The 55682-nt window shown below is 72.6% G+C and carries 52 protein-coding genes, 1 tRNA gene and 1 pseudogene (2 of these 54 cut by a window edge); 25 read left to right on the top strand and 29 right to left on the bottom strand.

Annotated elements, in window-relative coordinates:
- Window positions 1-491, top strand: the final stretch of a protein-coding gene (locus AC2RP6_RS09375) for a bile acid:sodium symporter family protein (protein WP_486445791.1). The gene continues 550 nt to the left of window position 1, outside the view; 491 of the gene's 1041 nt are visible here — the last part of the coding sequence; the start codon falls outside the window, past its left edge; it ends in the stop codon at window positions 489-491.
- A 9-nt stretch (window positions 492-500) separates the two neighbouring features.
- Window positions 501-929 carry a (2Fe-2S) ferredoxin domain-containing protein gene (locus AC2RP6_RS09370; protein ID WP_486445790.1) on the top strand — a complete coding sequence of 143 codons (429 nt, stop codon included), beginning with the start codon at window positions 501-503 and terminating at the stop codon, window positions 927-929.
- A 203-nt stretch (window positions 930-1132) separates the two neighbouring features.
- Here the strand turns inward: AC2RP6_RS09370 and fdhD are convergent, their stop codons facing one another.
- Entirely contained in the window at window positions 1133-1960 is an 828-nt protein-coding gene (gene fdhD, locus AC2RP6_RS09365) for a formate dehydrogenase accessory sulfurtransferase FdhD (protein WP_486445789.1), read from the bottom strand.
- A gap of 206 nt (window positions 1961-2166) precedes the next feature.
- On the opposite strand from fdhD, the gene AC2RP6_RS09360 reads away from it, so the two are divergent.
- The gene (locus tag AC2RP6_RS09360; protein WP_486445788.1) at window positions 2167-3108 is read left to right on the top strand and encodes a beta-ketoacyl-ACP synthase III; all 942 of its coding nucleotides are present in this window, start codon (window positions 2167-2169) and stop codon (window positions 3106-3108) included.
- On the opposite strand, the gene AC2RP6_RS09355 is transcribed toward AC2RP6_RS09360, so the two are convergent.
- Window positions 3095-4276: a low temperature requirement protein A gene (locus tag AC2RP6_RS09355; RefSeq protein ID WP_486445787.1), complete on the bottom strand. Its 1182-nt coding sequence runs from the start codon at window positions 4274-4276 to the stop codon at window positions 3095-3097. The two genes, AC2RP6_RS09360 and AC2RP6_RS09355, sit on opposite strands and share 14 nt — an antisense overlap.
- Before the next feature lie 255 nt (window positions 4277-4531).
- On the opposite strand from AC2RP6_RS09355, the gene AC2RP6_RS09350 reads away from it, so the two are divergent.
- A tRNA-Leu gene (locus tag AC2RP6_RS09350) sits at window positions 4532-4619 on the top strand.
- 412 nt (window positions 4620-5031) lie between these two features.
- On the opposite strand, the pseudogene AC2RP6_RS09345 reads toward AC2RP6_RS09350, so the two are convergent.
- A pseudogene (locus tag AC2RP6_RS09345) lies at window positions 5032-5751 on the bottom strand (IclR family transcriptional regulator domain-containing protein); the annotation flags it as partial.
- 797 nt (window positions 5752-6548) lie between these two features.
- Window positions 6549-7223 carry a sigma-70 family RNA polymerase sigma factor gene (locus AC2RP6_RS09340; RefSeq protein WP_486445786.1) on the bottom strand — a complete coding sequence of 225 codons (675 nt, stop codon included), beginning with the start codon at window positions 7221-7223 and terminating at the stop codon, window positions 6549-6551.
- A 388-nt stretch (window positions 7224-7611) separates the two neighbouring features.
- Here AC2RP6_RS09340 and metG point away from each other — a divergent pair, with 388 nt between their 5' ends.
- Window positions 7612-9327: a methionine--tRNA ligase gene (gene metG, locus AC2RP6_RS09335; protein ID WP_486445785.1), complete on the top strand. Its 1716-nt coding sequence runs from the start codon at window positions 7612-7614 to the stop codon at window positions 9325-9327.
- 84 nt (window positions 9328-9411) lie between these two features.
- Here the strand turns inward: metG and AC2RP6_RS09330 are convergent, their stop codons facing one another.
- Window positions 9412-11121: a serine/threonine-protein kinase gene (locus AC2RP6_RS09330; RefSeq protein WP_486445784.1), complete on the bottom strand. Its 1710-nt coding sequence runs from the start codon at window positions 11119-11121 to the stop codon at window positions 9412-9414.
- A gap of 146 nt (window positions 11122-11267) precedes the next feature.
- On the opposite strand from AC2RP6_RS09330, the gene AC2RP6_RS09325 reads away from it, so the two are divergent.
- Complete coding sequence (locus tag AC2RP6_RS09325) at window positions 11268-11846, top strand: hypothetical protein (protein WP_486445783.1); 579 nt, start codon at window positions 11268-11270, stop codon at window positions 11844-11846.
- Between the two features lie 144 nt (window positions 11847-11990).
- Window positions 11991-12767 (top strand): bestrophin-like domain, encoded by a 777-nt coding sequence (locus AC2RP6_RS09320; protein WP_486445782.1) that lies wholly within the window; start codon window positions 11991-11993, stop codon window positions 12765-12767.
- A gap of 49 nt (window positions 12768-12816) precedes the next feature.
- On the opposite strand, the gene AC2RP6_RS09315 is transcribed toward AC2RP6_RS09320, so the two are convergent.
- The 3 genes from AC2RP6_RS09315 to AC2RP6_RS09305 all read right to left on the bottom strand — a co-directional run bounded on the left by AC2RP6_RS09315 (window position 12817) and on the right by AC2RP6_RS09305 (window position 15276).
- Window positions 12817-13989 carry an MAB_1171c family putative transporter gene (locus AC2RP6_RS09315; RefSeq protein WP_486445781.1) on the bottom strand — a complete coding sequence of 391 codons (1173 nt, stop codon included), beginning with the start codon at window positions 13987-13989 and terminating at the stop codon, window positions 12817-12819.
- Window positions 13986-14543 carry a toxin-antitoxin system, toxin component gene (locus AC2RP6_RS09310; RefSeq protein ID WP_486445780.1) on the bottom strand — a complete coding sequence of 186 codons (558 nt, stop codon included), beginning with the start codon at window positions 14541-14543 and terminating at the stop codon, window positions 13986-13988. Before AC2RP6_RS09310 ends, AC2RP6_RS09315 begins: the two co-directional genes overlap by 4 nt.
- Window positions 14544-14607: 64 nt before the next feature.
- A complete protein-coding gene (locus tag AC2RP6_RS09305; RefSeq protein WP_486445779.1) occupies window positions 14608-15276 on the bottom strand; it encodes a helix-turn-helix domain-containing protein in 669 nt (222 codons plus the stop codon).
- Between the two features lie 216 nt (window positions 15277-15492).
- Between AC2RP6_RS09305 and AC2RP6_RS09300 the strand changes: the two genes are divergently transcribed.
- The 3 genes from AC2RP6_RS09300 to AC2RP6_RS09290 all read left to right on the top strand — a co-directional run bounded on the left by AC2RP6_RS09300 (window position 15493) and on the right by AC2RP6_RS09290 (window position 20287).
- The gene (locus tag AC2RP6_RS09300; protein WP_486445778.1) at window positions 15493-16485 is read left to right on the top strand and encodes a helix-turn-helix domain-containing protein; all 993 of its coding nucleotides are present in this window, start codon (window positions 15493-15495) and stop codon (window positions 16483-16485) included.
- A 288-nt stretch (window positions 16486-16773) separates the two neighbouring features.
- Window positions 16774-18129 carry a family 4 glycosyl hydrolase gene (locus AC2RP6_RS09295; RefSeq protein ID WP_486445777.1) on the top strand — a complete coding sequence of 452 codons (1356 nt, stop codon included), beginning with the start codon at window positions 16774-16776 and terminating at the stop codon, window positions 18127-18129.
- A gap of 61 nt (window positions 18130-18190) precedes the next feature.
- Window positions 18191-20287 (top strand): MDR family MFS transporter, encoded by a 2097-nt coding sequence (locus tag AC2RP6_RS09290; protein ID WP_486445776.1) that lies wholly within the window; start codon window positions 18191-18193, stop codon window positions 20285-20287.
- A gap of 193 nt (window positions 20288-20480) precedes the next feature.
- On the opposite strand, the gene AC2RP6_RS09285 is transcribed toward AC2RP6_RS09290, so the two are convergent.
- From AC2RP6_RS09285 to AC2RP6_RS09275, 3 genes are all read right to left on the bottom strand, one after another.
- Window positions 20481-21806: a serine hydrolase domain-containing protein gene (locus AC2RP6_RS09285; RefSeq protein ID WP_486445775.1), complete on the bottom strand. Its 1326-nt coding sequence runs from the start codon at window positions 21804-21806 to the stop codon at window positions 20481-20483.
- Between the two features lie 120 nt (window positions 21807-21926).
- Window positions 21927-22514, bottom strand: coding sequence for a nucleotide triphosphate diphosphatase NUDT15 (locus AC2RP6_RS09280; protein ID WP_486445774.1), 588 nt, complete (start codon window positions 22512-22514; stop codon window positions 21927-21929).
- Window positions 22511-23128: a helix-turn-helix domain-containing protein gene (locus AC2RP6_RS09275; protein WP_486445773.1), complete on the bottom strand. Its 618-nt coding sequence runs from the start codon at window positions 23126-23128 to the stop codon at window positions 22511-22513. Before AC2RP6_RS09275 ends, AC2RP6_RS09280 begins: the two co-directional genes overlap by 4 nt.
- Window positions 23129-23193: 65 nt before the next feature.
- On the opposite strand from AC2RP6_RS09275, the gene AC2RP6_RS09270 reads away from it, so the two are divergent.
- Both AC2RP6_RS09270 and AC2RP6_RS09265 read left to right on the top strand, forming a co-directional pair.
- Complete coding sequence (locus AC2RP6_RS09270; protein WP_486445772.1) at window positions 23194-24261, top strand: NAD(P)/FAD-dependent oxidoreductase; 1068 nt, start codon at window positions 23194-23196, stop codon at window positions 24259-24261.
- A 262-nt stretch (window positions 24262-24523) separates the two neighbouring features.
- Window positions 24524-25774 carry an FAD-dependent oxidoreductase gene (locus AC2RP6_RS09265; protein WP_486445771.1) on the top strand — a complete coding sequence of 417 codons (1251 nt, stop codon included), beginning with the start codon at window positions 24524-24526 and terminating at the stop codon, window positions 25772-25774.
- A gap of 37 nt (window positions 25775-25811) precedes the next feature.
- Here AC2RP6_RS09265 and AC2RP6_RS09260 read toward each other — a convergent pair whose 3' ends face one another.
- Complete coding sequence (locus tag AC2RP6_RS09260; protein WP_486445770.1) at window positions 25812-26885, bottom strand: ATP-dependent DNA ligase; 1074 nt, start codon at window positions 26883-26885, stop codon at window positions 25812-25814.
- A gap of 75 nt (window positions 26886-26960) precedes the next feature.
- On the opposite strand from AC2RP6_RS09260, the gene ligD reads away from it, so the two are divergent.
- Complete coding sequence (gene ligD / locus AC2RP6_RS09255) at window positions 26961-27998, top strand: non-homologous end-joining DNA ligase (protein ID WP_486445769.1); 1038 nt, start codon at window positions 26961-26963, stop codon at window positions 27996-27998.
- A 98-nt stretch (window positions 27999-28096) separates the two neighbouring features.
- Window positions 28097-28348, top strand: a complete 252-nt coding sequence (locus AC2RP6_RS09250; protein WP_486445768.1) for a WhiB family transcriptional regulator — start codon at window positions 28097-28099, stop codon at window positions 28346-28348.
- Between the two features lies 1 nt (window position 28349).
- Here the strand turns inward: AC2RP6_RS09250 and AC2RP6_RS09245 are convergent, their stop codons facing one another.
- From AC2RP6_RS09245 to ssgD, 7 genes are all read right to left on the bottom strand, one after another.
- On the bottom strand, window positions 28350-28766 hold the full coding sequence (locus AC2RP6_RS09245) for a hypothetical protein (protein ID WP_486445767.1): 417 nt from the start codon (window positions 28764-28766) through the stop codon (window positions 28350-28352).
- A gap of 155 nt (window positions 28767-28921) precedes the next feature.
- Complete coding sequence (locus tag AC2RP6_RS09240; RefSeq protein ID WP_486445766.1) at window positions 28922-29542, bottom strand: hypothetical protein; 621 nt, start codon at window positions 29540-29542, stop codon at window positions 28922-28924.
- Complete coding sequence (locus tag AC2RP6_RS09235) at window positions 29539-30675, bottom strand: hypothetical protein (RefSeq protein ID WP_486445765.1); 1137 nt, start codon at window positions 30673-30675, stop codon at window positions 29539-29541. Before AC2RP6_RS09235 ends, AC2RP6_RS09240 begins: the two co-directional genes overlap by 4 nt.
- Window positions 30668-30970 (bottom strand): hypothetical protein, encoded by a 303-nt coding sequence (locus tag AC2RP6_RS09230; protein ID WP_486445764.1) that lies wholly within the window; start codon window positions 30968-30970, stop codon window positions 30668-30670. Before AC2RP6_RS09230 ends, AC2RP6_RS09235 begins: the two co-directional genes overlap by 8 nt.
- Window positions 30971-31064: 94 nt before the next feature.
- Window positions 31065-32036, bottom strand: coding sequence for an acyl-ACP desaturase (locus AC2RP6_RS09225; RefSeq protein ID WP_486445763.1), 972 nt, complete (start codon window positions 32034-32036; stop codon window positions 31065-31067).
- 237 nt (window positions 32037-32273) lie between these two features.
- Window positions 32274-33914 (bottom strand): ABC-F family ATP-binding cassette domain-containing protein, encoded by a 1641-nt coding sequence (locus AC2RP6_RS09220; RefSeq protein WP_486445762.1) that lies wholly within the window; start codon window positions 33912-33914, stop codon window positions 32274-32276.
- 249 nt (window positions 33915-34163) lie between these two features.
- Window positions 34164-34580: a spore wall synthesis regulator SsgD gene (gene ssgD / locus AC2RP6_RS09215; RefSeq protein WP_030825709.1), complete on the bottom strand. Its 417-nt coding sequence runs from the start codon at window positions 34578-34580 to the stop codon at window positions 34164-34166.
- A 329-nt stretch (window positions 34581-34909) separates the two neighbouring features.
- Between ssgD and AC2RP6_RS09210 the strand changes: the two genes are divergently transcribed.
- The gene (locus tag AC2RP6_RS09210; protein WP_486445761.1) at window positions 34910-36067 is read left to right on the top strand and encodes a WD40/YVTN/BNR-like repeat-containing protein; all 1158 of its coding nucleotides are present in this window, start codon (window positions 34910-34912) and stop codon (window positions 36065-36067) included.
- 77 nt (window positions 36068-36144) lie between these two features.
- Here the strand turns inward: AC2RP6_RS09210 and AC2RP6_RS09205 are convergent, their stop codons facing one another.
- A complete protein-coding gene (locus tag AC2RP6_RS09205; protein WP_486450269.1) occupies window positions 36145-36444 on the bottom strand; it encodes a YciI family protein in 300 nt (99 codons plus the stop codon).
- A gap of 25 nt (window positions 36445-36469) precedes the next feature.
- On the opposite strand from AC2RP6_RS09205, the gene AC2RP6_RS09200 reads away from it, so the two are divergent.
- Complete coding sequence (locus AC2RP6_RS09200) at window positions 36470-37147, top strand: endonuclease V (protein WP_486445760.1); 678 nt, start codon at window positions 36470-36472, stop codon at window positions 37145-37147.
- 46 nt (window positions 37148-37193) lie between these two features.
- On the opposite strand, the gene AC2RP6_RS09195 is transcribed toward AC2RP6_RS09200, so the two are convergent.
- Both AC2RP6_RS09195 and AC2RP6_RS09190 read right to left on the bottom strand, forming a co-directional pair.
- A complete protein-coding gene (locus AC2RP6_RS09195) occupies window positions 37194-38393 on the bottom strand; it encodes a saccharopine dehydrogenase family protein (protein WP_486445759.1) in 1200 nt (399 codons plus the stop codon).
- Window positions 38394-38558: 165 nt separating this feature from the next.
- Window positions 38559-40166: a PKD domain-containing protein gene (locus AC2RP6_RS09190; RefSeq protein WP_486445758.1), complete on the bottom strand. Its 1608-nt coding sequence runs from the start codon at window positions 40164-40166 to the stop codon at window positions 38559-38561.
- Window positions 40167-40519: 353 nt separating this feature from the next.
- Here AC2RP6_RS09190 and AC2RP6_RS09185 point away from each other — a divergent pair, with 353 nt between their 5' ends.
- From AC2RP6_RS09185 to AC2RP6_RS09165, 5 genes are all read left to right on the top strand, one after another.
- The gene (locus AC2RP6_RS09185) at window positions 40520-41671 is read left to right on the top strand and encodes a CaiB/BaiF CoA transferase family protein (protein WP_486445757.1); all 1152 of its coding nucleotides are present in this window, start codon (window positions 40520-40522) and stop codon (window positions 41669-41671) included.
- Between the two features lie 3 nt (window positions 41672-41674).
- The gene (locus AC2RP6_RS09180; protein ID WP_486445756.1) at window positions 41675-42700 is read left to right on the top strand and encodes an LLM class F420-dependent oxidoreductase; all 1026 of its coding nucleotides are present in this window, start codon (window positions 41675-41677) and stop codon (window positions 42698-42700) included.
- An 8-nt stretch (window positions 42701-42708) separates the two neighbouring features.
- Window positions 42709-43851 carry an acyl-CoA dehydrogenase family protein gene (locus AC2RP6_RS09175; RefSeq protein ID WP_486445755.1) on the top strand — a complete coding sequence of 381 codons (1143 nt, stop codon included), beginning with the start codon at window positions 42709-42711 and terminating at the stop codon, window positions 43849-43851.
- A 69-nt stretch (window positions 43852-43920) separates the two neighbouring features.
- Window positions 43921-45135, top strand: coding sequence for an acetyl-CoA C-acetyltransferase (locus tag AC2RP6_RS09170; RefSeq protein WP_030965214.1), 1215 nt, complete (start codon window positions 43921-43923; stop codon window positions 45133-45135).
- A gap of 44 nt (window positions 45136-45179) precedes the next feature.
- Window positions 45180-47351 carry a 3-hydroxyacyl-CoA dehydrogenase NAD-binding domain-containing protein gene (locus AC2RP6_RS09165; RefSeq protein ID WP_486445754.1) on the top strand — a complete coding sequence of 724 codons (2172 nt, stop codon included), beginning with the start codon at window positions 45180-45182 and terminating at the stop codon, window positions 47349-47351.
- Between the two features lie 75 nt (window positions 47352-47426).
- Here the strand turns inward: AC2RP6_RS09165 and AC2RP6_RS09160 are convergent, their stop codons facing one another.
- On the bottom strand, window positions 47427-48155 hold the full coding sequence (locus AC2RP6_RS09160; protein WP_486445753.1) for a MerR family transcriptional regulator: 729 nt from the start codon (window positions 48153-48155) through the stop codon (window positions 47427-47429).
- An 85-nt stretch (window positions 48156-48240) separates the two neighbouring features.
- On the opposite strand from AC2RP6_RS09160, the gene AC2RP6_RS09155 reads away from it, so the two are divergent.
- Together AC2RP6_RS09155 and AC2RP6_RS09150 are read left to right on the top strand one after the other, a co-directional pair.
- Complete coding sequence (locus AC2RP6_RS09155) at window positions 48241-50085, top strand: AMP-dependent synthetase/ligase (protein WP_486445752.1); 1845 nt, start codon at window positions 48241-48243, stop codon at window positions 50083-50085.
- A 307-nt stretch (window positions 50086-50392) separates the two neighbouring features.
- Window positions 50393-50497, top strand: a complete 105-nt coding sequence (locus AC2RP6_RS09150; RefSeq protein WP_486450268.1) for a hypothetical protein — start codon at window positions 50393-50395, stop codon at window positions 50495-50497.
- Between the two features lie 41 nt (window positions 50498-50538).
- Here AC2RP6_RS09150 and AC2RP6_RS09145 read toward each other — a convergent pair whose 3' ends face one another.
- The 4 genes from AC2RP6_RS09145 to AC2RP6_RS09130 all read right to left on the bottom strand — a co-directional run bounded on the left by AC2RP6_RS09145 (window position 50539) and on the right by AC2RP6_RS09130 (window position 51730).
- On the bottom strand, window positions 50539-50745 hold the full coding sequence (locus tag AC2RP6_RS09145) for a hypothetical protein (RefSeq protein WP_486445751.1): 207 nt from the start codon (window positions 50743-50745) through the stop codon (window positions 50539-50541).
- Window positions 50746-50778: 33 nt separating this feature from the next.
- The gene (locus AC2RP6_RS09140) at window positions 50779-51294 is read right to left on the bottom strand and encodes a glycine-rich domain-containing protein (protein ID WP_486445750.1); all 516 of its coding nucleotides are present in this window, start codon (window positions 51292-51294) and stop codon (window positions 50779-50781) included.
- A gap of 80 nt (window positions 51295-51374) precedes the next feature.
- Window positions 51375-51506 carry a hypothetical protein gene (locus AC2RP6_RS09135; protein WP_486445749.1) on the bottom strand — a complete coding sequence of 44 codons (132 nt, stop codon included), beginning with the start codon at window positions 51504-51506 and terminating at the stop codon, window positions 51375-51377.
- Entirely contained in the window at window positions 51503-51730 is a 228-nt protein-coding gene (locus AC2RP6_RS09130) for a hypothetical protein (protein ID WP_486445748.1), read from the bottom strand. Before AC2RP6_RS09130 ends, AC2RP6_RS09135 begins: the two co-directional genes overlap by 4 nt.
- Before the next feature lie 193 nt (window positions 51731-51923).
- On the opposite strand from AC2RP6_RS09130, the gene AC2RP6_RS09125 reads away from it, so the two are divergent.
- Window positions 51924-53144: an NsdA family TPR-like regulatory protein gene (locus tag AC2RP6_RS09125; RefSeq protein ID WP_486445747.1), complete on the top strand. Its 1221-nt coding sequence runs from the start codon at window positions 51924-51926 to the stop codon at window positions 53142-53144.
- On the opposite strand, the gene AC2RP6_RS09120 is transcribed toward AC2RP6_RS09125, so the two are convergent.
- Together AC2RP6_RS09120 and sph are read right to left on the bottom strand one after the other, a co-directional pair.
- Window positions 53125-53790 (bottom strand): HAD family hydrolase, encoded by a 666-nt coding sequence (locus AC2RP6_RS09120; RefSeq protein ID WP_486445746.1) that lies wholly within the window; start codon window positions 53788-53790, stop codon window positions 53125-53127. The two genes, AC2RP6_RS09125 and AC2RP6_RS09120, sit on opposite strands and share 20 nt — an antisense overlap.
- Window positions 53791-54170: 380 nt before the next feature.
- Window positions 54171-55169 (bottom strand): sphingomyelin phosphodiesterase, encoded by a 999-nt coding sequence (sph, locus tag AC2RP6_RS09115; protein WP_486445745.1) that lies wholly within the window; start codon window positions 55167-55169, stop codon window positions 54171-54173.
- Window positions 55170-55299: 130 nt separating this feature from the next.
- Between sph and AC2RP6_RS09110 the strand changes: the two genes are divergently transcribed.
- Window positions 55300-55682, top strand: partial view of an oxygenase MpaB family protein gene (locus tag AC2RP6_RS09110; protein ID WP_486445744.1) — the beginning only. The gene runs 514 nt beyond the window's last position; the window shows 383 of its 897 coding nt (coding positions 1-383); its start codon is at window positions 55300-55302; the stop codon falls past the right edge of the window.

The following is a 55682-nucleotide window of genomic DNA, read 5'->3' as shown; positions in this document are numbered from 1 at the left end:
AGGCCCTGCGCCCCTGGGTCGGCGGTTTCCTGACCCGCCACAAGAGCACCCTCGGACTCGTCGACCGGGGCTCGATCCTGCTCGTGGTCTACACCGCCTTCAGCGCGGGCATGGCCGCCGGCATCTGGCAGCAGGTCAGCCCGCTGCGCCTGGGGGCGCTGGTGCTCGTGGAGGCCGTACTCCTCGCGGTCATGCTGCTCGTCACCTGGTACGGGGCGGCACGCCTCGGCTTCGGCCGGGAGGACCGCATCGCCATCCAGTTCGCCGGGTCGAAGAAGAGCCTGGCCGCCGGACTCCCCATGGCCAGCGTGCTCTTCGGGGCCCAGGCCGGCCTGGCCGTGCTGCCGCTGATGCTCTTCCACCAGATGCAGCTCATGGTCTGCGCGGTCATCGCCCGACGCCGCGCCGCCGACCCGCTCCCCGAACTCCCCGCCGACCGTGTGGCGGAGGTCTCCCGCGCGGGCCGACCGACAAGATCCCCGTCCCGGTAACGTGCGGTGGTGACCTGGATACGCCCGCTCGGCGCCCACGCCGAACGCCCCTGCACCCTCGTGGTCTGCCGTGGCTGCTGCTGCGGAGACCCTCGCAAGAACCCCGGTTCCGACCACGCGGGCCAGCTCGCCCGGCTGCGCGAGGCCGCGTCCGCGTCCGGGGGCCGGCTGGCCGTCCGGACCAGCGACTGCCTCGGCCCGTGCGCCCAGGCCAACGTCATCGTGGTCCAGCCCACCAGCGAGGCCCGGCGCCGGGGCGCCCGCGCGGTGTGGTTCGGCTGGGCCCTCGACGACACCGCCACCGACGAGATCATCGCCTGGGCGGAAGCCGGCGGCCCGGGCGCCACCCCGCTCCCGGCCACCCTGGACCTCCACCGCATCGACCCCCCGGCCCCGAAACCCCCGGCCAACCCCCGCCGCTCCCGCCGCGGGCGGTGACGTGCGCGATCACAACCTCGCCCAACAGACCGCAGGCCAGGGGACCGAGTTCAGTCCGCCCGGGACGTCCGCGGTGCAGTCGTGCAACGACTGGTTGCTGCTCCACGGCACCGGCAGGGAGAAGCTGGCCGGAGACGTCGGCGACGTCTGGGCCACGTTCCTCAGTCGCCGCGGCAGCGGCGCGGAGCGCTTCCGGCGTGTCCCTACAGGGTGATCCGCTCCTCGCCCGCGTAGATGTTCATGTCCGGGCCCCGGAGGAAACCGACCAGGGTCATGCCCGACTCCAGCGCCAGGTCCACCGCCAGCGAGGACGGTGCGGAGACCGCCGCCAGCACCGGGATCCCCGCCATCACCGCCTTCTGCGCGAGCTCGAAGGAGGCCCGGCCCGACACCAGCAGGACCGCGCCGGTCAGCGGGAGCCTGCCCGCCTGGAGCGCCCGGCCGACGATCTTGTCCACCGCGTTGTGCCGGCCCACGTCCTCGCGCAGGTCCAGCAGTTCGCCCTCCGGCGAGAACAGTCCCGCCGCGTGCAGGCCGCCCGTACGGTCGAAGACCTTCTGCGCCGCGCGGAGCCGCTCCGGCAGGCCGGCGAGCACCTGCGCGGGCACCCGTACCGGGTCGGCGGCGACCCCCGGGAACCGGGACGCCGTGCGGACCGCGTCCAGGCTGGCCTTCCCGCACAGGCCGCAGGACGAGGTGGTGTAGACGTTCCGCTCCAGCGTGATGTCCGGCACCGGGACCCCGGCGGCCAACTGCACGTTGACGACGTTGTAGGTGTTGGACCCGTCCTCGGCCGCCCCCTCGCAGTAGGTGACGGCCCGGACCTCCGACGCCGCCCCGAGCACCCCCTCGCTGACCAGGAAGCCCACCGCCAGGGCGAAGTCGTCGCCCGGCGTGCGCATCGTGATGGCCAGCGGCTTGCCGTTCAGCCGTATCTCCAGCGGCTCCTCGGCCACCAGCGTGTCCGGGCGGACACCCGCCCCGCCGTTCCGGATCCGGACGACGCGACGGCGTTCGGTGACCCGTCCCATGGTGATCAGCCCACCCCTTCTGTTCCTCGCCGATGTCCGACGTACTCATTCTCGCGGTTCCGCATCCGACCTGGTCCCGGGCAGGGAGCTCCTCGGGAAGCTCCAAAATCCGAGGCCGGAATCCTGTCGGGTCACACGCACACGTACCCATCGGTAGCAGGCAAAGCTGGGTGATCCTGACTTGCCTACGAGGGGGGACCCCGCCCATGACCGGTTCACGCGTGGTGGCGCTAGGGCACTACCAGCCCGCGAAAGTGCTCACCAACGAGGACCTCGCGGCCATGGTCGACACCACCGACGAGTGGATCCGGTCCCGCGTGGGCATCCGCACCCGCCACGTGGCCGGCCCGGACGAGCCCGTGGACGAGCTGGCCTACCACGCGGCCGGAAAGGCGCTGGCCGGCGCCGGCCTGACCCCGGACGACATCGACCTCGTCCTGGTCGCCACCTCCACCGCGATCGACCGTTCGCCCAACATGGCCGCGCGCGTCGCCGCCAAGCTGGGCATGGGCGGCAGCCCCGCCGTCATGGACATCAACGTCGTCTGCTCGGGCTTCACCCACGCCCTCGCCACGGCCGACCACGCCATCCGGGCCGGCTCCGCCACCCGCGCCCTGGTCATCGGCGCCGACAAGATGACCGAGATCACCGACTGGGCCGACCGCACCACCTGCGTGCTCACCGGCGACGGCGCGGGCGCCGCCGTCGTCGAGGCCTGCGAGGAGCCCGGCATCGGGCCGGTGCTGTGGGGCTCGGTCCCGGAGATGGGCAACGCCGTACGCATCGAGGGCTCGCCCCCGGTCTTCGCCCAGGAGGGCCAGTCCGTCTACCGCTGGACCACCAGCCAGCTGCCGCCGCTCGCCCGCAAGGTGTGCGAGAAGGCCGGAGTGGCCCCCGAGGAACTGGCCGCCGTCGTCCTCCACCAGGCGAACCTGCGCATCATCGAGCCGCTCGCCGCCCGGATCGGCGCGGTCAACGCCGTCGTCGCCCGGGACGTCGTCGACTCCGGCAACACCTCCGCGGCCAGCATCCCCATGGCCCTGTCGAAGCTGGTGCAGCGCGGCGAGATCCCCTCGGGCGCCCCGGTCCTCCTCTTCGGCTTCGGCGGCAACCTCTCCTACGCCGGCCAGGTCATCAGCTGCCCGTGACGCTCTCGGCGGCCGATCCCCGCGCCCGCGCGGCGGGGGAGCGGCCGCCCTCGGCGACCACCGCGCCCACCAGGACGGCCGCCAGGGCCACCAGCTGGCCCGCTCCCGTCCAGCGCGTCCCCACGGGCACGGTCGCCAGCGCGAGGACCAGCGCCGTCGCGCGGTAGCCGGCCGGGCCCAGGCCCAGTACCGCCCGGAACACCAGGTTCCCGGCCAGGTAGAGGGCGACCCCGCCGGCCAGCGCGACCGCCGGGCCCGGGTGCAGGTGCTCCCCGAGGTGCCCGATGGTCTTCTTCACCCCTGCCGCGAACACGGCGATGCCGAGCAGCACCGGCAGGAACGCGTAGTAGTACGCGACCATCGCCAGCTTGAAACGCCGCTCGGGCGGGGTGTGCGCGAAGACCTCCTCCGCCCGGCCCTCGTCCCGCACGAAGTACATCCACCACATCGCGGACGCGATGGCGAGCGCCAGGAAGGCGCCGCCCGCGATGCCGGCGGACAGGGGCAGCGACCCCACCCCGATGCCGATCGCGATCACGGACTCGCCGAAGACGATGATCAGCAGCAGCCCGTGCCGTTCCACCAGGTGCGCGGCGTTCATCCCGCCGAGCCGGTCGCCGACCGTCTGCTCGGGCAGCTCCGGCTCCGCCGCGGCCCCGCCCGCCGCGACCCGCTGCACGACCACCGGCGTCACGAACTGCAGCAGCAGCGCCAGCAGCCACAGTCCCCCGGCGGGCCGCCCGTCGAAGAACCCGGCGGCCGTCACCGCCAGCGCGCACAGCACGTTCGGCAGCGCGAACCACAGCACCCCGCGGCCGTGCGCCTGCGTGAACAGCGCGCCGTGCACCAGGACGACCAGCAGGTACCCCAGGCCGAAGGCGACACCGCCCGCCCCGAACGCGGTGGGCACCGCCAGCGCGCACACCATGAACGCGCCCATGGCCAGCATGAGCAGCACGCGCCGGACGGTCCGGTCCGGGGGCACCTGGTTGGTCAGGTGCGCGTAGCCCCCGTACATCCAGAACAGCACGGTGAAGATGAGCACGACCTGCCCCGCGCCCCGCGGGGTCAGGTCGTCCGCCAGCAGCACCGTCAACTGCGTGATGGTGAAGACGAAGACGAGGTCGAAGAACAGCTCCAGCGTGCTGACGCGGTGCTCGGTTTCCATGCGCGGCTCCCCCCGGACGTGTGCGCAGCCATCCGACCGTCCCGGCGCCGCCGCTGTCCACCCCGATACCGGCATCCGGGATCCCGACGGACTCCCGCAGGCGACGAGACGCCCCGTCCCGTCCATCCCGCCGCGGCATGCCTGCAGGTCAGCCCGGCGTGGCGGACCGCGGCCGCCCCGGATAAGTGGTCGGAGCCCCGCCGATCCCCTGCTATTGTTGTCCATGTCGCCACGGGAAACCGGGGCCGACCACCGGTCCGGGTGGCGGAATGGCAGACGCGCTAGCTTGAGGTGCTAGTGCCCTTTATCGGGCGTGGGGGTTCAAGTCCCCCCTCGGACACCAGCAGGAGCCCCACACATCGTGTGGGGCTCTTCGTGTTGCACCGGGTGCTTCCCTCCTCGGCTCACGTGCCCAGGACCACCAGGCCCGTCGGGCGGGTCAGGCTGCCCGGCACGACCGAGGTGAAGGTGTGGGGGAGGGACAGGCGGGGGGCGTCGCCGGCCGGAGCCGCGTCGAAGAGGTAGGCCGCGCCGGCCGTGGTGTCGCTGACCAGGTGCGGGCCCTGCGCCGCCGCCGCGGCCTCGGCGAGCGGGGTGCGGAACAGCTGCCGCAGGTGGCGCAGCGTCTCCGGGGTGACCGGGGCCCGCATCGGCTGCGGCTGCGGCTGCGCCTGCGGCCGCGGCTCGGGCCGGTCGGGGACCCGGCCGGGCTCGACGGCGGGCGGGGGCACCGCGTCCGGGGGGATCGCGCCGGTCAGGAGCAGGGCCAGGAGGACCGGCACGGCCTTGCGGCGCAGCGTCGCGGTGGCCGGACGCAGCCGGTGCGCGTCGGTCGCGGGAAGGGACAGTGCGAGGCTGCCCGCCGCGCCGCCCATGGCGAGCGGAACGGCCGAGCAGACGACCCCGGGGGAGTACTCGAGCAGGTCGAAGACCGGTGCGCCCGGGGCCACCGCGTCCAGCGCCGTGAACAGTGCCCGGCTGTCGGTGATGGTCTGCGGGGTGAGCCGGGCGGGCCGGTGCCGGGCCACGTGGTCGGCGCGCCGGTCGTGGTCGAGCTGGGTCAGCAGGCACTTGCCCACCGCGCTGGCGTGCGCGGCGTCCCGGAAGTCGACCCACTCCCGGACCGGCGGGGTCGCCGGCCCGGCCGCCATCTGCGTGATGTGGACCTCGCCCCCCGCGTACCGGCTCAGGTACACCGCCGCGCCCGCGCTGTCCCGGGCCAGGGCCAGCGTGCGCTGCAGCTGCCCGGCCAGGCCGTGCCCGCCCGGGGCGGCCAGCCGCTCCAGCGCCGGGCCGCGCCCGTACACCCCCGCCGCCGGCCGGTACGCGTACTCCTCCTCGCACAGCATCGCCAGGAGCGGCCGCAGTTCCGCCTCGGCGAGGCCCGACTCCCGCGCGAGCTGCGCGGCCCGGACCCCCAGCGGGTGCCGCTCCAGCACGCGCACGACGGCCAGCGCGCGGCGGGCCTCCGCCAGTGCCTCGCCGGAGCCGCCCTGGACGACGGTCCCGCGGGCCGCGGCCGTCAGCGCGGGATGGCGCAGCGGTCCGGCGCCGGGCCGGGCCGGCACCGTCGGCGCGAGGACGGCGACGGGCGGCGGGGGGTGGAACGCGCCCAGCGCGCTCGACAGCCCGGCCCTCGGCAGCGGCACCGGTCCCAGGTCGGGGTCCTCGCACTGGTCGACGTAGCGCAGGACGGCGGCCTGCGCGCACAGCCGCACCTCGCGCAGGTCCCGCCGGCCGCCCGGCCGGAAGCCGCGGCGGCCCAGCTCGCGCGCCCAGTGCCGGGCGTCGTGGTGCTCGCCGCGGCGGGAGTGGTCGAGGTAGAGGCAGTAGGCGGCCGCGGCGGCCTTCGCGCTCCCGGACGCGGCGGCGAACTGCCACCAGAAGCGGGCGCCCTCGCGCATCCCGGCCAGGTGCAGCAGGCAGCCGAAGACGACGGCGCCGGACAGGTCGGTGCGCACGCCGGTGAAGGCGTCCAGGTGCGCCGCGGCATCGGGCTCGCACACGGAGGTCAGGCAGATCGCCTTGAGGTCCCGCCGGGCCCGCTCGGCGTCGAGCGGACGGTCCCGGACCGGGTCGCTCCAGCCGTGGGCCGCGCGGCGCCGGGCCCGGTGCGGGACGGACGGGTGCGGTGTGGCGCGCAGCAGCCGCGCCTCGGCCGCGCCGAGGTCGTAGTGGCGGTAGCGGTCGCGGACTCCGGCCCGGGCGAGGAACTCGGCCAGGGAGCGGGGCGCCGGGTCACCGTCCGCGCGCTCGATCCGGTCGCGGCGCCTCATGAGCCGGCTGGTTCTGCGGGGCCGGCCGGCTCGGCGGCGTCGGCGGCGTCGGCCGCGCCGTCCGTCTCCGACGGATCGGCGGACGTGTCGAGCAGTCGGGCGAGGCGCCGGTGGGCCTGGCCGAGGTAGGAGCGGACCGTGGCCTCGTCGACGCCCATCACCGAGGCCGCCTCACCGGGCGTGCACTGCAGGCCGTACCGCAGGAGCACCGCGTCGCGCTGGCGCTCGGCGAGCCGGGACACCGCGGAGTAGAAGCGGATGGTGTCGGTCAGCACCTCGTACTGGTCGGCGTGCGCCTCCTTCAGCGCCGCCTCGAAGGCGCTGATGTCCATCGGCTCCGGCTCCTGCTGCCAGGGGTGGCGCCGGTGCTGCCCGTCGACCAGGCAGTGCTTGAGCACGGTCCACGCGTAGGCGTCCAGGCGGTCCATGTGCAGCATGCGCAGCCAGTCGCCCATGATCGAGTCGAAGGTGGCGTCCACCGCCTCCTCCGCCGCCGCGTCCGAGCCCAGCTGCAGGTACGCGAACCGCATGTAGGCAGGACGCCGGTTGGCGTGGAAGGCCCAGTACGACAGGCGCGCGGTCGGGTCCCACTGGCTCATCGGAGTCGGCCGCCGACGCCGGCTCGGCAGTCCCACGGCCCCACCGGACTCCTCCGGTCCGCCATCGCTCACCGCTCCACCTCCGCTCCACCTCGGCCCCCGGTGCGCAGAACAGGAAAGCAGCGCGGGCGCACTCGGGGGGCGCAGAGAAGAAACCTGGGAAGCATTGCGTCGCCGATGATCGAACCGTGATCGGTCTCGATCACACGGGGCTCCAGCCAGCACGTATGCATATGCCCCCTGCCGGTGCCGCCCCACCTCGGGTCAGGCGCGCCGCCGCCCCGCTGTACCATGGGCCCGATCGCGAGGGCCGTGACGGAGAGGTCACTGTCCTCGCTTTTGCGTTATGCCCACCAGGAACAAATGCGGCGCGTGGCCGATCGGCGGTTCGATACGATGAACCGCACTCACACTCCGTGACGTCACGACGCACCGCACAGAGGAAATGGAGCATCCGAGGATGGCTCGACACCTGATCACCAGCGCGCTTCCGTACATCAACGGGATCAAGCACCTGGGCAACATGGTCGGGTCGATGCTTCCGGCGGATGTGTACTCCCGGTACCTCCGCCAGCGCGGCCACGACGTCCTCTACATCTGCGCCACCGACGAGCACGGCACCCCCGCCGAACTCGCCGCCAAGGAGGCCGGCATCTCGGTCGCCGACTTCTGCGCGCAGGCCCACGACGCCCAGAAGGCGGTCTACGACGGCTTCGAGCTGTCCTTCGACTACTTCGGCCGCAGCTCCTCGGAGCAGAACGTCGAGATCACCCAGCACTTCGCGCGCCGCCTCCAGGAGAACGGCTTCATCGAGGAGCGGGCGATCCGGCAGGTCTACTCGCCCGCCGACGGCCGCTTCCTGCCGGACCGCTACGTCGAGGGCACCTGCCCGCACTGCGGCTACGACAAGGCCCGCGGCGACCAGTGCGAGAACTGCACCCGCGTCCTGGACCCCACGGACCTCATCGAGCCCCGCTCGGCCATCTCCGGCTCCACCGAGCTGGAGGTCCGCGAGACCAAGCACCTCTTCCTGCTGCAGTCCAAGCTCCAGGGCGAGGTGGAGGCCTGGGTCGCCGAGCACGAGGAGGAGTGGCCGCAGCTGGCCTCCTCGATCGCCCGCAAGTGGCTGACCGAAGGCCTGCACGACCGCGCCATCACCCGCGACCTCGACTGGGGCGTTCCCGTTCCGGCGGACACCTGGCCCGACCTGGCGGCCGAGGGCAAGGTCTTCTACGTCTGGTTCGACGCCCCGATCGAGTACATCGCCTCGACCAAGGAGTGGGCGGACGCCGACCCGGCGAACCGCGACTACAAGTCCTGGTGGTACGAGGCCGAGGACGTCCGCTACACCCAGTTCATGGCCAAGGACAACGTCCCGTTCCACACGGTGATGTTCCCCGCCACCGAGCTGGGCACCCGCGAGCCGTGGAAGAAGGTCGACTACGTCAAGGCCTTCAACTGGCTGACGTACTACGGCGGCAAGTTCTCCACCTCGCAGAAGCGCGGCGTCTTCACCGACCAGGCGCTGGAGATCCTCCCGGCCGACTTCTGGCGCTACTTCCTCATCGCCAACGCCCCCGAGTCCGACGACTCGTCCTTCACGTGGGAGCACTTCGCCGCCACGGTCAACAAGGACCTCGGCGGTACCCTCGGCAACTTCGTCAACCGCGTCCTGACCTTCTCCCGCAAGAAGTTCGGCGACGAGGTCCCGGCCGGAAGCCCCGCCGGCGAGGCAGAGGCGAAGCTCGGCGAGCAGATCGCCGAGCTGCTGGCCGAGTACGAGGGCCACATGGAGGCCCTCCAGTACCGCAAGGCCGCGGCCGCGCTGCGCGCCCTGTGGTCCGCCGGCAACGCGTACCTGGACGAGAAGGCGCCGTGGCTGGAGGTCAAGACCGACCTCGACGCCGCCGCGCTCACCCTGCGCACCGCGATGAACCTCATCCACCTCTACTCGGTGGTCTCCGAGCCGTTCATCCCGGCCTCGGCGCGCGCCATGCGCGCGGCGTTCGCCCTCGCCGGCGACACCGCGACGTGGGTGACCCCGGAGCAGGCGAAGGCTCTGGATGCGGTTCCGGCCGGCACCCCGTTCACCGTCCCGCCGGTGCTCTTCGCCCGCGTCACCGAGGAGGACCTGGAGTCCTACCGCGAGCGCTTCGGTGGCACCGAGGCGGGCTGACACCCGTCCGAACGAAGGGGCGCCGCCCACCGGGCCGCGCCCCTTCGTCATGTCCGCACCCCGGCCGGGCGGGGGGGCGGGAGTTCAGCTCCCGGAACGGGCGAACGTGCCGACCGCCGTGTCGAAGTACGCCCGGGCCTCGCCGGTCCGTCCGACGGGGGCGGAGACCCAGACGTCGTAGAGCCGGCCACCCTCCTCCCAGCACAGGTCACGGGTGTGCCGGGGTCCCTCGGCCGTGGAGAAGCCGTTCCATGTGAACAGCCAGACGGCCGCCTCGTGGCCGCGGTGCGTGCTCGTCATGACCTCGGCGTCACGGTAGCCGGGGTTGTTGTCCGGCCCCTTGGCGTGCGAGCGCTGGTGCACGGCGAGCGGGCCGCCGGACTCGGGGTCCGACACCTTGACGCCGATGCGGAAGCTCTCGTCGGGTGACGTGTAGAAGATCCGCGGGCCGTCGGTCCTGCGGGTGAAGCCGTCGGGGACGGCGAGCGAGAAGCCCGCCGGGTCCCGGACGAGGCCGTAGCCGGCGGGGGCGCTCTCGCCGTCGGCCGGGCCGGCCGTCCGCTCCCCGGGCGTCGCCGGTGCGGGGGCGGGCGCGAGGGCCGGCGTGGACGCGGTTGCGCTCGCGGCCGCCCGGCCGGTGCCGGGGCCTTCGTTCATCAGCAGCGCGGCGGCCGTCACGCCTGCGCCCGCGATGGCGGCCACCAGCAGACCGGCGATGACGGCGGCGCCGGGACGCCGCCCGGCGCGGGCACCGGGCGTCCGCGCGGACCCGGGAGCCGTACGCGTCGCGGGCGTGGGAGCGGGCGCCGAGGCCTGCGCCGAGGCCGGCACGGGTACCGGTACGGGTGTCCGCGCAGGGTCGGGTGCAGGTGCAGGTGCAAGCCCTGGTGCCGCCGCCGCCGACGTCGGCCGGGCGTCGGACGCGCCGGGCACGCCGCGCCGCGTCGGCGTGTACCCGGCCGCCGCCGGGGCCCACTTCCGCAGCATGTCCTCCGCCCGCTCCGCACCGAGCCGCGCCGCGGGATCCCGTTCCAGCAGGCCCCGCACCACCGGCAGCAGCGGCCCCAGCGCGGCGGGCGGCCGGATCTCGTCGTAGACCACCGCGTGCAGGATGCCTCCCAGCGAATCCCGCCGGAAGGGCGACGCGCCGCTGACGGCCGCGCACAGCAGCGCGCCCAGCGACCACAGGTCGGACTCCGGCCCGGCCGGCGACTGCGCCGACATCCGCTCGGGCGCGGTGTACTCGGGAGAGCCGACGAACGCCCCCGTCGCTGTCAGCGTCGTCGCCCCCGACACCTGCGCGATCCCGAAGTCCGTCAGGACGACCCGGCCGCCCGGGGACTCCAGCAGCACGTTGGCCGGCTTGATGTCACGGTGCAGCACCCCGGCCGCGTGCGCCGTCCGCAGGGCGCCCAGGAGCGCGACCCCGATCCCGGCGGCCTCGGCGGGGTCCACCGGCCCGGTCCGGGAGAGCCGGTCGGCGAGGGAGCGGCCCTCGACCAGCTCCATGACGATGCACGGGTGTTCGCGGTCCTCCACGACGTCGTGCACCACGATGATGTGGGGGTGCTTGAGCTGCGCGGCAGCGCGCGCCTCGCGCAGCGTGCGCTCGCGGTGGAGCCGGGCCTCGTCCGGCGACAGCGCAGCGTCGGGCACCATCTCCTTCACGGCGACCGAGCGGCCGAGCAACTGGTCCGTGGCCCGCCACACGACACCCATGCCGCCGCGCCCGACCCTGGCGTCCAGTCGGTAACGCCCGGCGATCAGGCGGGCGTTCTCCCCCTCGGTCAGCATGGCGCCATCATGCCGCATCGTCGTCCGGCCCGTGGGACCGCACTCGCCCGGGCGATCTCCACCGGTACGCCGCGTGTCGAAGCCGGGCCTTGATCGTTTCTTCAGACGGAGCACTCATGTCTGCTACGGAATCGGGAGGACGCGCGGTGACCGCTTGGCAGTACTTCGCCGGGGCGGGGCTGGTGGCGGCGCTCTGCCCGCTCCACGGCCACGTGGCGGTCGCGGGCGACGGCCACGGCCGGGGGGCGCGCGTCGACCTGTGCGTGCCGGCCGGCCGGCCGAAGCGGCCCCCCGCACCGGCGGCCGGGCTGCCCTCCGTGCGGGTCGGCCTGCCCGGCCCGGACGGGCCCACCGTGCGCCACCCCGGGCGGATCCCCGAGCCCGCCGCGGTGCGGCCCGGGCGGCCCGCGGCGCCGGAGCCGCCGGCCGCCGTCGCTCCCGCCGCGGAGGCTCCGGCCGCGGCGGCGCAGCCACTGCCGCCCGCGCCGGCTCCGGAGGAGGAGAGCGGGCCGGCTCCGGCCGAAGCGGCGGCCCCGCCCCGGGCCGGCGCCGCGGCCGCGCCCGTGAGCGCCTTCCACGTGCGTCCGTACCGCTCCGTGGCCCTCCAGCGGCGCGGCCCGGGCGGGATGTCCACCGTGATGCTCATGGTCGTCGTGACCACGCCCGCCGTACTCGCCGCCGCCGCGCTGCGCCCCCGGGGCAGGAGCGGCCGGAGCCGCGGCTGACCGCCGCGTCCGCCGTCCGTGCGCTGCGCGCCCACCGCTCCGTCCGTCCCACCGCTCCGTCCGTCCCACCGCCCCCACCGCCCGCCCACCGACCCGACCGCCCACCGCTTCGTCCGCCCACCGATCCACACCGGGAGAATCCACGTGTCCGAATGGCTGGTCCTGGCCATCGCCATGGCGCTCGTCTGCGCCCTCGTCCTCGCCTTCACGGCGATCCGGCACCGCCGGGCCGCCGCCGACGAGGACACCAGCGAAACCCCCGACGTCATCGAGTACATGACGATGATGGTGGGCGTGGTCTACGCGATCGTGCTGGGCCTGGCCATCGCCGGCGTCTGGGAGGCGCGCGGCGCCGCCGAGGACAGCGTGCGCCGGGAGGCCCAGGCGCTGTACGAGGTCACCCAGCGCGCCGACGTCTACCCGGCCCCGGTCCGCGACCGGATCCGCGGCGAGGTGGACGCGTACGTCTCCCACACCGTCGCCGTGGACTGGCCGTTGCTGACCTCCGGCGAGGGCGCGTCGCCCGAGGGCGGCGAGCTGCTGGGCAAGCTGCGCACCTCCGTCACCCACCAGAGCCCCACCACCGAGCTCCAGGCACAGGCCTACCAGCCGTTGCTGGACCACATCGCGGCCGCCGACGAGGCCCGCCACTCACGGACCCAGAGCTCCGAGTCGACGCTGCCGGGCGTGGTGTGGTTCGGCCTGCTGGTCGGCGGGGTGGTCACGGTCGGACTGATCTTCACCCTGCAGATCCGGCGCTCCGGCCGCGAGCTGCTCCTCGCGGGCCTCTTCAGCGCGCTGATCGTGTTCCTGCTGTTCATGGTGTGGAGCTTCGACGCGCCGTACGGGCGGGACGGGATGGACTCGGCCGGACCGTTCCAGGAGCTGTTCCCGAAGACGGCGGTGGCGGCCGCCCGTTGAGCGGGCGGGGTGGCGGCCGGGCCCCCGGTACGGGACCCGGCCGCACCGCCTACACCGGGCTGGCCCGGCGGCGGAACGCCTGCACCACCGGCGAACGCCGCAGGGCGTCGGAGATCCGCAGGAGGTCGCGCGGCCCGTCGCACGCGGCCGGGAGGATCTCGTCGTCCTCGCCGATGATCTTTCCCTCGGGGTCCGCCGAGCGGGCCCGTACGGCGGCCGCGACCATGGCGGCGTCGGCGACCGCGCGGGCCGTCTCCTCGTCGGCGCCGCCGCCGAGGGCGCTCTCGTAGGCGTCGTCGCGCAGGTCGATGTCGAAGTAGGGCCCGAGGTGCAGGAAGCCGTCGTGGATGTCGGACTCCCGCTGGATCACGCGCAGTTCCCCGGCCGTCCACCAGGCCATCTGCACCGAGGGCGTCCCGACGGGGGCGGAGATCTGCACCTCCTGCCACAGCGGGCCGAGCCGGCGGTACGTCGCCCAGGTCTGCCAGTGGTCCGAGAGCCGCTGGCAGACGAGCGGCACCACGAAGCCCATCGCACTGATCAGGGCGCCCAGGGAGGCGAGCGGCGGCGCCACGTAGGTGCTGAGGCCGTCGAGGTCGTGGCCGAGCCAGCGGGCGACGACGGCGGTCATCTTCGTGGCGTCGTAGCCGAGGTTGAAGAGGTAGCCGGCAACGATGATCATCAGACCGATCCGCAGCCAGCCGCGCACCTGCAGCGACCAGCGCCAGCACAGGACCACCATCACCACCGCCGCCACGTGGTGCGCCAGGAGGTAGAGGGCGATCATGTGGCCGACGTAGGGCGTGTTCGCGTAGAAGGTGTCGAAGTCCCGCAGGCGTTCCTCGGGGGTCTCACCGAGCGCGAACAGCACGACCAGCGCCACGATCACGATGCCGTAGCCGAGGATCCAGCGGCGCGAGACGCGCTTGGTCCGCTCGGCCGGCCCGCCCCGCCAGTTGACCATCAGGACCAGGCAGGAGGCGCTGAAGGCGGTGATCAGGCAGTACACCAGCGGGGCCGAGAAGTTGGCGATGCCCGTCCAGCGGTTGACCGCCGCGATGGTGGGCGGGGCGGCGAAGGAGAACACCGCCCCCGCCAGGGCCAGCAGGGCGACGACGGAACGCAGGAGCGGGTCGCGCCAGTTGTGCCGCAGGGCCGGCAGCTTGAAGGCGAGGGAGATCGCCATCGCCGCCGCCGGTATGTAGTAGTCCTCACCGGTCAACGATCGTTCCTCAGTCCCCGGTAGCCGAGTGAGGCCTCGATCCGGCCCGCCAGGTCATCGCGCTGGACGGGGGCCCGGTGACCGGCCGACCCGGCCAGCCAGTTCCGGCACCGGCTGCCCAGCAGTAAACCGAAGGTCTCGGCCTCGGTCTCCTCCTGGACGTCGGCGCGCGTGCGCGCGGCGACGCGGCGGACCGTCTCGCCGATGTCGGCCTCGTCGGACAGCAGTCGCGCGGCGACGGCGGCGCCGTCGACGTGGTGGCTGCAGTGGCCGGCCTTCATGTGCCACAGTTCGTGGCCCAGGATGACCAGTTGGTGGTCGGGTGCGGTGCGTTCCTCGATGACCACGAGATCGCGGTCCGCCATGTCGAGCCACAGACCGCTCGCCGTCCGGGGCGGGAAGGCAGCCATCCGGAAGTCGACCCGGCGGCCGCGGTGTCTGCTCATGCCCTCACAGAGGGCAGCGTAGAGGTCCACGGGTTCCACGGGGGCGGTCAGCCGGATGCCGGCCACCAGCTCCCCGCACAACCGCCGCTGCTCTCTGCCTATGCTCACCGTTCTCCCCGTCGGCGCGGATCCGGATCAGGACTCAAGGATCAGACCCAGACTTTCGACTGGGTCAGGATTCGTTCGGTTTGACGCTTTCGAGGAGCATGTCCAGCCATTCGGTCACCTTGTCCCGGTGCTTGTCGCTGGGCAGTTGGGCGGCGCGCCAGGCGATGCCCCGTACACCGTGGTTCTGCAGGAGTCTTGCCAGCGGATCGCCCGCCGATGCACCGGAGGCCGGCACGGTTTCCCGCGCGCGCCCCGCGTAGTCCTGGAGGAGCTGTTGCTCGGTCCGCTGGAGGGCGTCGGTGAGGGCGTCGGCGTCATGGGCCGTGAGGAACCCGGCGTGCACCCCGAAGAAGCGCTGGATCGCGTCGCAATGCTCCATCGTGGGGCGGCGGTCGCCGTTGATCAGGGCCCCGGCCTGCTGCCTCGACATGCCGGCGCCGTCCGCGATCTCCTGCTGCGTGTAGCGGCGGCCGTTGGCCTTGACGCGGGTGCGCCGGAGCAGGTCGAGGCGCTGCAGGAAGCGGGCCTGGAGGTCGGGTTCGCCGGCCGGCCTGCCTTCGAGCAGGGTCTTGACCACATCCGTGGGCACGCCCGAAGCCTCCGAGAGGCGCCGCAGGTCGAAGACCTGGTTCAGCTCGCGGCCCATCTTGCCCGCGAGTTCGGCGACGCGGGTGATGGTCGCGGCCAGGGGTGCGTCGGCCACCGCGACGGGAGCCGGGAAGCCGTCTGTCACCAGTGGTTCTCCTAGATCGCGCGAAGTCGGTACGGCACATGGTCGGCTTCTGGAATCTAGCCGCTCTCGCCGCGAAGGGCTAGAACGTGCCACAGCTGTGGCGGGAATGAGCTGTCAAGAGGCTGGAATTGCCACAATAGTTGACACTCGAATGAAGTCGGTAGCAGGATCGCCACACGGAAATGAAGATCCAGACCGGAGGAGGGGGAGCTCTCAGTGCCACATCTCGCAGCGGTGGGCCCGTCCGATGGCCTCGCCCGAGCCGGTGAGGAACGCCTGGCGGGCGAGGAGTCCGCGCGCGGCGCCGTGCGGTCGGAGCGACGCAAGGAGATTTTGCGCCAGCGCCGCGAAGAGCTGGGGCTGAGCCAGGAGGACCTCGCCGCCCGGCTGCGCATCAGCGTGCGTGCCTACGGCAACTGGGAACGCGGGCTGGTCAAGGAGTGGACGGACCGCAAGCTCCTCGCCCTGGCGGAAGCCCTGGAGATGAGCGAACGGCAGTGCTTCTGGCTCTTCCGCGTCATGGTCGACCGCGATCCGCCGCCCACGTGGCGGGCCTCCGACGAGAACCGGCTCCCCGAGGACCCGGCGCAGCGCGACTACCTCTGCGACTACGCGGCCCTCATGGAAGCCGTGCCCTACCCGAGCTTCCTGGTGGACCACCGGTGGGACGTCGCCCTGACCAATTCCGCATTCGACCAGCTCTTCCAGACCGTACGGCCGCACCCGACGGCCCTCCCGGACGACAACTTCCTGCGCTTCGTGCTGTTCCACCCGGACGCCGCCGCCGTGCTGGAGGACCACGAACCGGCCTGGTGCGTACCGCTGCTCGCCCAGTTCGCGGCGGCGCTCGCGGATGCCCCGGAGGACGAGGGGCTGTGCAGCATCCGCCAGGAGGTGGCCCGTGACCCGTTCATGGAGGCGGCCTACCGCTACGGCGTCCCGCACTGGCTGAGCAAGCGCGGCCCGGAGGCCGCCGAGCAGGACGGGGCGGTGCGCACCGTGCGCCATCCCGACCCGCGCTGGGGCCTGGTGCGCTGCCGGATGGTGGCCGAGACCAGCCGCATGCTGGACCAGATGGGACTGACCCGGATCACCCTGATCCTGTCCGGGCCGCAGGGCGTGCCGACGGGTCCCGGACGGGGCGGCGCGGCCCTCACCCACCCGCCGCAGGGCGCCCGACTGCGCGCCGTGCCGTCACTGGAGGACTGACCCGACGGGGCAGACTGGTCCCTGCGGGCGGAAGCCCCGCTTGCCGTCACGTTCCGTGTCGCCGACCGTGGCACGGACCGGGCCGCGGTCGACGCCACGGATCGTGTCACCGATCGTGGCATTGGGCCTGGGCCTGGACCCGGGCCTGTGCCTGAGCCCAGGCCTGTGCCTGGACCCGGGACGGGGCACCGGCGGGTATGCGGGTGGTGGTACGGGTCACGGGTACTGCCACCGGTACGGGCATCCGCGCCGGCACCGGCATCTGCACAGGCGAAGGGCGGTAGGGGCGTGCGGCTGACGATCCTCGGCGGAGGCGGCTTCCGGGTACCACTGGTCTACGGCGCACTGCTCGGGGACCACGCCGAGGGGCGGGTCTCCCAGGTGACGCTCTACGACGAGGACCCCGCGAGGCTCGCCGCCATGACCGGTGTCCTCGCCGACCTCGCCGCGGCCGCCGCCGTGCCCGACGCACCGGCCGTCACGGCCACCCGGGACCTCGACGAGGCCCTGCGCGGGGCCGACTTCGTCTTCTCGGCCATCCGCGTCGGCGGTCTCGAAGGACGCGCCGCCGACGAGCGCGTCGCCCTGGCCGAGGGCGTGCTGGGCCAGGAGACGGTCGGCGCGGGCGGGGTCGCGTACGGACTGCGGACCGTTCCGGTGGCCCGTGCGATCGCCCGCCGGGTCGCCCGCGTCGCCCCCGAGGCCTGGGTCATCAACTTCACCAACCCGGCCGGCCTGGTCACCGAGGCCATGGCCGAGGAGCTCGGCGACCGGGTGATCGGCATTTGCGACTCGCCGGTGGGCCTCGGCCGGCGCATCGCCCGGCTGCTGGGAGCCCGCCCGGACGAGGCCTGGATCGACTACGTGGGCCTCAACCACCTGGGCTGGGTACGCGGCCTGCGCATCGGCGGCCGGGACGAACTGCCGCGGCTGCTCGCCGACAGCAAGGCGCTGGAGTCCTTCGAGGAGGGCCGGCTCTTCGGCGCCGAATGGCTGCGCTCGCTCGGCGCCGTCCCCAACGAGTACCTCCACTACTACTACTTCAACCGTGACACCGTACGGGCCTACCAGGAGGCGGAGCAGACCCGCGGGGCCTTCCTGCGCGACCAGCAGCGCGGCTTCTACGCCGAGGCCGGCCGGGCCGGGCTGCCGGCCGGTGCGGCCCTGGCCGCCTGGGACCGGACCCGGGCCGAGCGCGAGGCCACGTACATGGCCGAGAACCGCGAGGCGGCCGGGGCCGGCGAGCGCGACGACAGCGACCTCGACTCGGGCGGTTACGAGAAGGTGGCCCTGGCCCTGATGCGGGCCATCGCCCGGGACGAGCGGGCCACCCTGATCCTGAACGTCCGCAACGGCTCCACGCTCTCCGTCCTCGACGCCGCCGCGGTCATCGAGGTGCCCTGCCTGGTGGACGCGAACGGCGCCCACCCGATGGGCGTCGAGCCGCTGCCGCTGCACGCGGTGGGACTGGTGACGGCCGTCAAGGCGGTGGAACGCGAGGTCCTGGCGGCTGCCGCGAGCGGTGCACGGGCGGACGCCGTGAAGGCCTTCGCGCTGCACCCGCTGGTCGACTCCGTGGCGGTGGCCCGACGGCTGGTCGACGGCTACGCGCAGGCCCATCCGAGCCTGGCCCACCTACGCTGATCCGCCCGCAGGCGCCGCCGGCCCGGGTGCCGCTCGGGGCCCCCGGACGGCGCAGCGCCGCATGCGGCGCGGCGGGCGGCCTGTGAGAGTGCGAGATGTGACCACTGCCCCCGCCGCAGCAGCGGCGCCCCCCGTGCTCGACCGGCGGCGGCGCAACGTCGTCTTCGGCACGATCATGCTGGGCGTGCTGCTGGCGGCGCTCGACCAGACGATCGTCGGCACCGCCCTGCCCACGATCGTCGGCGACCTGGGCGGCGGCGACCACATGTCGTGGGTGGTGACCTCCTACCTGCTCGCGGAGACCGTGGCGACGGTCCTGGTCGGCAAGTTCGGTGACCTCTTCGGCCGGAAACTGATCTTCCAGATCTCCGCCATCGTCTTCATCAGCGGCTCCTTCCTGTGCGGCCTGTCCAGCAACATGACGTTCCTGATCGTGTGGCGCGGCGTCCAGGGCATCGGAGCCGGCGGCCTGATGGTCACCGCGATGGCGCTGATCGCCGACGTCGTGCCGCTGCGCGAACGCGGCAAGTACCAGGGCATGATCGGCGCCGTCTTCGGCGTCGCCACCGTCATCGGGCCGCTGCTCGGCGGCTTCTTCACCGACCAGCTGACCTGGCGTTGGTGCTTCTACGTCAACGTCCCGATCGCCGTCCTGGTGGTCGTCGCCGCCGCCAGGACGATCCCGGCGGTACGCGCCACGGGCAAGCCGGTCATCGACTACCTGGGCATCACCCTGGTCGCGATCGGCTCCAGCGCCCTGATCCTGGCCACCAGCTGGGGCGGCAACGAGTACCCGTGGACCTCGCCCGTGATCATCGGCCTGTTCGCGGGCGGCGCGGTCGCGCTGGCCCTGTTCTGCCTGGCCGAGACCCGCGCCGTCGAGCCGACGATCCCCATGCGGCTCTTCCGCAACCCGGTCTTCGCCGTGTGCTCCGTGCTGAGCTTCGTCGTCGGGTTCGCGATGCTCGGAGCGATGACCTTCCTGCCGACCTACCTCCAGTACGTCGACGGGGACTCGGCCACGATCTCGGGCGTGCGGACCCTGCCCATGGTGTTCGGGCTCCTGCTCGCCTCCGTCTTCAGCGGCAACGTGGTCAGCAGGACCGGCCAGTACCGGATCTTCCCGATCGTCGGCAACGCCGTGATGGGCGTCGGCCTGTACCTGCTGTCACGGATGCATCCGGGGACCAGCACGCTGCTGGAGTCCCTCTACATGTTCGTGCTCGGCGTCGGTATCGGCCTGTCCATGCAGGTGCTGACGATCGCCGTGCAGAACACCGTCGACTACGCCGACCTCGGCACGGCCACCTCCGGTGTCACGTTCTTCCGTACGCTCGGCAGCGCCTTCGGGACGGCGGTCTTCGGCACGATCTACGCCAATCACCTGGGGCCGTCGCTGGAGGAGGCCGTCGCCGAGGTGGCGAGGGCCACCGGGCAGGACCCGGCGGGCCTGGCGAAGGCCGCTTCGACGCCGGAGGGGGTGCACCGGCTGGATCCGGCCGCCGCGACTCCGGTGGTCGAGGCGTACGCGGAGGCCCTGCAGACGGTGTTCCTGTGGACCGTGCCGGTGGCGGTGTTCGGGTTCGTCGTGGCGCTCTTCCTCAAGCAGGTCAAGCTGCGCGACAGCGCCCGGGCCGGGTCCACCGACATGGGCGACGGTTTCGGCTCGCCGGCCACGGCCTCGGGCGACTCGGCCAAACTGCTGGAACTGGCGGTCGGCAAGCTCGTCCGGAACATGGGCGCGGACACGGCGCGGGCGATCGTCGAGGAATCCGACACGCGGCTGGACATCGCGGGCGCGTGGACGGTGATGCAGGTGGAGCTGATGACCAGGACGATCGGCTACTCCTCCATCGGGCTGGTCGCCGGGCGGCGTTCGCTGCCGCCGGAGGTCCTGCTCCCGGTGTTCGACCGGATGGCGGAGGAGGGCTTCCTCGCCCGGGAGGGCGCCTTCTTCAGCCTCACGGCCGCCGGGCAGCGGGAGGCGGACGTGATCTCGGCGGCGTGGGCCCAGTGGCTCGGCGACCGGCTGGAGAAGGACCGCGGCCGGCCGCGCAGCGCCGAACTGAGGGTCGCGGCGGACGCGATCGCGAAGCGGCTGCTGGCCGAGGACCTGGGCGAGGGCAACTTCGCCCCGAAGGTGGTCGTGCGGCACTGAGGCTTGCGTCGGTGGCGGGAACTGGCGTCCGCGCCACCATCCGCGGCATGCAGGCGACGGTGCCGGCGAGGACGGTGGCCACAGCCACAGCCACAGCCACAGCCACAGCCACAGCCACAGCCGCAGCCGTCGGTTGGCGCCGTCGGTTGGCGGGTCGCGGCCCGGCCGGGTTTCCGCACCCCCACGCAAGGGGTCAGTAGGCGCCGGGGAAGTCGGTGGCCGTGTAGACCTGGTTGAGGATGGTCGGCAGCATGGCGTTGGCCGTGGTGCGGCCGTCGGGGGAGACGGTCAGGTTCGTCCAGACGACCAGCGTGACGTCGTTGTCCGGGTCGTGGCCCATGAAGGAGTTGAAGCCCGGCAGTTCACCGCCGTGGAAGTACATCCCAGCCTTCGGGCCGAAGCTCTGGTGGGCGATGCCGTAGCCGTACTTCTGGCCCTGCGGGGCCTTGGGGTCCTCGGCCCGGGGACTGTCGAGCCACTGCTTCTGGAAGGCGGGATCCAGCACCTCGCCCGTCGTCAGGGACCGGATCCACCGGGCCATGTCGTCGGCGGTGGAGACGGCTCCGCCCGCGGCGTAGGCGTAGGACGGGTTCTGGTGCGTGTAGTCCCGCGGCGTGAGCTTCCCGGACCGGGCGGCCTCCCGCACGTCGGCGGGATAGGGCTTGTCGGTCAGCGCGTAGGTCGTACCGCCGTACATGTAGCCGTGCGCGAAGGGGTCGGGGAGGGACGTGTCGTGGATACCGGGCAGGGTCGTGCCCGCCAGGCCGAGCGGGCTGAACAGCCGCTGCTGGAACTGCCGTTGCAGTGGCTGACCGCCCGCCTTCTCCGCGACGAGACCGAGCAGCGCGTAATTGGTGTTGCTGTACTCGTAGGCGGTGCCGGGCGGGAAGTTCGGTGGGCGGGAGAAGGCGATGGCCAGCATCTCCTGCGGCGTCCGGGCCGCGGCCGGCTCGGCGTCCAGGGAGGCCGACAGCTCGGGTGCGTCGGTGTAGTTGTAGAGCCCGCTGCGCATCGTGAGCAGCTGCGCGATGGTGATGTTCCCGCCGTTGGGCACGCCGGGGACGTAGTCGGACACCGGGTCCGACAGCCGCAGCCGCCCGTCCTGGGCGAGCAGCAGCACCAGGGCCGACGTCAGCGTCTTGGTGTTGGAGGCGATCCGGAAGTGGCGGTCGGAGGTGGGCGGGACGGCCGCGCCCAGCTCGGTCGTGCCGACGCCCGCCCGGAAGGTCCCCTGCGGGGTGGTGAGCAGCACCATGGCCCCGGGCACCCCGAGTGCCTTGGCCGCGCGTGCCACGGACGCCTGCAGCGCGGCCGGGTCGATGCGCTTCAGCGCCGACCCGGTGGGGTCCGGCGCGGGGGCGCCGGCCGGGCCCGTCGTCGTGGGCGCGGCCCGCGGGACCCGGGCGTCGGACAGGGCCGGGGAGCCGGGGTCGGGAGGCGGTGCGAACCCCGCGAGGAGCAGGGCCGTGCACGGCGTCAGCAGAAGGGTGCGGCGGACAGCCGCTGAGGATTTCCGCATGTCGGCGTCACAGCCCTCGTGCTCGGTGGTCCGTGCCGCGCGGTCGGGATGCGGACGGGCCGAAGAGGTCGGAACGTCTGATTTTATCAGTCGGCGGACATGTCGCAGCTGCCCGCCGACTCAGGCGCCCGGAGCCCGGCCCGTCGTCGCGTAGTCGTGCGAGGGGACGTGCGGGAGTTCCGTGAGGTCGGGGCGCCAGGCGCGGAGCACCGCGGCCGAGGGCGCGTACAGCGCCGACGGGATCTCCGCGGGCGCGAACCACTCCCAGCGGGCGATCTTGTGGGGTTCGGTCACGGCGGGCACCCCCTCCGCCGTGGTGGTGACGGCGGCCGCCGTCAGCCGTGTCAGGCCGGACTTCGCGTCGATCTGGACGGACAGGACGCGCACGCCGTCGGGGGCCACCCGCAGGTCCGTCTCCTCGGCGAGTTCGCGGGCGGCTGCCTGCTCGAAGCCCTCGCCGGGGTCGACCTTGCCGCCCGGCAGTTCCCAACGGCCGTCGTGCGCCTGGCCGAGCAGCACACGGCCGTCGTCGCCGATGACGACGAGGCCGACGCCGACGACGGCGTTCGGCTGCGGAACGGCCCGTTCGGGACGCTCGCGCCCGGGGTGCCGGGGCTGCCCGGGGTGCCGGGGCTGCCCGGGGTGCCGGGGCTGCCCGGGTTGCCCGAGGTGCTCGGGGTGCTGGGGGCCATCGCCTGTGGTGGTCATCGGCGTCCTTCCGGAGGAGTGGCGGGACGGGCGCGGACGTGGATCCGCTCGCCCTGGGGCCCGAAGAGGCTGAGGAACTCCGCGGGCTGCGGACCGGCGTTGCAGAAGGCGTGCGGCGTACGCGTGTCGAACTCGGCGGCCTCTCCCGGGTCGAGCACGAGGTCGTGTTCCCCCAGCAGCAGCCGGACCCGCCCGGAGAGCACGTACAGCCACTCGTACCCCTCGTGGACCTTCAGCTCGGGCACGGGCGGGGTGCCCTCGACGGGCGGGAGGATCTGCTTGAAGGCGTGCACCCCGCCGAAGTTGCGGGTCAGCGGTACGTAGGTGTGGCCGTGCCGGACGAAGGGGCGCGGGCGGATCCGGGGGTCGCCCGTCTCCGGCGCGCCGACCAGCTCGTCCAGTGCCACCCGGTGCGCCTTGGCCAGCGGGAGCAGCAGCTCCAGCGTCGGCCTGCGCTGCCCCGACTCCAGCCGGGAGAGCGTGGAGAGCGAGATCCCGGTCGTTTCGCTCAACTGGGCGAGCGTGGTGCCGCGCTGTCGGCGCAGGGCCCGCAGCCGCGGGCCCACGGAGGTGAGCACGTCGGCGAGTTCCTCGTCCTGCTTCTCGGCGGCCATGACTCCATTTGCCGGTTCGGCAAGAGCATTTGTCAAATGGTGGCATCGGGCAGACCCTCGCAGACATGGACAACACAACGGAAGAATCGTTTGACGTGGTCGTCGTCGGTGGTGGCGCGGCCGGACTCGCCGGGGCGCTCACCCTGGTCCGGGCCCGCCGTTCGGTCCTGGTGATCGACTCCGGCAGCCCGCGCAACGCCCCCGCCGCGCACATGCACGGCTACCTCGGCCTCGACGGCGAGAGCCCGGCCGAGCTGCTGGCCCGGGGTCGGGCGGAGGTGACGGGCTACGGCGGGCGGGTCCGGCCGGGCACGGCCGTCGCGGCCGACCCGCTGCCCGACGGGGGGTTCCGCGTCCGCTGCGCCGACGGCTCGACCGTGCGGGCGGGCCGGCTGCTGGTCGCGACCGGCCTGGTGGACGAGTTGCCGGGGGTGCCGGGGCTCGCGGAGCGCTGGGGGCGGGACGTGCTGCACTGCCCGTACTGCCACGGCTGGGAGGTCCGGGACCAGCCGGTCGCGGTGCTGGCCGACGGTCCGCTCGCCGTGCACCAGGCGCAGATGTGGCGGCACTGGAGCGGGCGGACCACCCTGCTGGCGCACACCTGGGCGCTGGGTGCGCATGACCGGGAGCTGGCGGCGGCCCTCGGGATCCGGGTCGTCGAGGGCGAGGCGACCGGCCTGGTCGTCGAGGACGACCGGCTGGCGGGGGTCACCCTGGCCGACGGGGCGGCGGTGCCGTGCCGGGCGCTCGTGGTGGCCCCGCGGTTCACGGCCCGCTCGGGGGTCCTGACCAGCCTGGGTCTGCCGGTCACGGACATGACCCGGGACGGGCACGTGATCGGCCGCAGCGTCGCGTCCGACCCGGCCACCGGGGCCACCGCGCTCCCCGGCGTCTGGGTGGCGGGCAATGTGACGGCGCCGCTGGAGAAGGTCGCGGGGGCGGCCGCGCAGGGGGCGCAGGCGGCGGCCGCGATCAACGCGGACCTGATCGAGGCGCAGACCCGGCGGGCGCTGGAGGCGTACCGCGCGGGCGCCCCGGGCGCGGCGGGCGTGCCGGGCGCGGCGGGTGCGGCGGCGGGGGAGGGAAAGGCGGACGTGGCCTCCGGGGAGGGCCGGGGCACGGCCCGGGGCTGACGCGCCGGACGTGTGTGCGGGTTTCGGCTCCTCCCCGTACGTGCAGGCTCTGAGCGGTGTGATCGTCGTACGGTCCAACGGGGTCCAACGGTTCGGGGGGACGCTCCATGGCACATGTGCTGGTCATCGGTGGGGGGATCGGCGGCCTCGCCACCGCCCTCCTCGCGGCGCGGCGAGGACACACGGCGGACTCTTCGAGCGTGACACGCGCGCCCCCGGTTCCGCGCTCGACCGCGACTTCTTCGGCTGGCGGCGGCCGACCGTGCCACAGGCGGCCCAGCCGCACGCGCTGCTGGGAGCCGCCCGCACCGTCCTGCGGGACGAGCTGCCCGACGTCTACGCGGAGATGCTCCGCCTCGGCGCCAGGGAGCGGCACGAGCTGGACTGGTTCGAGGTGCGGCCGCCCCGGCTGCCGGGCGACGAGGACCTCGTCATGCTGCAGGCGCGCCGCATCGTCATGGAGAGCGCGCTGGCCACGGCGCTGCGCGAGGAGCCCGGCGCGGTCCTCCGCCACGGGGAACCGGTCACCGGGCTCACCACCGCGCCACGGGACGGGGACGACCCCGCAGCCGTGGTCCATGTGACGGGAGTGACCACCGAGGCGGGCGGCTACCGGGGTGACCTCGTCGTGGACGCCGGCGGCCGCCGCGGAGGCATCGAACGCAGGCTCGGCGCGGCGGGCTCCCGGCCGCCCGTCGTGGAACGGCACCGCACGGGGCTCGCGTACTTCTGCCGCTGGTACCGGCTGCCCGCCGGGACGGACGAGGGGCCGCGGCGGCCCTGGGCGGTGACCGGCGGCGCCTTCGCCGGGTGCGCCGTCTTCCCGGCCGACAACCGGGTCTTCGCCGTGACGCTGTTCGTACACACCGCGGACACCACGCGGTCGGCGCTGCGCGATCCCGCGCTCTTCGAGCGGGCGGCACGCTCCTTCCCACCCGGTGAGGCCTGGCTGGCGCTCGGCGCCGAGCCGCTGTCGGGCGTACTGGCCACGGCGGGCCTCGACAACCGCTGGAGCGCGCTCGTGGACGAACGGGGGCCGGTGGTGACCGGGCTGGTGCCGGTGGGCGACTCGATCACGCACACCAACCCGACCCTGGGGCAGGGCACCTCGCTCGCCCTCTGGGCGGCGCTCAGGGTGGCCCGTACGGCGCACCGGGACCCGGGGGCCGAACGCTTCGCCGTGGAGCACCACGAGTGGGCGGTACGGACCCTGAAGCCGTGGTTCGACTTCCAGGTGGTCGCCGACGCGGCCATCGGGGAGCGCTTCGCGACACGGGCGAGCCGTACGGGGACGGCGCGCGAGGTGGCCGCGCTGTTCGACTGCGCCCTGGAGGACCCCGTCGTGATGCGGGCCCGGGCCCGGGTGCGGCACCTGGCGGATCCGCCGGAGCGGGCGTACGCGGACCCGGAGATCCGGGCCCGGGTGGCACGCTGGCTGGCGGCCCGGCCGGACTACGCGCCGAACGACGTGGGGCCGGACCGGGAGGAGTGGGAGAAGCTGACGGCGGGCTGAGACGGCCGTCCCGGTCCCTGCCCCTCCTTCCCGGGCTTCAGCCGGCCGGGGGCGGACCCAGCACCTCGGCGAGGTCGTAGCCGACGACCTCCTCCAGCTGGGCGTAGGTGCAACTCTCCGGAGTCCGGTCGGGCCGCCAGCGCCGGAACTGGGCGGTGTGCCGGAAGCGGTCCCCCTCCATGTGGTCGTAGGCGACCTCGACGACGCGCTCCGGGCGCAACGGCACCCAGGAGAGGTCCTTCTTGCCGGTCCAGCGGCTCTGCGCGCCGGGGAGCCGGGCGCTCTCGTGCGCCGACTCCTCGGCCCAGGCCGCCCACGGATGCCCGCTCGGGTCCGGCATCCGCAGGGGCGCGAGCTCGTCCACCAGCTCGGCCCGGCGCTTCATGGGAAAGGCGGCGCAGACGCCCACGTGCTGGAGCGTGCCCTGCGCGTCGTGGAGACCGAGCAGGAGCGATCCGACAATCGGACCGCTCTTGTGGAAACGGAAACCGGCGACGACGACATCGGCGGTACGTTCGTGCTTGATCTTGTACATGAGGCGGGCATCGGGCCGGTAGGGGAGATCGAGCGGTTTGGCGATCACTCCGTCGAGCCCGGCGCCCTCGAACCGCTCGAACCACTCCTGCGCGAGCGCGGGATCGGTGGTCGCGGGCGCGAGATGCACGGGGGGCCGAGCGGTGGACAGGGACGTGACCAGGGCGCTACGGCGGTCGGTGAGCGGGGCGTCGAGGAGCGCCTCGTCGTCGAGGGCGAGCAGGTCGAAGGCGACGAAGCTGGCAGGGGTCGTCTCGGCCAGCAGGTTCACCCGGGACTGCGCGGGATGGATCCGCTCGGTCAGCCGGTCGAAGTCCAGCCGCCCGCCCTGGACGATCACGATCTCGCCGTCGACGACGCAGCGGCCGGGCAGATTCGCCCTGAGGGCCTCCACCAGCTCGGGAAAATACCTGGTGAGCGACTTACCCGTGCGGCTGCCGATCTCGACCTCGTCGCCGTCGCGATGCACGACCGCCCGGAAGCCGTCCCACTTGGCCTCGTACTGCATGCCGGGCGGGATCTTCGCCACTGACTTGGCGAGCATCGGCTTGACCGGCGGCATCACTGGGAGATCCATGGCATCGATTCTGCGGTGGTACGTCCGGACCCGCCCGGTATGCGCCCGCAGTCCGGCCCGCCTACCGTGGCGCACATGGGTGCTGCTGGCAATGCGATCGAGCTGGAGGCGGCCGGGCGGACGGTACGGCTGTCCAGCCCGGACAAGGTCTACTTCCCGGAACGGGGCCTCACCAAGCGGCACGTCGCCGAGTACTACCTGGCGGTCGCGGACGGCATCGTCCGTGCCCTCCGGGACCGGCCGACGACCCTGGAGCGTTACCCCGAGGGGGTGGAGGGCGAGTCCTTCTTCCAGAAACGGGCCCCGAAGAACCTCCCCGACTGGATCCCGACCGCCCACATCGCCTTCCCCAGTGGCCGTACGGCCGACGAGATCTGCCCGACCGAGCCGGCCGCCGTCCTCTGGGCCGCCAACCTGGGCTGCCTCACCTTCCACCCCTGGCCGGTCCGCCGCGAGGACACCGACCGGCCCGACGAACTGCGCATCGACCTGGACCCGCAGCCGGGCACCGACTACCACCACGCGGTGGCCGCCGCCCACCAACTGCGCGCCCTGCTGGAAGAGCTGGGCCTGCGCGGCTGGCCCAAGACCTCCGGTGGCCGGGGCCTGCACGTCTTCGTCCCGATCGAGCCGCGCTGGACCTTCACCGAGGTACGGCGCTGCGCCATCGCCCTCGGCCGGGAACTGGAGCACCGCATGCCGGGCAAGGTCACGACGGCCTGGTGGAAGGAGGAGCGCGGCGAGCGGATCTTCGTCGACTACAACCAGACGGCGCGCGACCGCACGATCGCCTCCGCCTACTCGGTCCGCCCGCGCCCGCACGCCCCCGTGTCCGCGCCCCTGCGCTGGGACGAGGTGGACGACGCCGAGCCGCGGGACTTCGACATCGTGACGATGCCGGCCCGCTTCGCGCAACTGGGTGACGTGCACGCGGACATGGACGACCACGCCTTCACGCTGGACTCCGTGCTGGACCTCGCGGAGCGCCAGGAACACGACCACGGCCTGGGCGACATGCCGTACCCCCCGGACTACCCGAAGATGCCGGGCGAACCGAAGCGCGTCCAGCCGAGCCGCGCCAAGCACGAGCACGAGGGCGAGCACGAGGACTGAGTTGTCAGTGGCGGATGCGATGCTCTGGGGGCGGCGGCGTACGCCATGTTGATCAGGCGTATAGCGGACGTCCATCGCCGCTGACCAGGATCAGCGCCATGTCTATCAACACCTCAACCGCAGCCACCGACAGCGTCGCCTGGTACGAACTCGCCCTGTGCGCCCAGACCGGCCCGGGCTTCTTCTTCCCCGAGCCGGGATCCTCCTTGCGCGATGCGAAGCGGCTGTGCGGGGCGTGCGAGGGGCGGGTGGCGTGCCTGGAGTACGCCCTGGCCAACGACGAGCGTTTCGGGGTCTGGGGCGGCCTCTCGGAGTCGGAGCGCCTCGCACTGCGCCCCGGCCGCCGCTGACTCAGGTCCGCGTCGCCTTCCCACTGGCACGGACCAGCCCCACCCGCCGCGCGAGGTCGAACCCCTCGCCACCGCACTCCTCGCGCCGCGCCGCGTGCGGCACGACCCGCACGGGGTAATGCCCCCCGACGGGCGAAACGACCCCCCCGAACCGAGGGTCCCCCGCGAACCAGATCCGGTCGGGGTGGTCGTTCTCCAACTGCGCGAGCGCGACGGGGAACGGAAGGATCCGCAGCGTGGCCGTGAAGTCCTCCCGGAAGGGGATCACGATCGTCGCGGGGTTCCCGGTCACGTACCGAGGATGCCGGCACGGGCACTCCTGCCACGGGTAGGCCTGCAGCACGGCTTTGACTCGATGCCGCCGGAAGTAGGCGATGATCACCCACGGCAGAAAGGTTGCCGCGCCGATCGTGATCATAAGGAAGACCGCTGTGGCTTCACGGAGGCTTCCGAGCAGGAGACATGCTTGTGCAAGGAGGAAGGGCGCACCGAGGCCGCACAACCAGAGCGACCGGCGGGTCACCAGTCGCCTGTACCCGTTGACCGTCTCAGGGTGGTCCCACGCGGAGAGCTTCACTGCAGTACCTCCAGGATGCGCGAGGTACCGGATGGGGCAACACGACGGGGTTCAGGGTCAGTGAAGCTGACAGTGTGGACGATCGCTTCGATGATGTCGGTGTAGCCCGCCTCCTCGTGGAGCGCCGCACTGGTCAGGTCGAGGACAACAACGTGCCGCCCATCCCCATGGGCTGTGACGGCTCTGGCCTGAAACAGTCGCTGGCCAGTCCCTGGGAGTGTGATGGTCCCAGCGATCAGGTAGCACGGGAGCGCCGATGCCAGCTCTACGTGCCTGCGGACCGAGCTGGTCCACAGGGAGGAATTCGCGATGGCGAGCGCCGCACGCACCACGCTCGGGTTGGGATCGCCCCCTTCGGCAGCTCGGATCATCAAGGAGAAGAGTGACGTGCACACGCCGGTGGGTTCATCGGGGTGCAGTCCGAGCGCAGTATGCACAACACGATGACCGGCGAGTTCCGCCAGCCCGTCCATGAGCCGCCCGAGGGCGGTGCGTGTGGCGGGCCCGCCGAAGGCGGATGCGATGCCGTCAAGGACCGCCCGGTCGTTCGGTGAGACATCATGGAATCCGGGAGGTAGCCGGAACCATACCGGCGGTGACGCAGCGTCGGCGGTCATGGCCTGACCGCCGTCCAGGCGAGCTTGGACTTCGCGAAGGCCGAAGGAGAGTCGTCCACAACGCCTCGGACGCCGTCCGCGGCGGTCGAGGCGTGGTCGATCGTCTCGCTCTCAGGACCGTAATCCAGCACGGCCGTGGTGAATCCGGCGGCGGGGCCCACCATGTTGACCGCATTTCTCGTGGCGGAGTTCGTCGTATCGCGCAGTGCCCAGGTGGCGAGAGGGCTCTCCACTTCTTGGATGGCCAGACCGGTCGACCAAGTAGTGCTGCGGAAGGCCGACGCTCCTGCCCCGAGGCCGGTCAAGGCACTGGCCTCAGGCGCTGCCGCCATGGCGGCGCGGGCGGCCGCCGTACCCGCTTTGGCGCCGGAAGCCACCGCCGCCACTCCTGGTACCGCTCCGACGGCGTCCCCGAGAAGTGTCACGCTGCTTTTCCAGAAGTCCGCGTCGAACTGACCCTTGGTGAAGCCGTCCGTCAGGGACTTCCGGAATTTCGGGTCGGAAGCGTGCATAGTCAGAGCTGCCAGACTCAGGCCCCCGGCGACCAGCATGATCGCGAGGCCCGCCGGGGGGAAGAACAGGGCCACGCCGGCGCCGATCGCGCCCAGGACGGCCGAGGCGTTGGAGAGGGCGTCGGCCGGGTCTTCGGTGATCTTGTGCCAGATGGAGGCGAGGAGGCCCGGTTCCTTGGGGGCCAGTTTGTCCGTCGCGGCGTCGAGCGTGGCGGCCACGCGGCGGGCCGCCGCCGCGTGTTCGGCGGCCAGTTCGCGGGCCAGGCGGCGGACGTCGGCGAGGGCCTCCTCCGTTTTCGCCGCCGCGGCCAGGCCCTCGTAGCGGGCGGCCAGTTCGCGGTGGGCGACCAGCGTGTCGTGCCACCCCGTGAGCCGGCGGGCGGCCTCCGCCAGGGAGGTGTGGGCCGACGCCAGGTAGCGGGGGAGGTCCTGGGAGAGGGAGGCGCGGAACGCGGTCGCCGCCTCGCCCTGCCAGGACGAGCTGTGGGAGACCAGGTCCGTCACAACCCGCGAGGCCTCGCCGAGGGACTTCGCCGACGCGCCGAGCGTCCTGGTCAGCGCCAGGACGGCGGCGGGGTTCCCGGGGGCCGGGTCGAAGCCCAGCGCGGCGTGCTCAGCCATGCGTCGCCGCCGCCCGCAGGAAGGCCGCGCGGACGGCCTCCTCCAGCTCCGCGTACTGCGCGGCGCTGCGGTCCACGCCCTCCCGTACGGCCTTGACCCGTTTCGTCAGCTCACGTGTGCCGTAGGCCCACCGTTCCTGGAAGCCGTCGCACGCCGCATCGAGGTCCGCCGTGCCCAGCTGGTCGGGCCGTACGTGGTCCAGTGACCGGCGGGCCTCCCGCAGGGAGCTCAGCGAGGAGTCCAGGGCGCGGGTCAAGCGGGTCAGCTGGTCGATGTCCACCTGCAGTGACGTCATGACGCGAAACCCTGGCAGAGCAGTGCTCCGCCAGGGCAATCGGCGTCACCCGCCCGAGCGGGCGGAATCCGGTCAGGTCAGCCCTTGCGGGCGGTCAGCCCTTGCGGGCCGCGAGCCGCGCCGCGCGGGCGGCCAGACGCTCGTCGAACTTCTTGGCCTCCGAGTCGAGCCCGTTCATGAACATCCCGAGCTCGTCCTGGGCCTTCTGGCCCTCCGGACCGAGGTCGGCGATCTCCATGACCTTGAGGAAGCGCAGCACCGGGGCCAGTACGTCGTCGTGGTGGATCCGCAGGTTGTAGACCCCGCCGATGGCCATCTGCGCGGCCATGCGCTCGAAGCCGGGCATGCCGTGTCCGGGCATCCGGAAGTTGACGACGACGTCCCGCACCGCCTGCATGGTCAGGTCCGGGGCGATCTCGAAGGCCGCGCCCAGCAGATTGCGGTAGAAGATCATGTGCAGGTTCTCGTCCTGCGCGATGCGCGCCAGCATGCGGTCGCAGACCGGGTCACCGGACTGGTGGCCGGTGTTGCGGTGCGAGATGCGCGTGGCGAGCTCCTGGAAGGCCACGTACGCCACCGAGTGCAGCATCGAGTGGCGGTTGTCGGACTCGAAGCCCTCCGACATGTGCTGCATCCGGAACGCTTCCAGCTTGTCCGGGTCCACGGCGCGCGAGGCGAGGAGGTAGTCGCGCATCACGATGCCGTGGCGGCCCTCCTCGGCCGTCCAGCGGTGCACCCAGGTGCCCCAGGCGCCGTTGCGGCCGAAGAGCGTCGCGATCTCGTGGTGGTAGCTGGGCAGGTTGTCCTCGGTCAGCAGGTTCACGACCAGCGCGATCTTGCCGATGTCGGTGACCTTGGACTGCTCCGGGTCCCAGGCCTCGCCGTCCTCGAAGAAGCCCGGGAAGTTCCGGCCGTCGCTCCACGGGACGTACTCGTGGGGCATCCAGTCCTTGGTGACCTTCAGGTGGCGGTTGAGTTCCTTCTCGACCACCTCTTCCAGCGCGTACAGCAGCTTGGCGTCGGTCCACGCCTCCGAGCTGCCGAGGTGGGGAGAGGTGATCGTCACGGGTACTCCTGGGTGCAAAGCGAACTACCTACGGTTCCGTAGCCTACGGAGTCGTAGGTTAAGCGCGACATCAAGGCCAGCCAAGCCCCAGGTGTCCCTATGCCCGGTTACGTCCCGTTATTTATGCAGTTTGAGAGGGCCCAGAAGGGGCAGGGGCGGGGCAAATTCACGCCAGTCAGGGTCGCCGCCGCCCCCTTGGCGGCCGCCCGGCGGCCGTCAAGGGGTGCCCTCCGGCGGTCACCCGTGCCAGAGCGTGTCCCGGACCTCCTCGGCCGTGGTCGGGCGGAGCTCGCCGTCCAGCAGCAGCCAGCGAGTGATGCCGATCGACTCCAGGAACGGCACGTCGTGGCTGGCCACCACGAGTGCGCCCTGGTAGGACTCCAGGGCGTCCGTCAGCTGGCGCACGCTCGCCAGGTCGAGATTGTTCGTGGGTTCGTCCAGCATGAGCAGCTGCGGGGCGGGCTCCGCCAGCAGCAGGGCCGCCAGCGCCGCCCGGAACCGCTCGCCGCCCGACAGGGTGCCGGCCGGCCGGTCCGCCCGCCCGCCCCGGAAGAGGAAGTGGGCCAGGCGGGCCCGGATCTCGTTGTTCGTGGCGTGCGGGGCGAACCGCGCCACGTTCTCCACGACCGAGCTGTCCTCGTCCAGCACGTCCAGCCGCTGCGGCAGGAACCGCGTGGCGACATGGGTCACCGCGGTCCCCGACTCGGGAGCGAGCTGCCCCGCGATCGTGCGCAGCAGCGTGGTCTTCCCCGAGCCGTTGCGGCCCACCAGGGCGATCCGCTCCGGCCCCCGCAGCTCCCACTCGCCCGGTACGGCGGCCCCGTGCGGCAGGCGCAGATCGCCGAGGGTCAGGACGCGCCGCCCCGGCGGGACCAGGGTGGCGGGCAGCTGGATGCGGATCTCGGCGTCGTCGCGGACCGCCTCGACCGCCTGGTCCAGCCGCTCCTTGGCCTGGGCCAGCTTCTCGGTGTGCATGATCCGGTGCTTGCCGGCCGATTCCTGCGCCGCGCGCTTGCGCGCCCCCATCACGATCTTCGGCTCGCGCTTGTTCTCGAACATCTTCTGGCCGTACCGCTTGCGGCGGGCCAGTTTGACCTGTGCGTCGGCCAGTTCGCGCTTCTGCCGCTGTACGTCGGCCTCCGCGACCCGGACCATCCGCTCGGCCGCCTCCTGCTCGGCGGCGAGCATGTCCTCGTAGTCGCTGAAGTTCCCTCCGTACCAGCGGACTTCGCCGTCGCGCAGGTCGGCGATCTGGTCGACCCGCTCCAGCAGCTCCCGGTCGTGGCTGACCAGGAGCATCACCCCGGACCAGGACTCGACGGCCGCGTAGAGGCGGCCCCGGGCGCGCAGGTCGAGGTTGTTGGTGGGCTCGTCCAGCAGCAGGACGTCGGGCCGGGCCAGCAGCAGCGAGGCCAGGCGCAGCAGGACGGACTCACCGCCCGAGAGTTCACCGACGGTGCGGTCCAGGCCGATCCGGCCGAGACCGAGCTGGTCGAGCGTGGCCAGGGCCCGCTCCTCCACGTCCCAGTCGTCACCGACGGCGGCGAAGTTCGCCTCGGTGGCCTCGCCCGCCTCGATGGCGTGCAGGGCGGCCCGGGCGGTACGGATGCCGAGTGCCTCGTCCACGCGCAGCGCGGTGTCGAGGGTGACGTTCTGGGGGAGGTGGCCGACCGAGCCGGCGACGGACGACTGGCCCTCGGACGGCTTCAGTTCGCCGGCGATCAGCTTCAACAGGGTGGACTTGCCACTCCCGTTGAGGCCGATCAGGCCGGTGCGGCCGGGGCCGACGGCGAGGTGGAACCCGTCGAACACGGGAGTGCCGTCGGGCCAGTCGAAGGACAGGGCGGAGCAGGTGATGAACGCGGGGGTGTGACTCATGGAGGCCTCCAGGTTGCGTGAGTGTGCGTGCAACGCGGGGAGACAGCCGACGCTCGGTCAGCGACCGTGACGGTGATGCGTGATCACGGTGATGGTGACGGTCGCGGGTTGCGCGGTGGTCGCGGTGGTCGCGGCGGTCGGTGTCTCGGACCTCAGAAGAGCAACGTCCTGCTCCGTTCGACGGCAATGGGGCGTCTTCGAAGCTACGGGCGGCGCCTGCCGCCCGCAAACGAATTATCGCGGGCGGTCTCAGCAGGTGTCGCGCATCAGCTCGGCGAGGCTGTGGTCCATGTCGAGGTAGAGGTGCTCCAGGCCGGGCGGGACGACGGTCGCCGCCCGCTCCAGGAACCGGTGCAGCTCGGCCGTCAGCATCAGCACGATCGCGACCCCCTCCACCGCGTGGAACTCGATCGTGGTCCGGTCCCCGTCGTACGGCCGCACGCGCACGTCGCCGCAGCCGGACGGCCGGTCCAGGCCGGATTCCAGCAGCTCCCGGGAGAAGGTCCAGGAGACCTCGACGCCCTCCAGCGTGGCCGGTGCGGGGAAGGCCATGCGCACGGCGAAGGGATCCGCCCGGTCGTAACACAGGGTGACGGGAACGCTCTCGACCTTCGGCGCGGTGGCGACCAGACGGGCCTGCGCGGCCTGCTCGATGACAGTGATCAAGGCTCACTCCCTTGCGGCGGATCTGCTGCCGGACTGTGGGGTGGGGCCCGGCAACCCGATAGACGCGGGAATCGGCGAATCCGTGCATGGGCGTTTGAGTGAGCTGTGTCACCGACTGGCCTGAACCCGCCTGTGTGATCGCACAGAGTGACCGGGCGGCGGAAGTGCCCTAAGGCGGGCCGGTGCGCCGCGCGGTGGCGGGAGGCGGTGCAGAAGGGCCGGTTGTCGCTCACTCCATCGGCGCAACGCCCGCCCTGACGCCCTCTGGACGGAGGCTCCGGGGTGCGTTACCTTCCGGCGCCATGAGGCTTCTGGATGGTGGAATTGGCATGTCCGTGGCAATCCTGGCGGCCGGGGTGCTCGCGGCTCCCGCGCACGCCGCCCCCGGTCCCGCCGCCCCCGGTCCCCCTGCCGGTCCCGCCGCCCCCGGTCCCGCTGCCGGTCCCGCCGTCCCCGGTCCCGCCGCCCGCCCCGGCGTGGCGCAGGGACCCGGCCAGGACGTACGGAAGGCCGGCTGGTCCCTGAAGGAGACCGGGAAGACCGCCCGCTTCCGGGGACTCTCCGCCGTCAGCCGCAGCACCGCCTGGGTCGCCGGGTCCAAGGGCACCGTCCTGCGCACTCTCGACGGCGGCCGCAGCTGGCAGGACGTCTCACCGCCCGGCGCGGTCGCGGAGGAACTCGAACTGCGCGACATCGAGGCGTTCGACGCCCGCCGCGCGGTGGCCCTGTCCATCGGCGAGGGCGAGGCCTCCAGGGTGCTGCGCACCGAAGACGGCGGCGCCACCTGGACCGAGACCTTCCGCAACCCCGACCCGCGCGCCTTCTACGACTGCCTCACGTTCTTCGACTCCCGGCACGGGCTGGCCATGAGCGATCCGGTGGACGGGAAGTTCCGCATCCTGTCCACGGACGACGGCGGCCGCCACTGGCGGGTGCTGCCCACCGCGGGCATGCCCGAGGCGCTGCCGGGCGAGGCGGGCTTCGCGGCCGGCGGCCAGTGCCTGGTCAGCGCCGGCCCGCGCGACGCCTGGCTGGCCACCGGAGGCGGGGCGAGCGCACGGGTCCTGCACTCGGCGGACCGGGGACGTACCTGGCGGGTGGCCGAATCCACCGTTCCGGCGGGCGACCCGGCGCGCGGGGTCTTCGCCCTCGCCTTCCGGGACCGTACGACGGGCCTCGCCGTGGGCGGTGACCACCGCGCCGGGGAAGCCTCCCCGCAGGCCGCCGCGGTGAGTTCGGACGGAGGGCGCAGCTGGCGCACCGCCACGACACCGCCGACGGCCTACCGGTCCGGCGCGGCCTGGTACCCGTACGGCGCGGGGACGGCCCTCGCGGTCGGGCCGACGGGCACCGACGTGACCACGGACGGGGGCCGCAACTGGCGGCCGCTGGACGCCGGGTCCTTCGACACGGTCGACTGCGCGCCCGACACGGGCTGCTGGGCGGCGGGGGAGGAGGGCCGGGTGGCCCGGCTGGAACGCCGCTGACCGGCGGCGTCCCCCAGGTTCCGGACGCCCGGGTTCCGCCCGCCCGGTTCCGCACGCCCGGTTCTGGACGACCGGTTCTAGACGACCGGGCTCTCCCGTACCGTCGCCAGGTCCGCCGACGTCTTCGAAGCGATGAACTCCGTGATGCGGTAGGCGCAGACGCCCGCCGCGGTGAAGGGGTCCTCGGCCGCGATCCTCTCGATCTCGGCCCGGGACACCCCCGCGGCCAGGATGATGCCCCCTTCACGCGGCACCTTGCGTCCCGACGCCAGGAAGACGCCGGAGGCGTAATAGCCGTCCAGCCAGGCGAGATGGGCGTCCAGCACGTCCTCGACGTCCTCGAGGGGCGCGGTGTAGGTGAGCTCCATGACGAACATGATCGCCAGGCTACCCTCGCTGGTCATGACGAGTGTGAAGACCCCCGCCGACGAAGCAGAGGCCCGGGCGGTGCAGGACGAACTGCGCCACCGCGTCGTCCTCACCGAGCCCGGGCCCCCGCCCGGCCACGGGTACGTGACCGGGGTGGACGTCGCCTACGACGACACCCGCGACCTGGTCGCCGCCGCGGCCGTGGTGCTCGACGCCGCCACCCTGGAGGTCGTCGAGGAGGCCACCGCCGTCGGGCACGTCAGCTTCCCCTACGTGCCCGGGCTGCTCGCCTTCCGCGAACTGCCGACCGTACTGGCCGCCCTCGACGCCCTGGCCGCCCCGCCGGGCCTCGTGGTCTGCGACGGCTACGGGCTCGCCCACCCCCGCGGCTTCGGCCTCGCCTGCCACCTCGGCGTGGTGACGGGGCTGCCGGCCATCGGCGTCGCGAAGAACCCGTTCACCTTCACCTACGAGGAACCGGGCACCCGGCGCGGCGACGCCGCCCCGCTGCTCACGGCCGACGGGGCCGAGGTCGGCCGGGCCCTGCGGACGCAGGACGGGACGAAGCCGGTGTACGTGTCCGTCGGGCACAGGGTGTCGCTCGACAACGCCTGTGCCCACGTCCTGGCCCTGAGCCCGCGCTTCCGCATACCCGAGACCACCCGCCACGCCGACTCCCTGTGCCGCAGGGCACTGCGCGAGGCCTCCTGAGCACGTCAGCCCGTCAGCCCGTCGGCCCGTCAGCCCCGTCGGCCCGTCAGCGGGCGTCCGCCACCCGGAAGGTGATCCCCGCCTTCTGGAGGCGGTGGGTCAGGGCGTCGCCCATCGCCACGGCCGTCGTGACCTGGCCGGCCGCTTCCGGCAGGGCGTCGTGGGCGAGGCAGAGCGCCGACTCCGCGAGCATCTTCGCGGTCTCCCCGTAGCCGGGGTCGCCGCCCGACACCTCGGTGAGCACGCGCCGGCCGCCGCCCTCACCCACGAACCGCACGGTGAACCAGCTGCGCGCGCGCCGCTCCGCGTCCGGTCCCCGGCCCGGTTCCCAGCGGTTCATCAGCCACCGCCGGGCCGGCGGGACCTGCGCCAGGACGGCCGTCGCGCCCACCGCCGCCGTACCGCCCACCGCGACGGGCAGGTGCTTGACGGAGGCGTAGTGCCGGTAGCGGAAGTCCGGGCCGTAGCGCTCCAGCGCGGCCGCCGACCGCGCCACGATCCGCGGGTCCAGCGACGGCAGCGGCAGGGCCCACGTGCCGGTCTCGCGGCTGAACCGCGGCACGCCCAGCGGCCCGCGGGCCCGGCGCCCCAGCAGCCGCGGCTCGTGCAGGCGGCGGGCGCGCCCGGCCGACAGGGTCTGCGGGCCGCGGCCCAGCGCGGTCAGCGCCGAGGCCAGGGTCCCGCCGGAGAAGAAGGCGTTGGACCGCATGAACCCGTCGACCGTCAGCGGGACGCCCTCGGGCAGCTGCCGGACCGTGAAGTACGCGCCGAGGTCGGCCGGGATCGAGTCGAAGCCGCAGGCGTGCACCAGCCGGGCACCGGTCTCGCGGGCCCGCGCGTCGTGCTCCACGTACATCCGGTCCACGAACTCCGGCTCGCCGGTGAGGTCCACGTAGTCGGTGCCCGCCTCGGTGCAGGCGGCCACGAGCGCGGCCCCGTACCAGACGTACGGGCCCACGGTCGTGGCCAGCACCCGGGTGGACGCGGCCAGTTCGCGTACGGCCGCGGCGTCCTCGGCGTCGGCCCGCAGCAGCGGCAGGGTCGCGCACGCGGGGTCGATGGCCGCCAGCCGCTCGCGCAGCCGCTCCAGCTTCGCCGGGTCCCGGCCGGCGAGGGCCCAGCGGCAGCCGGCGGGCGCGTGCTCGGCCAGGTACTCGGCGGTCAGGGCGCCGACGAACCCGGTGGCGCCGAAGAGGACGACGTCGTAGGGGCGTTCCGGTCGGTCCTGCGGGACCCCTGCGTTCATGAGAGCTCCTCCGAGTGGGTGTCGGTGGCCGAGGCTAGCGCGGGACCCCGCCGTCCGCGCGGGCAGGTGGCCGGCGCGTGCCGGGACGTCCGCCGACGACGACGGCGCCCCGGGCGCGGCCGTGCGGCCGCGCCCGGGGCGCCGTGCGGTTCACCTGCCGGTGGATCAGCCCTGCTGGTAGAGGCCGAAGAGGTCGACGATCAGGTCGACGTCGTCCCAGCCGCGGTTCCAGAGGTCGATGATGCCGTTGCCGCCGGTGCTCGCCTGGACCAGGTTCGGGACGGTGTCGCCCTTCTTCCAGTTCAGGTTGGAGGAGTTCGGCGGCGTCGGCCAGAGCGCCGACTCGTTGATGTAGTCGTCGATCGTGTTGGGGTCCGGGGTGACCGTGAGGTACCCGTCGCCCTCCGCATTGGTGACCGTGGAGTTCAGCACGAAGCCCGTGATGCTCGGGTCGTCGTAGGACATGGGCATGTAGATGTAGTTCTGGCCCCAGAGCTTCCCGTAGACCGGGTCGTTGGGGTCACGGGTGTCGACCAGGCGCTCCGGCGAGAGCGGCAGGAAGGCGCTCGCGCTGTCCTTGCTGTAGTAGCCGACGACGTCGACGACGACGTCGGTGCCCGCCCAGGCGCCGTTGAAGACGCTGATCCTGCCGTCCTGGCCCACGGGGACGATCACCGAGTTGGCGACCGTCTGGCCCGCGGTGAAGTTCAGGTTCGACGCGGTCGGGGTGGCGCCGCCGCCCGGGAAGACCGACAGGTGGCCGGCTTCCCTCGGGTTGGTGACCGTCACGTTCAGCGCGACGGCGCTGATGCCCTGGGGCACCCCGCGCAGGCCGCTGATCTGGGTGGAGAAGGTCTTGCGGCCGCCGAGCTGGCCCTTCGCCGTGCCGAGGCCCTCGCGGGTGTCGACGAACCGGGAGGGGGTGACCGGCGTGTAACCGCTGGACTCGGTCTTGGAGAAGTAGCCGGTGACGTCGGCGATCAGGTCGACCGGCGCGCCGCCGCGGTTGGCTATCTCCACGTAGCCGTTCTTGCCGACCGGCACGATGACCAGGTTCGGAACGGTCTGACCGGCCTTGTAGTTGACGTTCGACGTGGTCGGACGCTGGGTGCCCTCGGGGAAGGCGGTGATGTGGCCGTCGGTGGAGGTGTTGGTGACGGTGACGTTGAGGACCACGGCGGTGACGCCGGCCGGGATCGCGCCGTTGCCGCCGATCTTCACGCGGGTCGAGCTGTACGGCTGGACCATGCCCAGCGGCGCGCCGGTCCCGTTGCGGGTGTCCAGCAGACGGGTCGGGGCGTAGGGGGTGAAGTCCGAGCCGTCGGTGACGAACGTGACCTCGTTGACGGCCGAGACGTTGTTCGCGGCGTCGGCCACGGTGACCTTGACCTTGTACGAGCCGACCTCGGCGTAGACGTGGGCCGTGGTCCGGCTGTCGGAGCCGTAGGCGTCGAAGACGTCCTTCTTGCCGTCGCCCCACTCGATCGTGACCTTGAGCGCGGTGTCCGCGCTGGTGACGGCGGTTTCCACCTCGGTCCCGTGCGCGGTGGTGCCGTAGGCCGTCAGGCCGACCGCGAGGGTCGGGTTGCCGGCCGCGGCCTGGGCCTGCGGAGCGGCGGCCGCACCGGTCTTCGCGGCCGGGGCGGCGGTGCGGACCGAGCGGTCCGCGGGGCTGGTGAACGTGTGGCCCTTGGCCTTGGCGTCCTTGCCCAGCTCCAGATCCGGCTTGGTGGTACCACGCGCGTCCGGCTTGGCCGGGTCGGCGTGGGCCACGCCCGGGATGAGACCAACGCCCGCCGCGATGGCGGCAGCGGAGATTACAAGACGGCGACGACGCACCGGTCCCCCATTTATCTGATTGAACGCTTGATCAGCTCGAAAGCGAGTTCAGAGTACAGAGTCCCGGAGCGATCCATCAGGGGGGTGGCACCCGGGTCCCGGCGCCGTCCCGAGGCGCCGGATCCGCCAAAGCCGGCCGATCCCGCCGGAGCCCGGCCAGGGGGCTTGTGCTCGGTGGAACACGTTCCTAGCATCACCGGTGTTACATCAGTTGTGTCACACAGTCGCACGCCAGGCACACGAGGCACACCACCCGCACCACCCACACCACAGACGCTGGGGGCTCGATGGCAGTGACAGGCAACGGGACGGGGACGGCCGCCGGCCGCGGCCCGCTCGCCGGAGTGCGCGTCGTCGAGCTGGCCGGCATCGGCCCGGGCCCCTTCGCCGCCATGCTCCTCGCCGACCTGGGGGCGGACGTCGTACGGGTGGACCGGCCCGGCGGCGGCGGACTCGCCGTCGACCCCGCCTACGACATCACCAACCGCGGCAAGCGCTCCGTCCTGGTCGACCTCAAGTCCGCCGACGGGCCCGCCCGCGTCCTGGACCTCGTCGAGCGCGCCGACGTCCTCGTCGAGGGCTTCCGTCCCGGGGTCGCCGAGCGGCTCGGCGTCGGCCCGGCCGAGTGCCACGCCCGCAACCCGCGCCTCGTCTACGGGCGGATGACCGGCTGGGGCCAGGAGGGCCCGCTCGCGCACACCGCGGGCCACGACATCGCCTACATCGCCGTCACCGGCGCCCTCGGCATGATCGGCAGCCCGGGAGAGCCCCCGGCGGTCCCCGCCAACCTCGTCGGGGACTACGCGGGCGGCTCGCTCTACCTGGTGATCGGCGTCCTCGCCGCCCTCCAGCACGCCCGGGCCACCGGCACCGGCCAGGTCGTCGACGCGGCCATCGTCGACGGCACCGCCCACCTCACCGCCATGATCCACGGAATGATGGCGGCGGGCGGCTGGCAGGACCGCCGCGGCGCGAACCTCCTCGACGGAGGCTGCCCCTTCTACGGCACCTACGAGACCGCCGACGGCGGACACATGGCGGTCGGAGCGCTGGAACAGCAGTTCTACGACACCTTCGTGGAGCTCCTCGGCATCGCGGACCGGGCTCCGGCCCGCAAGGACGTCGGCCGCTGGGGCCAGCTGCGCGAGGCCGTCGCGGCCCGCTTCCGCACCCGTACCCGCGAGGAGTGGACGGCGGTGTTCGAGGGGACCGACGCCTGCGTGGCGCCCGTGCTGTCCCTGCGCGAGGCCCCCGGCCACCCCCACCTCGCCGCCCGGGGGACCTTCACCGACTCCGGCGGGATCGTGCAGCCCGCACCCGCCCCGCGGTTCTCCGCGACCCCGGCGTCCGTCACCGGCGGCCCGGCCCTGCCGGGCGCCCACACCGAGTCGGTGGCCGCCGACTGGGACGTACCGGCCCTGCTCGGAAAGGACGCCTGACCTATGGAACTGTCGATGATGCTCGACTACGCGGGGGACCCGCGCCGGGCCGCCGACGAGGCCGCCGCGCTGGAGTCCGCCGGACTCGACGCCGTGTGGGTGGCCGAGGCCTGGGGATTCGACTCCCCGACGATCATGGGCTACCTCGCCGCCCGCACCGAGCGGCTGAAGATCGGCTCGGCGATCATGAACGTCTACTCGCGCACCCCGGGCCTCATCGCGCAGACCGCCGCCGGACTGGACGCCCTCTCGGGCGGCCGGGCGCTCCTCGGCCTCGGCGCCTCCGGCCCGCAGGTCGTCGAGGGCTGGCACGGCAAGCCGTACGACAAGCCCCTCGGCCGCACCCGCGAGACCGTCGAGCTGTGCCGGCGCATCTGGCGCCGCGAGACGATCGACCACCACGGCATCACGGACATGCCGCTGCCACCGGAGCACGGCACCGGGCTCGGCAAGCCGCTGAAGATCCTCACCCGCCCGGTCCGCCCCGACGTCCCGGTGTACATCGCCTCCCTCGGCCCGGCCAACGTGCGGCTGACCGCCGAGATCGCGGACGGCTGGCTGCCCACCCTCTTCATCCCCGAGAAGGCCGCGGCGGTATGGGGCGGCCCGCTCGCCGCGGGCGCGGCCGAGCGGTCGCCGCAGCTCGGCCCGCTGCAGACCGTCGCGGGCGGCCTGCTCGCCATCGGCGACGACGCGGCCGCCGTACGGGACCGCGCACGGCCGCAGATCGCGCTGTACGTGGGCGGGATGGGGGCGGTCGGCAAGAACTTCTACAACGACCTGGCCGTCGCCTACGGGTACGGGGAAGAGGCCCGCCGGATCCAGGAGCTGTACCTCGCCGGGCGCAAGCGCGACGCCGCGGCGGCCGTCCCGGACGAGTTCTGCGAGCTGATGACCCTGTGCGGGCCCGAGGGCTACGTACGCGAGCGGGTCGAGGCCTTCCGCGCGGCGGGCGTCACCATGCTCAACGTCACACCGGTCGGCCCCGACCCGGCCAAGCTGATCGAAACCGTCAAGAGCTGGCTCTAGGGGGCCCGATGCAACGCCGCATCTTCGACGCCGACCACGAGGCGTTCCGCGAGACAGTCTGCACCTTCCTCACCAAGGAGGTGCTGCCGCACTACGAGCAGTGGGAGGAGGACGGCATCGTCAGCCGTGAGGCGTGGCGGGCCGCAGGCCGTCAGGGGCTGCTCGGACTCGCCGTCCCGGAGGAGTACGGGGGCGGCGGGAACACCGACTTCCGCTACGCCGCCGTCATCGCGGAGGAGTTCACCCGGGCGGGCGCCCCCGGACTGGCGATCGGCCTGCACAACGACATCATCGGGCCGTACCTGACCTCGCTCGCCACCGAGGAGCAGAAGCGGCGCTGGCTGCCCGGCTTCTGCTCCGGCGAGACCATCACCGCCATCGCGATGACCGAGCCGGGCGCGGGCTCCGACCTCCAGGGCATCCGGACCACCGCCGAGGACCGCGGCGACCACTGGGTGCTGAACGGTTCCAAGACCTTCATCTCCAACGGCATCCTCGCCGACCTGGTGATCGTCGTCGCCAGGACCACCCCCGAGGGCGGGGCGCACGGCCTGTCCCTGCTGGTCGTCGAGCGCGGCGCGGAGGGGTTCGAGCGCGGCCGCAACCTCGACAAGATCGGCCAGAAGGCGCAGGACACCGCCGAGCTGTTCTTCCACGACGTCCGCGTCCCCAAGGAGAACCTGCTCGGCGAACTCAACGGCGCCTTCGTCCACCTGATGACCAATCTGGCGCAGGAGCGCATGGGCATCGCGATGGCCGGGATCGCCGCGGCCGAGCACCTGCTGGAGATCACCACGCGGTACGTGAAGGAGCGCGAGGCCTTCGGGCGCCCGCTCTCCAAGCTCCAGCACATCCGGTTCGAGATCGCGGAGATGGCCACCGAGGTCGCCGTCACCCGCACCTTCCTCGACCGCTGCATCACCGACCACTCCAACGGCGAGCTGGACCACGTGCACGCCTCGATGGCCAAGTGGTGGGCCACCGAGCTGCAGAAGCGCGTCGCGGACCGGTGCCTGCAACTCCACGGCGGCTACGGCTACATGACCGAGTACCGGGTGGCGCGGGCCTTCACCGACGGCCGGATCCAGACGATCTACGGCGGCACGACCGAGATCATGAAGGAGATCATCGGCCGGTCCCTCCTCAGCTGACCCCCCTCCCACCCGCAGCCCCGCCGAGGACCTTCCCAGGACCTTCCAGCACACCGAAAGGCTTGACCAGTGAGCACCGAAGCTTACGTATACGACGCGATCCGCACCCCGCGCGGCCGCGGCAAGGCCAATGGCTCCCTGCACGGCACCAAGCCGATCGACCTCGTCGTCGGACTCATCGACGCCCTGCGCGAGCGCAACCCCGGCCTGGACCCCGCCACCATCGACGACATCGTGCTCGGCGTCGTCGGCCCGGTCGGCGACCAGGGATCCGACATCGCCCGGATCGCCGCGATCGCGGCGGGCCTCCCCGACACGGTCGCCGGCGTACAGGAGAACCGGTTCTGTGCCTCCGGTCTGGAAGCCGTCAACCTGGCCGCCGCGAAGGTCCGTTCCGGCTGGGAGGACCTGGTCCTGGCGGGCGGCGTGGAGTCCATGTCCCGCGTACCGATGGCCTCGGACGGCGGCGCCTGGTTCGCCGACCCGATGACCAACTGGGACACCGGCTTCGTCCCGCAGGGCATCGGCGCCGACCTGATCGCCACCATCGAGGGCTTCTCCCGCCGCGACGTCGACGAGTACGCGGCCCTCTCCCAGGAGCGCGCCGCCGCCGCGATCAAGGACGGCCGCTTCGCGAAGTCCGTCGTCCCGGTCACCGACCGCAACGGCCTCGTCGTCCTGGACCACGACGAGTTCGTCCGCCCCGGCACCACCGCCGACACCCTCGCCAAGCTGAAGCCGTCCTTCGCCGACATCGGCGAGCTCGGCGGCTTCGACGCCGTCGCCCTGCAGAAGTACCACTGGATCGAGAAGATCGACCACGTGCACCACGCGGGCAACTCCTCGGGCATCGTCGACGGGGCGTCCCTCGTCGCCATCGGCTCCCGCGAGGCGGGGGAGCGCAACGGACTCGCGCCGCGCGCCCGGATCGTCTCGGCGGCCGTCTCCGGCTCCGAGCCCACCATCATGCTCACCGGCCCCGCCCCGGCCACCCGCAAGGCCCTCGCCAAGGCCGGGCTCACCATCGACGACATCGACCTCGTCGAGATCAACGAGGCCTTCGCCGGCGTCGTCCTGCGCTTCGTCAAGGACATGGGTCTCTCCCTCGACAAGGTCAACGTCAACGGCGGCGCCATCGCCCTGGGCCACCCGCTCGGCGCCACCGGCGCGATGATCCTCGGCACGATCGTCGACGAGCTGGAGCGCCAGGACAAGCGCTACGGACTCGTCACCCTCTGCGTCGGCGGCGGGATGGGCGTCGCCACCATCGTCGAACGCCTCTGACCCGTCCTGTACCCCCCGACCCCTCCGACACGGAAGTAGCGAACATGAGCGAGTCCACCACGATCCGCTGGGAACAGGACGAGACCGGCGTCGTCACCCTGGTCCTGGACGACCCGGGCCAGTCCGCCAACACGATGAACCAGGCCTTCAAGGACTCCATCGCGGCCGTCGCCGACCGCGCCGAGGCCGAGAAGGACTCCATCCGCGGCATCATCTACACCTCCGCGAAGAAGACCTTCTTCGCCGGCGGCGACCTCAAGGACATGATCCGGCTGCGCCCCGAGCACGCGCAGCTCGCCTTCGACACCGGCACCGAGATCAAGCGGTCGCTGCGCCGCATCGAGACCCTCGGCAAGCCCGTCGTCGCCGCCATCAACGGCGCGGCCCTGGGCGGCGGTTACGAGATCGCCCTGGCCTGTCACCACCGCGTCGCCCTCGACGCCCCCGGCTCCAAGATCGGCCTGCCCGAGGTCACCCTCGGCCTCCTCCCGGCGGGCGGCGGCGTCACCCGCACCGTACGCCTCATGGGCATCGCCGACGCGCTGCTCAAGGTGCTGCTCCAGGGCACCCAGTACACACCCCAGCGGGCCCTCGACAACGGGCTCGTGCACGAACTGGCCGCCACGCCCGAGGAGATGCTCGACAAGGCCCGCGCCTTCATCGACGCCCACCCCGAGTCGCAGCAGCCCTGGGACGTACCCGGCTACAAGATCCCCGGCGGCACGCCGTCCAACCCGCGCTTCGCCGCCAACCTCCCGGCCTTCCCGGCCAACCTCAAGAAGCAGCTGAACGGCGCCCCGTACCCGGCGCCGCGCAACATCCTGGCCTGCGCCGTCGAGGGCTCCCAGGTGGACTTCGAGACCGCCCTGACCATCGAGGCCCGCTACTTCACCGAGCTGGTCACCGGGCAGACCGCCAAGAACATGATCCAGGCGTTCTTCTTCGACCTCCAGGCCGTCAACGCCGGCCGCAGCCGCCCCCAGGGGGTCGAGCCGCGGCAGGTCCGCAAGGTCGCCGTCCTCGGCGCCGGCATGATGGGCGCCGGCATCGCCTACTCCTGCGCCCGCGCCGGCATCGAGGTGGTCCTCAAGGACGTCACCGCCGAGGCCGCCGCGAAGGGCAAGGCGTACTCCGAGAAGCTCCTCGACAAGGCGCTGTCGCGCGGCCGGACCACCGAGGCGAAGCGCGCGGAGCTGCTCGCCCGGATCACCCCGACCGCCGACGTCACCGACCTGGCGGGCTGCGACGCCGTCATCGAGGCCGTCTTCGAGGACACCGCCCTGAAGCACAAGGTGTTCCAGGAGATCCAGGACGTCGTCGCGCCCGACGCGCTCCTGTGCTCCAACACCTCGACCCTGCCCATCACCGGCCTCGCCGAGGGCGTGAAGCGGCCCGCCGACTTCATCGGGCTGCACTTCTTCTCGCCCGTCGACAAGATGCCGCTCGTCGAGATCATCAAGGGGGCGCGGACCGGCGACGAGGCCATCGCCCGCGCCTTCGACCTGGTACGCCAGATCAACAAGACCCCGATCGTGGTCAACGACTCGCGCGGCTTCTTCACCTCGCGCGTCATCGGCCAGTTCATCAACGAGGGCGTGGCGATGGTCGGCGAGGGCGTCGAGCCCGCCTCGATCGAGCAGGCCGCCGCCCAGGCCGGCTACCCGGCCAAGGTGCTCTCCCTGATGGACGAACTCACCCTCACCCTGCCGCGCAAGATCCGCAACGAGAGTCGCAAGGCCTTCGAGGCGGAGGGCCGGACGTGGACCGAGCACCCCGCCGACGCCGTCATCGACCGGATGGTCGACGAGTTCGGCCGCCCCGGCCGCAGCGGGGGCGCCGGCTTCTACGAGTACGACGAGACGGGCAGGCGCACCCGCATCTGGCCGGGCCTGCGCGAGCACTTCGCCAAGCCGGGTCACGAGGTGCCCTTCGAGGACCTGAAGGAGCGCATGCTCTTCTCCGAGGCCCTGGACACCGTCCGCTGCCTCGACGAGGGCGTCCTCACCTCGGCCGCCGACGCCAACATCGGCTCCATCATGGGCATCGGCTTCCCGGCCTGGACCGGCGGCGTGATCCAGTACATCAACGGGTACGAGGGCGGCCTCGCCGGCTTCGTCGCCCGCGCCCGTGAGCTCGCCGGGACGTACGGCGAGCGGTTCACCCCTCCGGCCTCCCTCGTGGAGAAGGCCGAGCGCGGCGAGACGTACGCCGACTGAGCACGGACGGACGCCCCGGTCCGCCGCGAGCGGGCCCGGGGCGTCCACTCCGCGGCGCGGCCGGCCCGCTGCCCGTCAGCCGGGCTCCGACACGAACGCCGCCCGCAGTTCCTCCCGCAGCGACCGCTGGAAGGCCGTGACCAGCGCCTGCACCACCATCGGCTGCATGTGCGCCGACAGCGCCTTCATCGACTCCACCCGCTCCGGATCGCGCTCGCCCTGCGTGAACGGCCCCCACACCTCGTCCCGGAACAGCGCCGTCAGCTCGTGCGCCGCCGACCGGGTGTGCTCCACCAGCACCCTGCGCGCCGCCAGGATCGTCTCGTGCGCGATCGGTACGTCGAGCAGGGCGACCCCGAGCCGCAGCAGGCCCACGTCCACCCGGAACCCGTCGCCCGAGGCGGCCAGCACGTTCATCGCCGTGAGCCGCCGCACGTCGGCGTCCGACAGGGCCCGCCCCGCCCGCTTCTCCAGCTCCTCCCGCGACACCTCCCGGGCCGCGTCCGGAGCCCAACTGGCCACCATCGCCCGGTGGATCGCGAGGTCGTGCGCGCTCAGGTCGTCGGGCAGCGCCTCCAGGTACCGCTCGATGGCGGACAGGGTCATGCCCTGGTGCTGGAGTTCCTCGATCAGGGCCAGCCGCGACAGGTGCTCCGGCCCGTAGTGCCCCACCCGACGAGGTCCGATCACGGGAGGGGGCAAAAGCCCGCGGGTGCTGTAGAACCGTACCGTGCGCACGGTGACCCCCGCCCTGGCCGCCAGCTCGTCGACGGTGAGCATCGGCTCGGGTGCCTGGTCGGCCATCGTCTGCGCCTCGCTCTCTGCTCCACAGCTTGGGTTCAACAGTATTGCTGTCGCACCAACGATGTGAAACGGCCAGGAGCTGCCCATGACCACGAACCTGCGACTGCCCGGACGACCCGAAGAGATCACCTTCTCCGCCCTGCTGGCCCGCAACGCCACCGAGCACGGGGACCTCCCCGCCCTTTCCTGGCGGACCGGCCCCGACGCGCCCGGCTGGACGACCCTCACCTGGAGCGAGGTCCGCGAGAAGGTCGCCGTGCTCGCCGCCGGCTACACCGCACTCGGCGTCGAGCGCGGCGAGCACGTCCTGCTGATGATGGGCAACCGCCCCGAGCACTGGCTCAGCGACCTCGCCCTCTTCCACCTCGGCGCCGTGCCCGTCACCGTGTACGGGACCTCCGCGCCCGAGCAGATCGCACACATCGCCCGCCACAGCCGGGCGCGGGTCGCCGTCGTCGAGGGGGCCCGCGAACTCGGCCGGTGGGAGCCGCTGCTGGACGCCGCCGACGTCCCCCTGGAGCGCCTCGTCGTCGCCGAGGCCGCCGACGCCGGCCGGCACGGCACGTACGCCTCCCTGTGCGCGAGCGGGGCCCGGATCCACCGCGCCGACGCCTTCGACAAGGCCTGGCAGGAGACCCGTCCCGAGGACCCGCTCACCGTCGTCTACACCTCGGGCACCACCGGCGACCCCAAGGGCGTGCGCCTGACCCACCGCAACCTGATCCTCCAGGCGGTCCGCCTCGACCGCGGCGTGGACCTGCCCGAGCACGCCGAGCACATCTGCTACCTGCCGTTCGCGCACATCGCCGAACGGGTCCTCGGCATCTACCTGCCCCTGCTCAGGGCCTCGCACGTCATGCTGTGCGCCGACCCCACCGCCGTGTCGGCCGCCGTCCGCGAACTGCGCCCGGTGCAGTTCTTCGGGGTGCCCCGGGTGTGGGAGAAGCTCGCCGCCTCCGTCCGCGCCGTCCTCGCGCAGCTCCCCGCGGACCAGCGCGGCGCCATCGAGGCCGCCAACGACCTCGCCCGCGCCCGGGCCGGCCACCACGAGCGGGGGGAGGAGGTGCCCGCCGCGCTCGAAGCCTCGTACGCCTCGGCGAAGGAACGGACCCTGGACCCGTTGCTGCAGCTCGCGGGCATGGACCGGCTCGCCTGGACGGCCAGCGCCACCGCGCCGATGCCCCTCGACGTCGTCCGCTTCTGGGCCGGCTGGGGCATCACGATCATGGACGCGTGGGGGCTCACCGAGACGGCCGGGGTGTGCACCCTCAACAGCGCCGACGGCTTCCGGCTGGGCTCGGTGGGCCGCCCGATCGAGGGGGTGGAGCTGAGGATCGCCGAGGACGGGGAGGTCCTCACCCGCGGGGCGACCGTCTTCGGCGGCTACCTGCGGCCGGACGGCACGGTGGAGAGCGCCACCGACCCGGAGGGCTGGTTCCCCACGGGGGACGTCGGCCGGATCGACGAGGACGGCTTCCTCTGGATCACCGACCGCAAGAAGGAACTGATCATCACGTCCAACGGGAAGAACGTCTCGCCCGCCCTGGTGGAGAACACGGTCAAGGAGCACCCCCTGATCGGCCAGGCGCTGGTGCACGGCGACGGCCGCTCCTACCTCGTCGCCCTGCTCGTCCTGGACACCGAGCTGGCCCCCGTCTGGGCGGCCGCCCGGGGCATCGAGGCCGCCACCCCCGCCGCGCTCGCCGAGCACCCGGCCGTCCGGGAGGAGATCGCCCGCGCGGTCGAGGCGGCCAACGCGCGGCTCAACCGCACCGAGCAGATCAAGCGCTACCGGCTGCTCACGGAGGAGTGGGGCCCGGAGACGGGCGAGCTCACCCCCTCCCTCAAACTGCGCCGCCGCGTCGTCCGCGACAAGTACGGCGCGCTGATCGACGCCCTGTACGAGGAGCCGTACGCCGCCGCACAGTGACCCGCACGCCCCCGCCGCTGGGCGGTGTTCCTCCCACCGGCGGGGACGGGGGTGGTCAGCGGTCGATCAGTGGGTAGTGGTCGGATATCTCCCAACTTCATTCCCGCCAAAAAGTACGGTATGTGGTACGGGCAAATGATCACGGGCTGGCGACCGTTGAACGGTGCCACCGGACCGACCCACAGAGTGGGTGATCACCCGCAGACGACAGGTCGGCGACGCCATGCGCGAGGCCCGGCGGGCAGCGAAGCTGACCCAGGAGGACCTCGCGTTACGGGCAGGCATCGACCGGTAGACGCTCAACCGGATCGAGCGCGGACATGCCTCAGCGAGACTCGACACACTCATCGTCATCGCCGACGTACTGGGCGTCGACCTCTCGGAACTCGTGCGGCTCGACCCCGAGGAGTAGCCCCGGCCGACGGGGGGTTTGCCGGCCGGGGCGGTCGCAGATCAGCGCGCGACGACGAACCCGCGCCCGGGCCGCTGGGCGCGTGCTGCGGCGACCCGGGCAAGGACATCCCTCGTGACGTCACGGCCGTCTGCGTCGAGGACGACCCACGTGCTCTCCGGATCGTTCGGCGTCACCGGGGTGACGGTCCCCGCGATGCCGAGTTGACGCATTGCAGCATGCACCTCGAAGGCTGTGTCCGTGCTCATGTCCTCGCCTCTCTGCCGTACGGGCCGCCGAGCCTATTCCCCGCCGCCACCGTGGGTCGCACAGTTCCCCGGGTTGATCGGACCGCAGCCGCCCGGCACCGGGGTGTGGCTACAGTTCGCGGCCACCGTGACGAGCGAGCGGTCCGGCCCCACCCACAGCTCGGCGTCCGGCGTGTACCCGGCCTGCTCGATCAGCGCCATGGTGCGGGTCAGAACCTCAGGGGCGTGCCGGGACGCGTCCGGCCGCTCCGGGTAGTGGTGGACGGTCCGGCCGAGGCGGCTGCACAGCGTTGCGTACAGGTGTGTGTACAGGATCAGGGCGTGCCAGCCGGCATCGACCTCACGGGTCGGGGCGATCCGCACCGACGGGAAGCGGGACGCCGCGACGACGAACTTGAGGGCCTCGACGAGGAGTCGCGTAGCCATCTCGGGCTCCACGTCCGGGTTGTCGTCGAGGATGGTGGCGCGGACGTCGTTGAACTGGGCGTCGGTGAGAAGGGTGCGGGGCGGCGGCGGCTTCTGCGGGCCGGTGGCGCATGCAGCGGTCATGGTGTGCTCCTCGGTGATGAGTTCCGATGGTGCGGGACCCGCCTGGCGCGCAACGGGCGCCGGAGCGGGTTGTAGCGGGATCAGCGGATCCCGGTGCGGCCGCCCGCGGGGCAGCCCTTCTTGTGGATCGTGGCGCCGCCCTCGGGGCCGCCGCCGGGAACCGGCGTCGCCCCGCACTTCGGGCAGCGGACGGGCTGCTGGCGGGCGTTCACGCCCGCTCCAGGGTGGCCGGGTCCGCGGTGAACTCGCGGCCGTCCGCACCCCGGACGTACGCCACGTCAACGTAGAGGTGCTCGCCGTCGACGATGCCGGCGGTCTGCTCGATGACGTCCATCAGCTGGCCCACGCGTTTCGAGACTGGATCGTGGACCTGCTGGTGCAGCAGCGCGTGAGGGACCGTACTCCCCGTCGCGGGGTTGCTGTGCGCGCTGGCCATGCCCGTGCTCCCTACCGTCGTCAGCGGGTGTGGCAGACACAATGGACCTACAGAAGTCCTACAGGGAGGACCTGCAAGCGGACTCTTGATGTCCCATCAGGGGACTTCTGTGCGCTCGAACCGGTGAATGCTGGCGGACGAGAGGACGTCCTGCGACAGTGGGCTAGCATCCGTACCCACCAAGGGAGTTGGAATGACCCAGCCCACCGGCAACGCCCGCCTCCGCGCGGCCCGCCAAGCCGCCGGCTACCGCACCCAGCAGGACCTCGCCAACGCGCTCGCCGCCCGGGGCATCCACATCGGCCTGCGCCAGGTCCGCCGCTACGAGGCGGACAACCCGCCGCTCCCGCAGTCCGACGTCCGCCAGGCCCTCGTCGACCTCCTCGGCCGACCCCTCGACGAACTCGGCTTCAACGTGCCAACCGGCACCGGACCGCAGGTGGCACCCAGCCTCCTCGCACCGGCCAACCGCGGCCCGCTCCGCACCCCCAACGTCCGGCAGCCCGCCACCGCTGCGGCCGACTTCCTAGCCGTCACCCGCGCCCACCGCCGCCTGTACTGGACCGTCGCACCAGCCACCCTCCACCCGGCCGTCGCCGCACACGCCACCCTCGGCGGACAGCTCCTCGACGCCACCGCCGGGCAGACACGGCAGACCCTCGCCGCAGCCCTCGCCGAGTCCTACCTTATCGCCGGCCGCATCGAGTTCTTCGACCTCCGCGAACCCGACCGCGCGAGGGACACCTGGGTCCGCGCCCTGCAAGCAGCCGGCGAGGCTGACGACGCGCTCCTCGGCGCCGCAGTCCTTGCCCACATGGCGTTCATCCCCGGGTGGACCGGCCAGCGCGAGGCCGCGACCGAGCGCATGACCGCGGCCCGCACGTACACCCGTCGCGCCCAGGCGCCCGGGTACTTCGTGGCGTGGCTCGACGCGGTCGAGGCCGAGTGCGCCACGCTGTGCGGCGACACCCGGGCCGCGCTGAACCTGATCGCGCACGGCGAGACCGTCGTCGACGACACAGAGCGACCCGTCCCGGAGTGGATGGACTGGTTCTCGGCCATCAGGCTGGCCGCGTTCAAGGGCAACACGCAACTGCGGGCTGGGCATCTGCCGCAGGCCCGGGAGACCCTCCTCGGTGCCCTCGACGGGCTCACCGCGGACGACGACAAGCAGCGCACCGTCATCCTCGGCGACCTCGGCGCGGTCGAAGCAGCGGCCGGACAGCCGGAGGCCGCGGCAGGGTACGCGCTGCGCGCGCTGGAGCTGCTGGAGGTCCACTGGTACGCGACCGGCCTGGAGCGGGTCCGCGAGGTGCGGCGCGCGCTCGGCCCGTGGGAGCACGAGCAGTACGTCCGCGACCTCGACGACCGGCTCTACGGCTGGGGTGCCGTGGTCAGCGCGCTTGCTTGTTGAACTCGGCGATCAGGGGGGACAGCTCGGCGAGGCTGTCGATGCGGAACGTCGGCAGCTCCCGCGCCTCGGGGGTGTCCCACTGGATCGTGGCCCACGGGCCCCGGCGGATGAGCGCGGTGTGCATGCCCGCGGCAGCGCCGGGGCGGAGGTCGTTGTCGACGCGGTCGCCCACGTACAGGATCTCGTCCGGGGCGGCCGGGACGACTGCGGCGACCCGCTCGAAGAACGCGGGGTCTGGCTTCGAGGCGCCCCAGTCGTCCGAGGTGCCGATCAGGTCGACGTCCTTGGTGAACAGGTCCCGGAGCAGGTCGCCCGCCCGTACAGTCTGATTCCCGGCGATCGCGAGCCACAGACCGTCGGCGCGGAGTTGCGCGAGCGCGGGCCGGACGTCCGGGTAGAGGTCGTCCTCCCCGAACCACTCCGGCTTCCCTGCGGCCGCGCGCGCCTCTCGCTCGGAGGTGAGGTCGAACCCGGGCTTGAACGGTTGGAACACCTCGCGGTAGTCGCGCCCCTGCGCGATGACCGCCCCGAACATCGCGGCGAAGGTGTGTCGCGGGACGCCGAGCCAATCGGCCCATGACCCGTACTCCCGGGTCTCGTCGACCAGGCACTCACCGACATCGAACACCACAGCGCGAATCGTCATGGCGTCAGCGTACGTGGGCCGGGACGTACGAAAGCGCCCCCTCCCGAAGCTTGGCTTCTAGTGATCATCGCAACGCCCCAGTTCAGGGAGTGCGATGACCCCGGGCGCTGCCAGAAACCGCCGCACTACTCGCACCTGCTGGACGTCCTGCCGGCCGCGGAGGCGGCGCCTGCGGGCCCGTCGCCGTTCAAGGATGTGGTGCGCGGGTTGCTGGAGGAGTGGGACACGATCAGCGTGCTGTCGAAGCGCATGGTTCTGGCGTCGCTGATTCGGCGGGTGGAGATCTGCGCGAGAAGACTGTGCGGGTGGTGCCGGTGTGGGCTCCGGCGGATGAGGTGCCCGACGCGGAGCCCGTTTCCAGCTGAGTTCGTCTGGTCGCCTTACGGGGCGACGTACCCCCTTACGGGATAGTGGTCGCTGAGGTTGGTGTAGGTGTAGGAGGTGCCCCAGCTGGAGACCGTCCAGGGTGCCGACTCCTCCTTCACCACGTTGTTCTCCCAGCCCGCCGGGCGGGCGTGGCCCTTGCGGTGGAGGACGTAGTCCAGGTCCTCGCGCGGATCCGTCGGATAGCGGTACTTCGCTATGGAGTTCAGTGCGGTGTCGAAGGAGTACGGGTGCCCCGTGCGGCTGTCGGAGTCGGCCAGGTCGGCGTTGGCGAGCAGGCTCGCGTACTCGGGGGTGCGCGAGTCCACGTTGAGGTCGCCCGCCACGATGACCTGCTCGCTCGCCGGGATGTTCTTGCCGTCCAGGAAGGCGTCCACCGCGCGGAACTGACGGGCCCGCATCTCCGCGGCCTCGCCCGCGCCGCAGCCCGGGTCGGTGGACTGCGCGTGCGTGCCGACCACGTGCACCTTGGCGCCGTTCACGTTCAGGACGACGTAGGCGAAGCCCTTGTTGGACCACCAGTCGGCGCCGCAGGCGTCCTTGTAGACGACCTGCTCCTTCCGGACGATCGGCCACTTGCTGAGGATCGTCACGCCGCCGTCCTCCGGGGTGGTGGAGGAGTAGGCGCCGCCCGTGGCGTCCCAGCCGCTCCTGCTGCGGCCGACGACCGGGGTCTGGTACGGGTACTGCGCGGCCGAGTTCGCCTTCAGCGCGTCGGAGGAGCTGTTGTCGAAGGCCTCCTGGAGCACGACCACGTCGTGGCCCCGGTAGAAGGACGCCTTGGGGATCTCCGCGGCCCGGTGGTCCTGGCCCCAGTTCGGGTAGAGGTTCTTGCTCATCAGGAACACGTTGTACGACAGGACGCTGAGCCGCGGCGCGGCGGCGTTCTCCGCGGCCGTGGCGGCGGGCGCGGTGGTGGTGGCCAGTGCGCCTGCGGCGACCGCGGCGACGGCCGTGGCGGCGGCGCGGCGCGAGCGGGTCGTGGAAAGCAGCATGAAGGTCTCCGTCATTCCTGCGGGGGAAGATCGACGCCGTCATACAAGCAGCAGCAGTTACCTCTGGGTAACACCCGTGCAGAGACTTTCTGTCCGTGAGACGGCCGTCCGGTGCTCGCATACTTGTCGTATGACGAAGACGGACTCGGCGCACCCCGCCGGACCTGCGGCCACGCGCCGCACCGACCCCGCGCCGCCCCCGCCGGGCGGTGTGCTGTGGACCATCGCCGGCGACGTCCGCGCGCTGCTGATGCTGCCCGCCGCCTTCACGATGCAGGTCGCGCACCCGGCCATCGCGGCCGGCGTCGACGAGTACTCCGTCTTCCGCACCGACCCCTGGGGGCGCGGCGAGCGCTCCCTGCGCTCCGTGCAGCTGTGGGTGTACGGGGGCGCGGACGCGGCCGAGGAGGGCCGCCGGGTCCGCCGCCTGCACAAGGACATCCAGGGCACCGACACCCGCGGCCGCCGCTACCACTCCCTCGACCCCGCCTGCTACGCCTGGGTGCACGCGAC

It is taken from the genome of Streptomyces sp. WAC03905, from assembly GCF_057371075.1.
The sequence above is the reverse complement of the archived record's forward strand: the minus strand, read 5'-3'. Positions and strand labels throughout refer to the sequence as shown.

Excerpts from the sequence above, each read along its gene's own strand:
- fdhD (WP_486445789.1), bottom strand. The coding sequence starts at position 1,960 with ATGGGACGGGTCACCGAACGCCGTCGCGTCGTCCGGATCCGGAACGGC.
- AC2RP6_RS09360 (WP_486445788.1), top strand. The coding sequence starts at position 2,167 with ATGACCGGTTCACGCGTGGTGGCGCTAGGGCACTACCAGCCCGCGAAA.
- AC2RP6_RS09355 (WP_486445787.1), bottom strand. The coding sequence starts at position 4,276 with ATGGAAACCGAGCACCGCGTCAGCACGCTGGAGCTGTTCTTCGACCTC.
- metG (WP_486445785.1), top strand. The coding sequence starts at position 7,612 with ATGGCTCGACACCTGATCACCAGCGCGCTTCCGTACATCAACGGGATC.
- AC2RP6_RS09330 (WP_486445784.1), bottom strand. The coding sequence starts at position 11,121 with ATGCTGACCGAGGGGGAGAACGCCCGCCTGATCGCCGGGCGTTACCGA.
- AC2RP6_RS09290 (WP_486445776.1), top strand. The coding sequence starts at position 18,191 with ATGCGGCGCGGCGGGCGGCCTGTGAGAGTGCGAGATGTGACCACTGCC.
- AC2RP6_RS09285 (WP_486445775.1), bottom strand. The coding sequence starts at position 21,806 with ATGCGGAAATCCTCAGCGGCTGTCCGCCGCACCCTTCTGCTGACGCCG.
- AC2RP6_RS09280 (WP_486445774.1), bottom strand. The coding sequence starts at position 22,514 with ATGACCACCACAGGCGATGGCCCCCAGCACCCCGAGCACCTCGGGCAA.
- AC2RP6_RS09275 (WP_486445773.1), bottom strand. The coding sequence starts at position 23,128 with ATGGCCGCCGAGAAGCAGGACGAGGAACTCGCCGACGTGCTCACCTCC.
- AC2RP6_RS09270 (WP_486445772.1), top strand. The coding sequence starts at position 23,194 with ATGGACAACACAACGGAAGAATCGTTTGACGTGGTCGTCGTCGGTGGT.
- AC2RP6_RS09260 (WP_486445770.1), bottom strand. The coding sequence starts at position 26,885 with ATGGATCTCCCAGTGATGCCGCCGGTCAAGCCGATGCTCGCCAAGTCA.
- ligD (WP_486445769.1), top strand. The coding sequence starts at position 26,961 with ATGGGTGCTGCTGGCAATGCGATCGAGCTGGAGGCGGCCGGGCGGACG.
- AC2RP6_RS09250 (WP_486445768.1), top strand. The coding sequence starts at position 28,097 with ATGTCTATCAACACCTCAACCGCAGCCACCGACAGCGTCGCCTGGTAC.
- AC2RP6_RS09245 (WP_486445767.1), bottom strand. The coding sequence starts at position 28,766 with ATGATCACGATCGGCGCGGCAACCTTTCTGCCGTGGGTGATCATCGCC.
- AC2RP6_RS09240 (WP_486445766.1), bottom strand. The coding sequence starts at position 29,542 with ATGACCGCCGACGCTGCGTCACCGCCGGTATGGTTCCGGCTACCTCCC.
- AC2RP6_RS09235 (WP_486445765.1), bottom strand. The coding sequence starts at position 30,675 with ATGGCTGAGCACGCCGCGCTGGGCTTCGACCCGGCCCCCGGGAACCCC.
- AC2RP6_RS09230 (WP_486445764.1), bottom strand. The coding sequence starts at position 30,970 with ATGACGTCACTGCAGGTGGACATCGACCAGCTGACCCGCTTGACCCGC.
- AC2RP6_RS09220 (WP_486445762.1), bottom strand. The coding sequence starts at position 33,914 with ATGAGTCACACCCCCGCGTTCATCACCTGCTCCGCCCTGTCCTTCGAC.
- AC2RP6_RS09210 (WP_486445761.1), top strand. The coding sequence starts at position 34,910 with ATGTCCGTGGCAATCCTGGCGGCCGGGGTGCTCGCGGCTCCCGCGCAC.
- AC2RP6_RS09205 (WP_486450269.1), bottom strand. The coding sequence starts at position 36,444 with ATGTTCGTCATGGAGCTCACCTACACCGCGCCCCTCGAGGACGTCGAG.
- AC2RP6_RS09200 (WP_486445760.1), top strand. The coding sequence starts at position 36,470 with ATGACGAGTGTGAAGACCCCCGCCGACGAAGCAGAGGCCCGGGCGGTG.
- AC2RP6_RS09195 (WP_486445759.1), bottom strand. The coding sequence starts at position 38,393 with ATGAACGCAGGGGTCCCGCAGGACCGACCGGAACGCCCCTACGACGTC.
- AC2RP6_RS09185 (WP_486445757.1), top strand. The coding sequence starts at position 40,520 with ATGGCAGTGACAGGCAACGGGACGGGGACGGCCGCCGGCCGCGGCCCG.
- AC2RP6_RS09180 (WP_486445756.1), top strand. The coding sequence starts at position 41,675 with ATGGAACTGTCGATGATGCTCGACTACGCGGGGGACCCGCGCCGGGCC.
- AC2RP6_RS09175 (WP_486445755.1), top strand. The coding sequence starts at position 42,709 with ATGCAACGCCGCATCTTCGACGCCGACCACGAGGCGTTCCGCGAGACA.
- AC2RP6_RS09165 (WP_486445754.1), top strand. The coding sequence starts at position 45,180 with ATGAGCGAGTCCACCACGATCCGCTGGGAACAGGACGAGACCGGCGTC.
- AC2RP6_RS09160 (WP_486445753.1), bottom strand. The coding sequence starts at position 48,155 with ATGGCCGACCAGGCACCCGAGCCGATGCTCACCGTCGACGAGCTGGCG.
- AC2RP6_RS09155 (WP_486445752.1), top strand. The coding sequence starts at position 48,241 with ATGACCACGAACCTGCGACTGCCCGGACGACCCGAAGAGATCACCTTC.
- AC2RP6_RS09145 (WP_486445751.1), bottom strand. The coding sequence starts at position 50,745 with ATGAGCACGGACACAGCCTTCGAGGTGCATGCTGCAATGCGTCAACTC.
- AC2RP6_RS09140 (WP_486445750.1), bottom strand. The coding sequence starts at position 51,294 with ATGACCGCTGCATGCGCCACCGGCCCGCAGAAGCCGCCGCCGCCCCGC.
- AC2RP6_RS09130 (WP_486445748.1), bottom strand. The coding sequence starts at position 51,730 with ATGGCCAGCGCGCACAGCAACCCCGCGACGGGGAGTACGGTCCCTCAC.
- AC2RP6_RS09125 (WP_486445747.1), top strand. The coding sequence starts at position 51,924 with ATGACCCAGCCCACCGGCAACGCCCGCCTCCGCGCGGCCCGCCAAGCC.
- AC2RP6_RS09120 (WP_486445746.1), bottom strand. The coding sequence starts at position 53,790 with ATGACGATTCGCGCTGTGGTGTTCGATGTCGGTGAGTGCCTGGTCGAC.
- sph (WP_486445745.1), bottom strand. The coding sequence starts at position 55,169 with ATGCTGCTTTCCACGACCCGCTCGCGCCGCGCCGCCGCCACGGCCGTC.